We start from the raw sequence: 54273 nt of genomic DNA on the forward strand, positions 1-54273 counted from the left end.
GCGGAGGGGGGTGGGGGTCTGCGCCACAACCCACCCCGGCGCTACGCGCCGACCCTCTCCTTCAAGGGGACGGTCAGATCTGGCCCTACACGCCTTGCCCGAAACCCGCTAAACAAACCCCATGAACCAGCACGCCAGCCTTCGCATCGGCCATTCGGCCTGTCCGCATGATTGCCCGTCGACCTGCGCGCTCGAGGTCGAGTTGCTTGACGGCAACCGCATCGGCCGCGTCCATGGTGCCAAGTCCAACAACTATACGGCCGGCGTCGTCTGCGCCAAGGTTGCTCGTTACGCCGACCGCGTCCACCATCCCGACCGCTTGCTGAAGCCGCTGGTGCGCAAAGGCGCCAAGGGCGAGGGCGCCTGGCAGGAAACAAGTTGGGAGGCGGCGCTGGACCTCGTCGCCGAAAAGTTCATCGCGGCCGAGGAAAAATACGGCTCGGAGACGGTCTGGCCCTATTTCTATGCCGGCACGATGGGGCTGGTGCAGCGCGACGGCATCGAGCGGCTGCGGCATGCGAAGAGATATTCGGGCTTCTTCGGCTCGATCTGCACCAACCTGGCCTGGACCGGCTGGATGATGGGGGCGGGCGCGCTGCGCGGTCCCGACCCGCGCGAAATGGCCAAGTCCGATTGCGTGGTGATCTGGGGCACCAATGCCGTGGTGACCCAAGTCAACGTCATGACCCACGCCATCAAGGCGCGCAAGGAGCGCGGTGCCAGGATCGTGGTCATCGACGTCTATGAGAACGCCACGATGAAGCAGGCCGACATGGGCCTTGTCCTGAAGCCTGGCACCGATGGCGCGCTGGCTTGCGCGGTTATGCATGTGCTGTTCAGGGAAGGCTTGGCTGACCGCGCCTATCTCGAGAAATACACCGATGACCCGAAAGGTCTGGAAGCGCATCTGCGCACGCGCTCACCCGAATGGGCGGCCGCGATCACCGGATTGACTGTGGCCGAGATAGAGAGTTTTGCCCGTCTGGTCGGCACGACCAGGAAAACCTATTTCCGCCTCGGCTACGGCTTTGCCCGCCAGCGCAACGGCGCGGTCAACATGCATGCCGCCTCCTGCATCGCCGCCGTCACCGGCGCCTGGCAATATGAGGGCGGCGGCGCCTTCCATTCCAATTCCGGCATCTTCAAGCTCAACCAGGAGGTGCTGGAGGGCACGCGCATGCGCGATCCCTCGATCCGCTATCTCGATCATTCGCGCATCGGCCCGGTGCTGACGGGAGCGCCGGATGCGCTCTATGGCGGGCCGCCGGTGACGGCGCTGCTCATCCAGAACACCAACCCGGCCAATGTCGCGCCCGAGCAGCGACTGGTGAAGCAGGGTTTCTTGCGTGAGGATCTGTTCACCTGCGTGCACGAGCAGTTCATGACCGACACGGCCAAGCTCGCCGACGTCGTGCTGCCGGCAACGATGTTCGTCGAGCATGACGACATCTACAAGGGCGGCGGCAACCAGCACATCACGCTCGGCCCGAAGCTGATCGAGCCGCCGGAAGGGCCGCGCACCAACCATTTCGTCATCGAGCAATTGGCTGAGCGCCTCGGAGTCGCCGACAGGCCGGGCTTCGGCCTCACCGAACAGCAGCATATCGACATCATCCTGGGCAAGCGCGGGTTGGGCAGCTTTGCCAGCCTGAAGGAGCAGAAATGGGTCGACCTGCAGCCGGATTTCGAAACCGCGCATTTCACCAAGGGCTTCGGCCATGCGGACGGCAAATTCCGCTTCCGCGCCGATTGGACCGGACAAGCCGCCCCCAATAGGCCGCCGAAAAGCATGGGCCTGTTCGGCCCGGTGGAGCAGTTGCCGCAATTTCCTGATCATGTCGACCTGATCGAGGTTGCCGACGAGGCGCATCCGTTCCGGCTGGCTACGTCGCCGGCACGCAACTTCCTCAACTCGACCTTTTCCGAAACGCCGGTGTCGAAGGCCAAGGAGGGCCGGCCGGAATTGCTCTTGCATCCCGACGATGCCGCCGCACACGGTTTGGCAGAGGGCGACCGTGTCGAACTCGGCAATGCGCGCGGCGAGGTGGTGTTGCATGCAAAGCTGTTCGACGGCATCAAGCGCGGCGTGGTGATTGCCGAAGGCATCTGGCCGAACAGCGCGCATGAGCGCGGCGAGGGCATCAACGTGCTGACTGGCGCCGACGCGCCCGCACCCTATGGCGGCGCGGCATTCCACGACAACAAGGTGTGGCTGCGCAAGGCGGGGTGATCGCCAGCTCACACCGGCAGGGCTTCTACGTCCTTTTTCTGTTCTGCCGGAGACGGATGTCGTCGGCGATCGCCTGGGCTTCGATTCCGATTTCGCGCAGCAGGCCGGTGACCGAATTGTGGAAGCCGACGAGATAAAGACCGAGTTCCGAAGCGCGCGCATTGACGCCGCTGGCGCCAGGCTCGACGCCGGGCTGGAGGAATTTGGCATAGGCTGGGCGGTAGCCGGTGGCGAAGATGATCGCGTCGAAGTCGCTGTGCCGACCATCGACGAAACGGGCGCCGCCCTCTGATATCTCGGCAATGTCGGGCGCGACCTTGATCGCGCCTTCGCGGATCTTGCCGATGGTGCCGACATCGATCACCGGGATGCGCGACGCCAGGGATATCTGCTCCAGCAATCCCTGCTTGGGCCGTTTGAGCCCATATTTCTCCAGCCTGCCCAACACCAGATCGAGGATGATAGGGAAGACGGCGTCATTGACGCGTCGCGGCCCCAGGCGCGTCGCCATGCTGACGACCTGGATGGGCACCCCGAGCAGTTCGCGCGGCACGATATGGACGCCGCCGCGCACGGAGATCGTCGGATGCGCGCCGCCTTCCGCCAGGTCGAGCGCGATCTCGGCGCCGGTGTTGCCCATGCCGATGACCAGCACCGACTGGCCGGCAAACGGCGTGTTGTTGCGGTAATCCGCGCTGTGCAGACTTTTGCCCTTGAAACTGCCGGCGCCGGCGAATGCCGGCATCAGCGGCTCGGCATTGTATCCCGAGGCAATCACCACATGGGAAGCGCGCACGGTGCCTGATGTCGCTTCGACGCCCCAGCTTCTGCCCTGCCGGCGGATCGCCCGCACCGCTTCTCCAAAGCGGGGCCGCAGATCGAAGCGTTGCGCATAGGTATCGAGGTATTCGACGAACAGATCACGTGGCACATAGCGCGGATAATGCCTGGGGAAGGGCACGAAGGGCAGGGATGAATAGCGCTTGGTCGTGTGCAGGTGGACGCGCTCGTAGTGGCGCCGCCAGGCGGGAGCGGGCTGCTGCCCTTTTTCAAGCAGGATGAAGTCGACCCCGGCCTGCCGCAGGCACGCGGCAACGGCCAGGCCCGCCGGCCCGGCACCGATGATCGCAACCGGGGTGGTGTCGTGCAAGCGCGCCTCCCGCCGCTAATTCGCGATGCGGAGAATGGCGAAAGCATGCCAGACATGCAACCTGATCGCTCATCCCGGCAGCGGCACCGTCAGGCCGACCTTGACGCGGTCCATGGCCACGAAGGTGCGGAATTTGCGGACATTGTTGCTGTCGAAGAACAGGCGCCGCGTCAGCGCCTCATAGGCGCTCATGTCGGCCACCGTGATGGCCAGGATGAAGTCGGCCTCGCCTGTCACATAGTAGCATTGCTGGACTTCCGGCGCCGCCAGGAATTGCCGCTTGGCCGCGTCGATAAGTTCGGTGCGTTCGCTTTCGAGTTCGACCTCGACGAAGATGGTGATGGGCTGGCCGACCGCCGCCGGTTCGATGACCGCGACATTGGCCGCGATGACGCCGGTCTGTTGCATGCGCTTGATACGGCGCTGCACCGCCGGCGCCGACAGGTTCACGGCCTCGCCGATCAGTCGCTGCGGCGTCGTGTTGTCCTTCTGCAGCATGGCGAGAATGGCGAGGTCGAAACTGTCGAGCGAGGCTGGCAAAGCGGGCAATGGCATGTCCTGAAGAAACAAACTTGCATTTCGGCACCTTGAATACAGCGCTTTTTGCGCCTGCCTTGCAATATAGTCTCGTCGTCAGCCAAGGAGGCCTTGATGTTCCTGCTCAACCGCAATGCCTTGCACGGCAGCCCACTCGATCCGGTCGACGCCGAAACGCTCGGGGTCGCGGGGGCCGACGCGGCCGAGCGTTTCCTGTCCCATCGCGACAATCATCAGGAGACGCCGCTGCATGCGCTGCCGGCGCTGGCCTCCGAACTGGGCATTGGCGCCATCCACCTCAAGGATGAGGGTTTTCGCCTCGGCCTCGGTAGCTTCAAGGCGCTTGGGGGCGCTTATGCCGTCGCTCATCTGGTGCTGGAGGAAGCCGGCCGCCGGCTTGGCAGGCCGCTCGGCATCGCCGATCTCGATCAGCCCGATGTCAGGGCGGTCGCCGCCACCATGACGATGGCTTGCGCGACCGACGGCAATCACGGCCGCTCGGTGGCACAGGGCGCGCGGCTTGTCGGCGCGAGGGCGGCGATCTTCGTCCATGCCGGCGTCAGCGACGAGCGCATCACGGCTATCGCCCGCTACGGCGCCGAGATGATCCGCGTCGACGGCAACTACGATGATTCGGTCAGGCAAGCCGCACGCGTCGCGGCGGACAAGGGCTGGACCGTCGTGTCCGATACGTCGTGGCCGGGCTATGAGCGCATTCCAGGCCTCGTCATGCAAGGCTACACCGCGATCATGCGCGAGGCGCTGCGCCAGCTCGGCGAACCGCCCACCCACGTCTTCGTCCAGGCCGGGGTCGGCGGCATTGCCGCTGCCCTGGCTGGCCATCTCGCCATCGTGCTCGGTGATGCCAGGCCGGTCTTCACCGTGGTCGAGCCCGCACGTGCCGCTTGTATCCTGGGCGCCGCCAGGGCTGGCCATCCTGTCAAGATGGCGCATGGCGAAGCGACTGTCATGGCGATGCTCGAATGCTACGAGGCGTCGCCTGTCGCCTGGCGCGTGCTGGCGCGTGCCGCCGATGCCTTCATGACCGTCGACGAGGAGGATGCGGTCGCTGTGATGCGGAGGCTTGCGCGGCCGGCCGGCGGCGATCCGGCCATCGTCGCCGGCGAAAGCGGCGGGGTCGGCCTGGCCGGACTGATCCGGGCGCTGGCCGACAACAAGGCCGAACTCGGCCTCGACCGGCTCTCGCGGGTGCTGGTCGTCAACACCGAAGGCGCAACCGATCCCAGGCGTTATGCCGAACTCGTCGGCGTGGCCGCCGCGGACGTGCTTGCGGGCAAGGTACTTTCTGGAGCAACGCCATGATCTCGGTCGACGCGCGGCGGCTGCTTGGCCGTATTCGGGACCTCGGCGCCATCGGCCGCGACGGCGAGGGCCGGCTGGTGCGGCTTGCCGCCTCGGACGCCGACCGGCAGGGCCGCGACCGCTTCGTCGGCTGGTTGCGCGAGGCGGGGCTCGAAGTCGCCATCGACCGCATGGGCAATATCTTCGGCATCTGGCGGACGCCTGGGAATGCCGGGCAGGCGCCGATCCTGATAGGCTCGCATATCGATACGGTCATAGATGCCGGCATTTATGACGGCTGCTACGGCGTGCTGGCTGGGCTGGAGGCAATCGAGACACTGAAGGCGTCAGGCTTTGTCCTGTCGCGCCCGTTGGCCGTCGCCGCCTTCACCAATGAGGAAGGCGTGCGCTATTCCCCCGACATGATGGGCTCGCTGGTTCATGCCGGCGGTGTTGCGATCGACGAGGCGCTGGCGGCCGTGGGGACCGACGGCAGCGTGCTCGGGCAGGAACTGGCGCGCATCGGCTATGCCGGCGACGAGCAGCCGGGCTTCCTCAAGCCGCATACCTATCTCGAACTGCATATCGAGCAGGGCCCGGTGCTGGAGCGCGAAGGCGTGCCGATCGGCGCGGTGGAAAACCTGCAAGGCATCTCCTGGCAGCGCATCACCATCGACGGGGTCGCCAACCATGCCGGCACCACGCCGATGTCGATGCGCAGCGACGCCGGCCATGCGGCCGCCCGTGTCGTCGCCTTCCTGCACGATCGTGCCAAGGCTTCGAACACGCCGACCGTCGCCACCGTCGGCACGATGCTTTTCGAGCCCAACGCCATCAACGTCATTCCCTCGCGAGCGGTCTTCACCATCGACCTGCGCGATCCTTTCGAGCACCGGCTGCAGGCGGAGGAAGCAGCACTCGCCGCTCACCTCGAAGAACTCGCCGCCGCCGAAGGCGTGACGATCTCGGTCGAGCGGCTGGCGCGCTTCGAGCCGGTGATCTTCGACAGCCGCATCGTGGAGCTGATCGAGGCCGCTGCCATCAGTCGCGGGCTGGTTTCGAAGCGCATGACGTCCGGCGCCGGCCATGATGTGCAGATGATGGCGCGTATCGCACCTGCCGCGATGATCTTCGTGCCGAGCGCCGGCGGCATCAGCCATAATCCGCGCGAATACACCGAGGATACCGAGCTCGTCGCCGGCGCCAACATTCTGCTCGATGTCGTCACCCGACTTGCAACCTAGTTTGAGAGGGGCGGAGAAATGGCCAAAATCGATCTCGATGCCTTGAAGCAGGAGATGACCGGCTGGCGGCGCGATCTGCATGCCCATCCGGAATTCGGGTTCGAGGAAAAGCGCACCGCGGCCTTCGTCGCTGCCAAACTGCGCGAATTCGGCCTCGACGATGTGACCGAGGGCGTCGGCGGCACCGGCGTCGTCGGCACGCTGAAGCGCGGCAGCGGCAACAGGGCGATCGCGCTCAGGGCCGATATGGATGCCCTGCGCATCACCGAGCAATCGGCTGTGGCCTATGGCTCGCAAAATCCCGGAATCATGCACGCCTGCGGCCATGACGGCCACACCACCATGCTGCTCGGCGCGGCGAAGCTGCTGGCCGGGGAGGGCGGGTTCAACGGCACGGTGCGCTTCATCTTTCAGCCGGCCGAGGAGTGGGGCAGGGGCGCGCTGGCCATGCTCGACGATGGGTTGATGCGCCGCTTTCCCTTCGATGAGATTTTCGGCCTGCACAATCTGCCCGGATTGCCGATTGGCCATTTCGAAACCCGCCCCGGCCCGATGATGTCGGCCGAGGATATCTTCGAGATTGTTCTGAGAGGCCGCGGCGGCCACGCTGCCGGGCCGCAGGACGGCCGGGAGACACTGGTCGCCGCTTGCGCGCTGGTCACCAATCTGCAAACCATCGTCTCGCGCCGGCTGAGCCCGGCCGACATATCGGTGGTCTCGGTAACCGAGCTGATCACCGACGGCACCCGCAACGCGCTGCCCGGCCTTGCCCGTATCCTGGGAGACGCCCGCAGCTTTCGCCCCGAGGTCAGCGCCGAGATCGAGAAGCAGATGCGCACCATCGCCGCCGGCACCGCCGCCGCCTACAACGTCACCGCCGAGGTCGCCTACAGCAGGGAATTCGTGCCGCTGCACAACGACGCCGAATTGGTCGACGAGGCCTTTGCAGCCGCCGGAAACGTGTTCCTGCCCGAAGGCGTCGCCGTCGCCCGCGAGCCGATGACCGGCTCTGAGGATTTTGCCCGTTTCCTCGCTCACGTGCCCGGTTGCTTTGTCTTCCTCGGCAATGGCGACACGGCGCCGCTGCACAATCCGAGCTACGACTTCAACGATGACGGCCTGCTGTTCGGCACGAATTTCCATGCCGCGGTCGTCAGACGGCGATTGGGAGCATGAACGGCGCGGTCGTTCCGGAATTTGGCGGGAAGCCAAAGGGGTGGAATCCCCATGACGCTACGGCAAGACTCAGCTAACATCCATATTGCGGCGGACCTGATATCCGCCTGGCCGGCGCTATCAGGCACCTCCCAAGCGGCGCCGGCCGTCCTTTCCAGGCTGTGCTTTGTGCTGTCCCGCCGTGGTCCGCGGCGTTGCTGCACGCATGTCAACTCATTTGCCGGTCTTATCGGCTACAGGATTGCCGTCGGCGTGCGGGTTTTCCGCTGCCGGAGCCTTGGTTGGCGGGACGTTGTTGTCGCAGGCCGACACGGCCAGAACGATCAGCAGAAGGCCTAGGGAGAGCTTCTTCATCGCTACCTCCTCTCGTCTGACAACGAGACGACCTCCGTTTGGTTGCGACGATCAAGCCGAGGAACAAAAGCTCATGTCTCCGGTTGGATCAGGCAAAGGAGGACTGCTGGATGATCCGTCTGCTCTTGGCCTGCACCATCGCCTTCGTCACTTACCGCCTCGCGCGCAAGCTGATCGAGGACGTACCCGACACCGTCGATCCCCTGTTGCTGCCAGTCCCGAAGAATGATCGGGAGACATTGCGCAGGCAGTCGGCAGCGATGGGTGTCGATCCGGAACGCTGACCTGTCGACCTTGAGCTCGCCGCGCCGCTTCCTTGTTGCGAACAAAGCGGAAACGATGCTTGATGGGCGATGAACCTTGCCGCTCATGATTCGACATTTCGGGAACCGACCGACCAGCCTGCTTATCTCGCAAGGCTGAACGATGCCCAACGCCAGGCTGTCGAGCATGGCGACGGCAGGATCGCCGGACCGCTGCTGGTCATTGCCGGCGCCGGCTCGGGCAAGACCAACACGCTGGCGCATCGCGTAGCCCATCTCATCGTCAAGGGCGCTGATCCGCGCCGCATCCTGCTGATGACGTTTTCACGTCGCGCCGCCTCCGAAATGGCCCGGCGCGTCGAGCGCATCGCCGGCGAGGTGCTCGGCCGTGACGCCTCGATCGTCACTGACGCGCTGACCTGGGCCGGCACCTTCCATGGCATCGGTGCACGGCTACTGCGCGATTACGCGCAGGAGATCGGCCTCGATCCGGCGTTCACCATCCACGATCGCGAGGATTCGGCCGACCTGATGAACCTGGTGCGCCACGAACTCGGCTTCTCGAAGACGGAAGCGCGCTTTCCCACCAAGGGCACCTGCCTTGCCATCTATTCGCGCGCCGTCAACGCGCAGGCGCCGCTCGGCGAGGTGCTGGGCTCCGCCTTTCCGTGGTGCGCCGGCTGGGCCGAACAGCTGAAGCAGCTGTTCGCCGGCTATGTCGAGGCCAAGCAGGCGCAGAACGTGCTCGATTACGATGACCTGCTGCTCTACTGGGCACAGATGACCGCGGAACCGGAAATTGCGACGCATCTGGGCGGGCGTTTCGACCATGTGCTGGTCGACGAATACCAGGATACCAACCGGCTGCAGGCCTCGATCCTCATGGCGCTCAAACCCGATGGCGCCGGGCTGACGGTGGTCGGCGACGATGCGCAATCGATCTATTCGTTCCGCGCCGCCGAGGTGCGCAATATCCTGGACTTCCCAAACCAATTCGCGCAGGCCGCCGATGTGGTGATGCTGGAGCGCAACTACCGCTCGACCGAAACCATTTTGGCCGCCGCCAATGCGGTGATCGGCGAGGCCTCGGAACGCTTCACCAAAAACCTGTGGTCGGAACGCAAATCCGCCGCCAAGCCGAGGCTGGTGACTGTACGCGACGAGGTCGAACAGGCCAATTTCGTCTGCGAGGCCATCCTGGCCGAGCGCGAGGCCGGCACGGCGCTGAAATCGCAGGCGGTGCTGTTTCGCGCCTCGCACCACAGCGGGCCTCTGGAAATCGAGCTGACGCGGCGCAACATTCCCTTCGTCAAGTTCGGTGGGCTGAAATTCCTCGATGCCGCTCACGTCAAGGATGTGCTGGCGGTGCTGCGCTTTGCCGAAAACCCGCGAGACCGCGTCGCCGGATTTCGCGTGCTGCAGCTTTTGCCGGGCATCGGCCCCTCGGCCGCGGCGCAAGTCGTGGAGACGATGACATCGGCGCTGGACGAGGCGATGGGCCTTGCCGGCTGGCGGCCGCCGCAGCGCGCGGCGGATGACTGGCCGGGCTTCGTCTCGCTCTACTCCGGCCTGCGTGCCGGCGCCAAATGGCCGGCCGATCTCGAACAGGTCAGGCTCTGGTACGAGCCGCATCTCGAGCGCATCCACGAGGACGCAACCACGCGCCGGGCCGACCTTCTGCAGCTCGAGCAGATCGGATCCGGCTACGCTTCGCGCGAACGGTTCCTGACCGAGCTGACGCTCGATCCGCCGGACGCGACCAGCGACCAGGCCGGGCCGCCGCACCGCGACGAGGATTATTTGATCCTGTCGACCATCCACTCGGCCAAGGGCCAGGAGTGGAAGAACGTGTTTGTGCTCAACACCGTCGATGGCTGCATTCCGGCCGATCTCGGTGTTGGTACCAGGGAAGATATCGAGGAGGAGCGCCGGCTGCTTTACGTGGCGATGACAAGGGCCAAGGACAGCCTCAACCTGGTCATGCCGCAGCGCTTCTTTGCGCATGGCCAGGCGGCGCGCGGCGACCGCCATGTCTATGCCTCGCGCACGCGCTTCATCCCGGCCTCCCTCCTTGCGGCATTCGAACAGACGGTATGGCCGGCAGCGCAAGCAGCGCCGGGCAGGGCGCCCCGGCCGGAGATACGCGTCGACATTGGCGCGCGCATGCGCGGCATGTGGAAATAGTCGCGGCGATGGCGCCAGTCAGGATCGCAATTGCCGGTGCGCTCGGCCGCATGGGGCGCCAGATGGCGGACGCCGTGCAGGCCGACTCGCGGCTGGCGCTTACTGCCCGCTTTCATCGACCGGGCGTCGTCGGCGATGGCCTGGTCAGTCGCGACGAGGCGCTCGGCCTGGCCGATGTGGTCGTCGATTTCACCACGCCGGCGGCATCGGCCGATCTGGCGAGAGCCTGCGCCGGCCGTCGCGGGCCTGCCATGGTCATTGGCTCGACCGGTTTCGATGACGCTGAATTGGCAGCCATCGCCGATGCCGCGAAAACCGTTGTCATCGTACGCTCCGGGAGCTTTTCGCTTGGGCTCAACATGCTGGTCGGATTGGTCGAGCAGGCGGCGAGAGCGCTCGGTCCCGCGGACTGGGATGCAGAGAGTTTCGAGGCGCATCACCGCAACAAGATCGACGCGCCATCTGGCACCGCCCTGATGCTCGGCCAAGCCATTGCCGACGGACGCGGCGTCGAGCTTGATGCGATGGCGAGGCGTGTTCGCGACGGTGTCACCGGTGCGCGGCCTGCCGGCGAGATCGGCTTCGCGGTGCTGCGCGGCGGCAGCATCGTCGGCGAGCACAGCGTCAGCTTCTGCACCGGGGGCGAGATCGTCACCCTGTCGCATGCGGCCGAGGACCGCGTCATGTTCGCCCGTGGCGCCATCGCCGCAGCCCTCTGGGTGACCGGGCGACCGCCCGGTCAATACGATATGCGCGACGTCCTTGGCTTTGGCGCTTCCTGACGGGCCAGAACCCGCCGCTTTCCATTTCTCCAGTCGCCAAAATGATTGAAAGCTTGAGCCTGCCGCGACCGGAGGCGAAGCCTCCGCGTGGAGAATGCGGGGCGCCTCTTGGCGCGTCCTTCAGCCCGTTTGCAGCGACAATGACGACCCAGCCGCGAAGCAAACGCCCGGATGCGGTCACTCGCGCGGGCATCACGTAGATAAAACCGAACCGTTCGGTTCGATTATGTTGACGGACCGTACATCAAACGGTGAACGTACGCTCTGCGCAAACGGGTGGGCTCAATGGAATTTTCTAAACAACTCATTGATTTAACGGGACAAAATTGTGGCAGCCAGCGATGTCGTTTCAATTTCAAGGGCCGTCCCACAGCTTTTTTGGCACATTTTCGTGACTGGAAACGACAACACCGCAGACCCATCTCGGGGTGGTCCGAGCGACGCGAAATCCTCCCAAGGGCACGCCACTAGACGGACAGAACAAACATACTGGAGTAACCAAAATGACCAAGATCGCTCTTACCGCCGCTGCCATCCTCGTTGCCACGGGCACCGCTTTCGCCGGCAGCGACAATTATGGTTCGGCCAACGCCAATCAGCCCGCCGCCGCTGTCGACCATTCCGTCACCGCTTCGATCTCGAAGACGAATGGAACCGTCCAGGCCCCGGCTTCGCAGGGCGCCGACCGCAATCTTTTCGGCCGTTGATCGCGACTGCCGACATCAACCAACTTGAACTCAGGAGTAAAGAAATGACCAAGATCGCTCTTACCGCCGCCGCCATTCTCATTGCCACGGGCAGCGCCTTTGCCGGCAGCGACAATTATGGTTCCAACAATGTCAACCAGCCGGTTGCCAACCAGTCGACCTCCAACATCGACACCACGCATACCGGCTCGATCACCAAGTCCATAAAGGCGCAGGGCGACGCGAATGCCAACGTGCCGGCTCAGTCTGGCCAAGGCATCTGGGGCCGTTGATTCTGTAAGTCTTCGACCACAAAGAGCGGTGGGCCCGGCCCGCCGCTCTTGTTTTTTGCGCATGACCAATCCTCCAAGCTCGGCAGAAAACAATCCGAGCCCAGGAATAAAACAGGAGTGCCTGGGGTCTTGTCCTTAGCGGAACCGTCCTCCCAAGACGCCGCCTAACGGATGAACCAGGAGATTGAAATGAACAAGATCGCCCTCGCCACCGCCGCCATCCTCGTTGCGACCGGCAGCGCCTTTGCCGGCAGCGACCATTATGGCTCCGACAATGCCAACCAGCCCGTCGCCCCGATGGCGGGCGTGGACCACCTTGTCACCGGCGCGCTCAAGGATACGGGCATGGCCGGCCACGAGACAGGCGATGCCAAGACGAAGCCCACTACCGACTGGCCCGAACCCGGCCAAGGCATCTGGGGCAATTAACGTCCCGGACACGCAGCGGCCTTGGCTGCCAGCTTACCCCCGGATTTCTAGCGCAGATCCTTCGGACGCAGGCAATGCGTCAGCCGCGCGGACGACAGGTTGGACCAGTCGCCCTGGAAAACGAGGCGCGCAAAGGCTGCCGTTGGAAATTTTCCTTCGAGCCTCCTGCGCGCCTTGGCCTCTGACCCTGGCCCGGCAAGCTGTTTCGCCAGATATTGCAGACCGGGATTGTGGCCGACCACCAGCAAGCTGTCGTTCGACGGATCGGCTTGACGAATCTGGCTCAGAATATCCGTCGCCGAGGCTTCATAAAGCGCCTCGGAGAACGCGACTCGTGGATGCGCTGGCAACTCCGCGTCCACCAGCCGCCAGGTCTCACGGGTGCGCAGCGCCGGCGATACCAGCGCCTGGTCCGGCAGCCACCCGCGCGCCGCGAGTTCGCGCCCTATCAATTGGGCCGCCTTCAATCCGCGTTCGGCGAGCGGCCGGTCGAAATCGGGGAGGTTGGGATCGTCCCAACTCGACTTGGCGTGGCGCAGCACAAACAACTGTTTCACGATACTCCCGGTCGAATGGCGGATGCAGATGGAGGCAGGACAGCTGCTGGTTCAGGCAATTTGCTTTTCGGCGGCCTCGCGCAAGACTTCTTCTCCCCACTGGTTCAGGCTCTTGCCTGCGAGTTCCGCTGCCATTGCGACTTTTGAATGAACCGAGGGGTCAACGCGCAACATGAGATTGCCGGAATAAGGTCTTTGCGGCGACTTACCGATTTTCGCGCAAGTTTCGACATAGTCGTCCACGGCTTCATGGAAGGCGGCTTTTAGCCCCGCGACAGTTTCTGAATGGAAGGATACGCCGTCTCGAATACCGGCAATACGGCCGAAGAAAATCTCGTCATCGTCATCATAATCAACACGGGCCGAATAGCCCTTGTAGGTCATCGCATTCATGGCTTCACTCCGATCCTCGACAAGAATTGGCGAGCATCCCGTACTTGATATCGCTTTGCTTCCTTTGAAGGGTGTGGCCGGTGGAACGTCTCGACTTCGCTCTTAAAGACAAAACGCACGCGTGAGCCGCTTCCTTCGATCACCTGGCAACCAACGGCGACCAGCAAGGTTTCGACGGCAATCCATTCGATACTGCCCGAAACTGGATCGGTGAATATCGCCTTGAGCACGCGTCTATGCTTGCTGTTCATGCAAGCATGAGATAGGCGAGTGCGCCAAAGTTTGCAATCAAATTATGACTGCAAAAATGCCTACGGCGTGATCCGCGCCAATTGCTCGAAATCGATTTCCTCGCGCAGCGGGCTCGGTGCAATGATCATCGAGGTTGCATTGTCGGCATCGTCGGCGAAGCGGGCAAACACGGTGCGGCCCTTTTCCATCCGGGCCTTGCCCTCGGCGACCAGCCCCAGCGCCAGCGGATAGAGCTGGTGTTCCACCTTCAGCACTCGTGCGGCAAGTGTGTCGGCATTGTCGCCGACCATTACCGGCACCGCCGCCTGTGCGATGATCGGGCCGTCATCCATCTCGGACGTGACGAAATGCACCGTGCAGCCATGGATACGCATACCCGCCACCAGCGCGCGCGCATGCGTATCGAGCCCCTTGAAGGCCGGCAACAGAGCGGGGTGGATGTTGATCATGCGACCCTGCCATTTCTGGACGAGGCCGGTGGTCAAAATGCGCATATAGCCGGCCAGTGCCACGATCTCGGCATTGAAGGCCGTGAGGGCCGCATCGATCGCGGCGTCGTGCGCCTGCTTGCTGGCGTGGTCGGCCCGGGAAATCACCTGGGTGGCGATGCCGCGCGCCCTCGCCATGCCGAGCCCGGCGGCATCCGCCTTGTCGGAGATGACGCCGACGATTTCGGCGGGGAAAGCCGGGTCGCTGGCGGCGGCGATCAGCGCCGTCATGTTGGAACCGCGCCCCGAGATCAGAACGACAGTGCGTTTCTTCTGCGCACTCATAGACCGATCGAACCCCGATAGATGACGCCGGCGTCGCGGCGCGGCACGATCCGGCCGATCGGCGTCACCGTCTCGCCGGCTTCCTGCAAGACGGCAGCGACCTGCGCCGCCTGGCCGGACGCCACCGCCAGGATCATGCCGATGCCGCAGTTGAAGGTGCGCATCATCTCTTCGGGCGCCACACCGCCGGTTTTGGCCAGCCATGAGAACACAGGCGGCACGTCGATGGCGTCGAGATCGAGCTCGGCCGAGAACTCCTTCGGCAGAACGCGCGGAATGTTTTCGGGGAAGCCGCCGCCGGTGATATGGGCCAGCGCCTTGATGCCGTGCGTGTTGCGGATCGCCTTCAGGATCGATTTCACATAGATCCGGGTCGGCTCGAGCAGCGCCTCGGCCAATGTGGCCTCGTCATTGAAGGGAGCCGGATCGGTCCATGCCAGGCCGCTGGTCGCAACGATGCGGCGCACCAGCGAAAAGCCGTTCGAATGCAGGCCCGACGAACCCAGCCCCAGCAGCACGTCGCCCTCGACGATGTCGTCGGTGGGCAGAAGCTGGCCGCGCTCGGCCGCGCCCACGGCAAAACCGGCAAGGTCATAGTCCTTGCCGTGATACATGCCGGGCATTTCGGCCGTCTCGCCGCCGATCAGCGCGCAGCCGGCCTGCCGGCAGCCCGCGGCGATGCCGCCGACGATCGCCGCACCCTGGTCCGGATCGAGCTTGCCAGTGGCGAAATAGTCGAGGAAGAACAGCGGTTCGGCACCCTGCACGACGATGTCGTTGACGCACATGGCGACGAGGTCGATGCCGATCGTGTCGTGCTTGCCGGCGTCGATGGCGATCTTCAGCTTGGTGCCGACGCCGTCATTTGCAGCGACCAGCACCGGGTCGGTAAAGCCGGCGGCCTTGAGGTCGAACAAGCCGCCGAAACCGCCGATCTCGCCATCGGCGCCCGGCCGGCGCGTCGCCTTGACCAGCGGTTTGATCTTCTCGACCATGAGATTGCCGGCATCGATGTCGACGCCAGCCTCGGCATAGGTGAGCCCGTTCTTACGCTTGACTGTATCGCGCTTCATATCTGGCTTGTCGCTGTTTCCTTTGCGGCTCTTCGCATGAACGGTTTCGGTCCGCAAGGAAAACGGCGCTGAAACTGCCGCTCCCCACCAGGGGAAGCTCGGCAGCTTCTCTCTTGCGTCCATCCCCCATCTCCATCATCTATCGTTCAGACAGAAGCGACGGGACATGCGCTTGACCATCCCCAACCTGATCACGATCATGCGCCTTGTCCTGGTGCCTGCCGTGGTGCTGGCCATGCTCCAGGCGCGCTGGGATTGGGCCTTTGCCGGGTTCCTCGTTGCCGGCATCTCGGACGGCGTCGACGGCTTCATCGCCCGCCGGTTCAACCAGCATTCCAAGCTCGGCGCCTATCTCGATCCGGTGGCCGACAAGCTGCTCCTGGTTTCCGTGTTCGTCGTCCTGGGCTTCATCGGGCAATTGCCGCTGTGGCTGGTCGTCACCATGGTGTCGCGCGACGCGCTGATCATTTGCGCGGTGCTGTTGTCCACCGTGATGGCCCATCCCGTCGAGATGAAGCCGCTCCTCGTCTCCAAGGTCAACACCGCCATCCAGATTGTACTGGCGGCGCTGGTACTGGGTGAGCTTGCTTTTTCGATCCATCTCGATCCACTTCGTCCCGCCCTCATAATGCTGTCCGGGGTCTTGACCGTGGCTTCGGCCGCAGCCTATCTCGTGGCTTGGCTGAGGCATATGAGCGGCTATGGCGAAGGCTCCACCCCGGGCACCTGACAAAGAAGCTGCGGCGAGCGCGCCGGCGGCAGCCGGGGATGATCCATCCGCCGGATTCCGCCGGCAGATCTTCTTCTGGCTTGCCGGCGTCGCCGCGCTCGCGCTTTTCCTCTATGTTTTCAGCGCCATCCTCTTGCCCTTCGTGGCCGGCATGGTGCTCGCCTATTTCCTCGATCCCGTGGCCGACCGGCTGCAGCGACTCGGCCTCAGCCGTTTCATGGCAACGGTGGTCATCCTCATCACCTTCCTTGTCGTGCTGGTGCTGGCCTTTGTCATCCTCATCCCGGTGCTGGCGACGCAGATGGCCGATTTTGCCGGCAAATTGCCTGAGTACCTGACGCGGCTGCAGAGCCTGATCACCTCGTTCGATCCAAAATGGCTGGAACAGAAATTCGGCGTCAACGCCAATGGCCTGCGCGACGGATTGAATTCACTGCTGACATCCGGCTTCGGTCTGCTGACAACCGTGTTCACCTCGATATGGAGTTCGGGCGTGGCGCTGGTCTCGGTGATCAGCCTGTTCGTGGTGACGCCGGTGGTCGCCTTCTACATGCTGCTCGACTGGGACCGCATGGTGGCGGTGATCGACAGCTGGGTGCCGCGGGACAATGTCGCCACGGTGCGCGCCATCGCCAGGGACATCAACACGGCAACGGCCGGCTTCGTGCGCGGGCAGGGCACGCTGTGCCTGGTGCTGGGCGCCATGTATGCCACTGGCCTGACGCTGACCGGTCTCAATTTCGGCATCCTCATCGGCCTGTTCGCCGGGCTGATCTCCTTCATCCCCTATGTCGGCTCGCTGACCGGGCTGGTGCTGGCCGTCGGCGTTGCCTTCGTCCAGTTCTGGCCGGACTGGACCATGGTCGTAGCGGTCGCGGTGGTGTTCTTCATCGGCCAGTTCATCGAGGGCAATATCTTGCAGCCGCGGCTGGTCGGCAAAAGCGTCGGCTTGCATCCGGTGTGGCTGATGTTCGCGCTGTTTGCCTTCGGCGCGCTGTTTGGCTTCGTCGGTCTGCTGATTGCGGTGCCTGCATCGGCCGCGGTCGCGGTCCTGGTGCGCTTTGCCATTGCGCGTTATCTGGAATCGCCGCTCTACAAGGGTCACGGCAAGGCCGTGCCGCCATTGCCGGCCGATCGTCGCAAAGGCATCAATCCATGATCCGGCCTGGCCGGGTCGCGCGGCTGAGCCTGGCATGAGCGACCAGAGGGCCGACCCGCCGCGCCAGCTGCCGCTCGATCTCGGCCATGGCACCGGCTATTCGCGAGACGAACTCGTCGTCTCCGGCACCAACAACCAGGCAGTGGCGCTGGTCGATCGCTGGCCGGACTGGCCCTCGCCGGTGGTCGTGCTGGCCGGTCCGGCCGGTTCCGGCAAGACCCATCTGGCCTCGATCTGGCGGGCACGGGCGGATGCTGTTCAGGTCGACGCGCACCGCGTCGGTGACAGCATTGTAAATCTCGGTGCCCGGCCGGCGCTGATCGACGACGTCGATACCGGCACAGTCGACCAGCAGGGGCTGTTTCATCTGATCAATGCGGTGCGCGGCAGCGGCTCGCATTTGCTTTTGACGGCGCGCCGCTTTCCCTCGGCCTGGGGCGTCAGGCTGCCGGATCTGGCGTCGCGGCTGAAGGCGGCGGCAACCGTCGAGATCCACGAACCCGACGATCTCCTGCTGGCAGGTGTCATCACCAAGCTGTTCGCCGACCGACAGGTCGAGGTCGAGCCGCATGTCGTGCAATATCTGGTGCGCCGCATCGAGCGCTCCCTGGCGACGGCCATGCGCGTGGTAGAGCGGCTGGACCGCACCGCGCTCGAACGCAAGACGCCGATCACCCGGGCGCTGGCGGCTGAAACCGTCAGCGCCATGGACGAGGGGCAGGGCGAGTTCGAGGTTTAGGGCGCGATTGTCGGCCGGCCAGCAAATGGTGGTTCCATGTCCCTTTAACCGTCCCATTTCGGGAAACAAAGCTGGCACCGATCTTGCGATACAAGCTTGCCGGCTGACCCCGGTCCTGATTGCGTTCCAAATCAGGTTGTAGGCTCGCCGGGAGTGGGGCGGTTGGGGTTCTCGCCCGGCGAGCTTACCTTCATGTGACTTCAGTCACCCTCACTATTGCTGCGCGTTCGGCTTGCCCGCGCAATGCCAAGCTAGGTGAGAGAAGAACGGGTATTCGTCAATTGACGGATACCCAAAATGGCGACGAGGCCACAGAGTCGCTGAAATGCCGGCGCTCGGTGAACTCTGTGGCTGAGGCGAACGAGCCATATGCCCGCTGCTTGACGTTGATCTCGTCAGTTGGCCTTCTTCGCCTTGTTCACATAGTCGTTCGTGTACGTCTGCGTGATATCGATCTTGGCGTTGGCCACATCAGGCGAACCGAGAGAGAAAACGTCGAGCACGGCCTGCGCGCCTTTTGGATCCATGAGCCCGGTGGTCGAATACATGGGGATCGCATTTTTCAACGCGGCCAGATAGGCGTCCTTGTCGCTGCCGATCAGATTGTCGGGAATCTGGGCCATGATCTCTTCGGCGCTGTGGGAGTGAATGTAATCCAGCGTGGCAAGCATGGCATTGGTCAATCCCTGCGTTGCTTGGGGATGCGCGGCCATCCATTCCGGCCGGGTGTAAAGCGCTCCGCCGGGATAGTCGCCTCCGAATACCGCCTCGGTATCCTTCTGGGTGCGCGTGTCCGCCAGGATGGTCAGGTCCTTATGCCTGGCCTGAAGCACGGTGACGGCCGGATCGAGCGTCACCACGGCGTCGATCTGCCCTTGCTCCATGGCGGCGACGGCGGTAGCGCCCAGCCCAACGCCGATCACGGCGGCGGATGTCGGGTCGATGCCGTTCTTCTGCAGAAGGAACTTCAGGAAGAAGTCGGTCGAGGAACCGGGAGCGGTCACGCCGACCTTTTTGCCAGCAAGGTCCTTCACTGACTTGATCTTGCCGGTCTGGCCCGGCGCCACCGCCAGCACCAGTCCCGGGAACTGGTCGTAAACGACGAAGGATTGCAGGCGCTGGTTCTTGGCGGCCAATTTCACCGTGTGATCGAAATAGCCGGACACCACATCCGCGCTGCCGCCCAATACTGCGGTCAGCGATTGAGAACCGCCCTTGAAATCGACGAGGTCTGCATCGATACCGGCTTTTTCGTAAGCGCCGATCTGTTTGGCGAGCACGGTCGGCATGTAGCAGAGGCATGATGCTCCGCCGATCGAAATGGTGACCTTTTCGGCGGCCCCCGCGTCTGTGGCCGCCGCGAGCAACACGACGGCGGCGGCCGCCAGTTTCGAAATGATCCTCATGATCTCCTCCTTGAGCGGAATTGGGGCCTATCGGCCTGGTTTCGAGAATTCAGGCCGCCAGACAAGCAACCTTTTTTCGACCAGCGTGACGATCCAGTCGATCAAGAGCACAAAAGCGGCGAGGACGAACATTCCGGCAAAGACGCCCGCCACGTCGAACACGCCTTCGGCCTGCTGTATCAGATAGCCTAGTCCCCCGGCCGCACCGAGATATTCGCCGACCACGGCGCCGACCACGGCAAATCCGACGGAGATATGGAGCGATGAAAACACCCAGGACAATGCCGATGGCATATAGACGTGGCGCAGCAATTGCCGTTCGTTCATGCCGAGCATTCGGGCATTGGCCAGCACTGTCGTGTTCACCTCCCTCACGCCCTGGTAGACATTGAAGAAGACGATGAAGAAAACCAGCGTCACGCCCAAGGCAACCTTGGACCAGATGCCGAGGCCAAACCAAAGCGTGAAGATCGGCGCCAACACGACGCGGGGAAGCGCATTGGCCGCCTTTACATAGGGATCGAAGACGGCCGCAAGTCTTGGCTTGCGGGCAAACCAGAAGCCGATCGCGATCGCTGCCAGCGAGCCGATGGCGAAGGCCAGCATGGACTCCCACAGCGTGATCCACAGATGATGCCAGATCGTCCCGGTGGCAAACCACTTCCATATCTGGCCTGCCACCGCCAACGGGGTCGAGAAGAAGAAGGAAATATTGTTCGGATCGCCGATCAGGTGCGTCGTCGACGCTGCCTGCCAGAGCGCGATGACGATGACGGCCACGGTTAGCTGTGCGAAAAGCAGCGTCGTCCTTTTCATCGGATCGCTCCTTCTTCAATCTCGCCGTAAGCCTTGAGCACTTCCTTCTTCAGCATGTGCCAGATGTCGCGATGCAATTCCTGGAAGCGCGGTTCCAGCCTGATTTCCGAAATATCGCGTGGACGCGCCAGCGGGATTGGAAAGTCGCCGATGATGCGTGCCGAGGGACCGGCTGACATCACCACCACGCGATCAGCCAGCGCGATTGCTTCCTCGAGGTCGTGGGTGACGAACATCACCGCCTTGCGGTCGTCCGACCACAGCTTGAGCAAAAGGCCGCCCATGATCAGCCGCGTCTGTGCGTCGAGCGGTCCGAAGGGTTCGTCCATGAGGATGATCTTGGGGTCGCGGATCAGCACCTGCGCAAGAGCAACGCGCTTTTTCTGGCCGCCTGAAAGCATGTGAGGGTAGCGCTCGCAGAAAGCAGCCAGGCCGACGCGTCCGAGCCATGCTCGCGCGCGTTCCTTTGCTTCGGAAGAGGGCACGCCTGCCACTTCCAGCCCGATGGCCACATTGTCCAGAGCGGTCTTCCAGGGCATCAATGCATCCTGCTGGAAGAGGTAGCCAGCCTGTCTGTTGAGACCGCGAAGCGGGGCGCCGAACACACGGACGCTGCCTGCCGAAGGCTCGAGAAGCCCTGCGCCGGCATTCAGCAGCGTTGACTTGCCGCAGCCCGTCGGCCCAATGATCGCCACGAATTCCTGGTCGCCGACTTTCAGATCGGCGCGGGCGACCGCCTGGAAGCTACGCCCGGCCGCCAATGCGAAATCTATGGTCACTCCATCGAGATCGACCGCGATCCCGGTTCCGGCTGGCGGCTGTCTGAATTTTGTCTCCGTGCCGCCCGTGGCGGTTTCCGTCGTCATGCCGAATGCCGCCCTGCGCCGAGACGGGTGGGTGTCCAACTGTCGCTCATGGTTCCTCCGTGAGGCTTTAGCGGAGACCGTCGATGTCCGATGGGCATCTGTTGCCCCGCACCGTGTCGTGTTCCGGCTCACAATAGTCGATGCGGTGGAGCAGGCAACTTTGCCGTCCGCGGCTTTTTGTTGCGACCGTGACATGCAGCAGCAAAGACCACTGGGCGCGCGCGGAGATTGCCGACAGCCCCATTCTGCACCCGACACATTGCCATTCGCAGGCGCCAGCGGCTCTCGATTGCCTTTTCGGTGAAAGGTGGTCGGAGTGGAGAGATTCGAACTCCCGACCCTCTGGTCCCAAACCAGATGCGCTACCAGGCTGCGCTACACTCCGAACGGTCTGTTGCCTATTCATTTCAGTGTTCCATGGCAAGTGCAAAAACCTGCAGGTGCAAAAACCTTGCCGCCGTCGGCATTGCGCAGTAATGACGGGCGAAGAGGCGGCCATGCTGCCTTGCACAGCAATGAGGTGGTCATGTCCGCGCGCATTTTCAGTCCAGCCAAAACCGCGATGCAGTCCGGCACGGCCAAGACCGGCCATTGGGTGCTGGAATTCGATCCCGAGATGCGCAAGAAAATCGACCCGCTGATGGGCTACACCACTTCCGGCGACATGAGGAGCCAGATCAAGCTGACCTTCGATACGCGTGAAGAGGCCGTGGCCTATGCCGAGAAGGAAGGGCTCGCCTACCGCGTCGAGGAGCCGAAAGAGCCCAAGCGCCGCCAGATTTCCTATGCGGAAAATTTCCGCTATGACCGCAGGACGCCCTGGACGCATTGACCGGCAAAGCCCGGGCGGGCGCCAGCGCAGACATCTTACCGGCTCCGAGCCGGCCAGCGGTCCCGTAGCTCAGCTGGATAGAGCACCGGCCTTCTAAGCCGATGGTCACAGGTTCGAATCCTGTCGGGATCGCCAATAATTTCAAGGGCTTAGCTGCTCCGGACGTGAGGAATTTCAACGCGGGCAGGAATCCGGTCGGAACTTTTCATCCCTTTTTGTCTTCCCGAATGCGCTTGCCGGCGCGACGGCGGCACGCCGCCGCCGCGGCGCCCTTTCCGTATTATTTCGTGACCTTGTCGCGCGGGAACCTTCGTAACGATCACGCGTTCGGGGCCTTGTATTCGCGGTCCCTCATAAAAGTAAGCATTCGGGCTGCGAATGGCGGGCAAAACAAGCATGGGTTGGGGAAGGAGAAAACCGCGTCATGTCGAAACGTGAAATTGGAACGTCGCCCGCCTTGGGGCGACGTATCGCCGAGCTCAAAGCCAAAATGCAAACCGCCCGGATTTCCGACCATGAGCTGAAGACCTTCCATAAGGTTGCCGCCATCATGGGAGCGGGCGAAGGCTCTCTAGGCCTGGATGCCGACGATCTGATCGCGGCATCCTTTGTTGCAGAGACGCTGGGCGAATCGGCGCCCAACGGCTGACGGCAGGACCCTCCTGTCGTAGGTCCGGATCGATCATCCGGACAAATCTTCGAGACGCAGGCCGGAGGCGGCCGCCGGTCCGGCGGCCGTAACCCTGCAACCTCTGCCGTCGAATTGGAGGGAAAGTCTTATCGTTTTGTTTGCGTTGGCGCGTCATAGTAGACGCGGCTAACGGAGTTGAAGAGATGAAGCTCGACCTGTCGCCGACGAGTTGGGGCAGGGTGATCGCCGTCACCGCCGCCGGCACGGCGTTCTTCATTGGCGTGGCGTTTTTCGTCGATTCGTTCAATTTCCCGTATCTTTCGCCCGAAGCTGTGTGGCGGGCTCAGCTGACCGACATTCTGTTGCCCCTGGTGCTGGGTGGATCGTTTCTCTTCTTCCTGATGTGGAAGATACGCCAGTTGGCCATTGCCCAGCGCGATCTCACCGTCGTTGCCGCCACCGACAGCCTGACGGCGGTGCTCAACCGCGGCGCTTTCTCCATGCTGGTCGAAGCCTATCTCGAACAGGTCGGCAAACAGGCGTCGGCCAATTCCGGTGCGCTGCTGATCATCGACGCCGATCACTTCAAATCGATCAATGACCGGCTTGGGCATGACTGCGGCGACCAGGCGCTCAAACTGATCGCGCAGACGATCAAGGATCAGCTCCGCGGCACCGACATCGTCGGCCGCATCGGCGGCGAGGAATTCGGCGTGTTTCTTCCCGGCGTCGATCCCTCGCAATCCTGGCTGGTTGCCGAAAGCATCCGCCGGCGAATTCGCGAGGTGGAATTTTCGCCGGGCGGCCGGTCCTGTCCGCTTTCCGTGAGCATTGGCGGTACTGCCTTTAACGGGCCGACCACCTATGAGGAGATATTCTCGGCAGCCGACAGGCGGCTCTATGCCGCCAAGTCAAATGGACGCGACCAGGTCAGTTTCGATCCGATGGTTTCCCAGCAAACGCCGCCAGCCGCGACAATCACGGTTCATTGAGGCGGATCCGGCCAGCCACCGGCGCCGGGGGCGCGTCGCTGGGGATTTCTGCAGCCATCACGCAGAAGGTATTTTCGCTTTGCGCGCCGCCCGCTAAAGGTGGTGGCCACAGCTCCGGCCGGGGCTGAATGCATCGGGCAGGGCCTTCTTCGCATGACATTGATGGGCGCGGCGGCACTGCTGATCCTGGTCCTGACCTATGCCGGCGTCGCCGTCGGCCGGATACCAGGCCTGCGCCTCGATCGGGCGGGGATCGCACTGCTCGGCGGGGCCGCGATGATAGCCATCGGGGCGATCAGCCTGGAGGATGCCTACCGCGCCATCAATTTCGACACCATCACGCTTTTGCTCGGCATGATGATCGTAGTGGCGCATCTGAAGGTCTCGGGCGCCTTTCGCGGCCTCGGTGCCATCGCGATCGAGCATGCGCATGCGCCGTTCATGCTTTTGGTTATGGTGACCCTGCTGACCGGCCTGCTGTCGGCCTTCCTGGTCAATGACGCCATCTGTCTTGTCATGGCGCCGATCGTCGTTCACGTCACCCGCGCCATCAAGCGCAATCCGGTTCCTTATCTCATCGCGACCGCCACCGCGTCAAATTGCGGCAGTGTCGCCACGATCACCGGCAATCCGCAAAACATGGTCATCGGTGCGCTGTCGGGCATCTCCTATCCGGCCTTTTCAGCGGCTCTGGCTCCGGTTGCGCTGTTTGGTCTCGTCGCGGTCATCGCCATTGTTCGCATCGTCTACCGCACCGAATTCGCGCACAACGGCGAATTGACGCCGCAGGTCTCGCGCGGCCGCATGCATCGCCGCCAGGTGCTGAAAGCGGTGGTAGTTTGCATCGGACTGGCCGTTGCCTTCTTCGCCGGTGTGCCTGTCGCCAAGGCGGCGCTCATCGGCGGCGCCATCCTCCTGCTCACCCGCGCCATCAAACCAGAGCGCATCTATCGCGAAATCGACGGGCCATTGCTGTTCATGTTCGCCGGCCTGTTCATCGTGGTTGCCGGCGCCGAACGAACGCTGCTGACACCGGACATCGTCGCATCGGCCAAGAACGTCGGGCTGGATGACGTCTGGCGCCTGTCGGGCTTCACCGCCTTGCTCTCCAACATAATGAGCAACGTGCCGGCCGTGCTGGCGCTGCGGCCCTTCATCCCCGGCCTGGAAAACCCCGAGCGCGCCTGGCTGGTCGTCGCCATGAGCTCGACGCTGGCCGGCAATTTCACGCTCCTGGGTTCCGTCGCCAATCTGATCGTTGCCGAGCAGGCGCGCGCCGCCGGCACGTCGCTGTCGTTCGGCGCTTTCTTCAAAGTCGGCCTGCCATTGACGCTGCTGACGCTGGCGGTCGGCACGGCATGGCTGGCGCTCTGATCCCTGGCGCGACTGTTCCGTGCTCAATTGCTGCGGAGTGACGGGTGCTCCGGAGTGGCGGGGGCTCCGGAGTGGCGGGGCTTGGTATTTGCGGCCAAGTCCCGCCACCGGCCCAGATTTTCAGGGCGCCACTACCAATCGGCCTTTCATGTTGGGATGGAAGCGGCAGAAATAATCAACCGCTCCCGCCGTCTTGAGGGTCAGTTTTCCCTTCGCATTCGGCGGGATCATCACCTCCCAGCTGCCCTTCACCGTGGCCGTGTGGGCGAATGCGTCCTTGTTCACCCACTCGATCGTGTCGCCGACCCTGGCCTCGACGCTTGCCGGCGAGAAGACGAGCTTGTCGATCGTCACCTCGATGGTCGCGGCCGGCGCCGGGCCGGCGGCAAGCACCAGCGCCAGCCCGACAAGGAGCGGTCGGATCAGCGCGGCCGCTTTCATTTCAACATGCCGGCGACATGTTCGGCATGCTGCTCATGCCCCTGGAAGATCTTGAGGCCGGTTTCGAGCAGGCTCTTCAGCTCGGCATTGCTGGCTGACGGAATGAGCAGGGTTTCGAGCGCTCCATTGACCTGCTTGTGGTAGGCCACCTCGTTTTCGATATAGGCCTTGTCGAAGGCAGCCCCTTTCAGCTTGGCGAGCTTGGCATGTTCCTCTTTCGCCGCCTTGGTCAGCGCCTGGCTGGTGGCATTGTCTTCCGGCTTCACCTTGAGCTTCTTGAGTAGGTCGAGCGCCTGCTTGTTCACCGCTTCGTGGTCGCGCTCCATGTCCTTGGCGAAATCGACGACTTCCTTGTTCTTGGATTTCTTGATTGCCTGCTTGGCCGCCTCGATGTCAATCATGTCGGCTGTGTAGGCGATGTGGGCGATCTGCGGGTCGGTCGGCTTGTCGGCAGCTTGCGCGAATGGGGCAGCGCCAAGCAGCAAGAGGGCGGCAAACGCTGTGGTATGTCGGATAAGCATGGCATCTCCTTCGCCCGACAGCCTGGGCAGCGGGCTTCATCTGGGTTGACATTCATTGGATGAGGATGGCGCAGAAACGTTCCCGACAAATCGGCGAAAGATCTGGCCTTGAAGATCACCCCTCGAATCCGAGCCGCTTCATCACGGCCCGTGTCAGCCGCTCGCAGCGCCGGCCGGCGAAGGGAAAGGCGTCGAGCAGCACCGGCCCGATCTCGTCGTCCAGCGCCTTGCGCAGGAAAACGCGGGCGCGGTGCAGTCTCGTCTTGACGGTCTCGGGCCGCACGCCGAGCAGGTCGGCGGTCTCCTCGATGCTCAGCCCCTCGATGACGCGGGCCACGAAAACCGCGCGATAGGCGTCGGGCAGGCTGTCGGTCGCCCGCTCGACAAGCCCGAGGATCTGCCGCTGCGCCATCGTCCGCTCCGGATCGTCGCTTGGGTTGAGGGGAAACCGGATGATCTGCGCTTCCGGGTTTTCAGGCATGGCCACGGTTCGCCGTCCTTTGCGAAGCCGCCCGAGCGCCTCGTTGATGACGATGCGCGACAGCCAGGTGGAAAGCGAAGCATCGCCGCGATAGGTGCCGAGATTGGTAAAGGCCCTGACATAGGCCTCCTGCACGATGTCCTCGGCCTCGCTGTCGTTGCGCACCATGCCGCGCGCCAGTCGGTAGAGCCGCTGGTTGTTCAGCTTCATGATCTTGCGAAAGGCATCGCTGTCGCGGGCAAGCGCGCGGGCTACGAGCCGGAGCTCGTCCGTCGCTGTTGATGTTGCCGTCAGCGCGGGCATGTGTCCTCCATCGATCCTTGCACGAAAGATTGGATGCAGGTTTCGAAAAAAGGTTCCCGAAAAATCACGCCAGGCGATCCGCCTGGCTGCCTATGCTAGCACTTTGGCCGGCTCCGTGCCGGTGTTTTGCATCCGCGCCGTCGCGGCCAGCAGATCGGTTTGCGTGATCAGCCCGAGGATGTGGTTTTTATCGTCGACGATGATGACGGCGTGACTGCGCCCGTCGGTCAGCACTGGCAGCAGCGCCATGGCGTTCGAGCCGGCAGTTGCGGTTGCCGCCGGCGAGATCACGGTTCCGACCGTGCCGGCCGCCAGTGTCAGTTCCCGCAAGCCCACGGTTCCGGCCAGCCTTGCCTCGGCATCCACCACCGGCAAGGTTCGTATGTTGTGGTCAAGCAGCAATTGGCGCGCAGCGGCGGCTGGCGTGTGCTCGTCCACCGAGATGACGTCGCGCGACATGATGTCTTGGCACCGCAACGTCGCGTGCTCGCGCACCATGGCCTGCAATTCGACCTGCCGCAGCAACCGGTCGAGATCGCCCCGATCGATGTCGAAGGTCTCGTCGAGCGCTCCAAGCGCGGCGTCGATGTCCTCGGAGCGAAAACCGACACGCAATTGCGCCGGCGGATCGATGGTGCCGTGACTGTTTACCGGCGCCGGGGCCGGCACGTGCGGGTAGTTGCGCCGGGCCAGCTTGTGGAAGCCGTAGCCAAGCGCCACCAGCAGCATCGAATTGACCGCCACCGGCACGAAAGGAAAAAGGAAGCCGGCGCTGATCACGGCTGGGCCGCCGAACACCGCGGTCAATGCCGCCGCACCCCCGGGTGGATGCAGGCAGCGCGTGAACGACATTGCGGCAATCGCCAGCGCTACCGCAATACCGGTGGCGAGCACCGGCTGGTGCACGAATTGCACCACGATCACGCCGACAAGCGCCGAGATCGTGTTGCCGCCGATGATCGACCAGGGCTGCGCCAGCGGGCTGGCGGGCACCGCGAACAACAGCACCGCCGATGCTCCCATTGGCGCCACCAGCAGCGGCACATGTGGCCCGCTACCCAGTGTGAGTCCGCTGATCGCGCCAGTCAGCGCAATGCCGATCATCGCACCGACGCAGGCGATGATGCGTTCGCGCAGCGTCGCGCCGGCAAGAATGGGAACAAAGAGGCGGAACGCCATGGGCAGGCTCTTGGTGCGGTGGCTGGGGAATGATTTCCGCTGCCGCAATGAAGCGGAAGCCGGCAATTTGGAAGTCAAACAAATCCGCAAAACTGCGGATGGGGAGAATAATATTGCCGACATGGCCGGACCGGGGCGCCGCGTGCGGCCCCCGTTTGCTCAATCGCGTCAAGGCCTTGCGGGCGCTGCTGGTATCGGTCCGAGAGGTCGCGTCAGGCCGCTGCGGCGGCGGTGAGCCCGCGAAGAATATCGGTCATGAGGTCCTCGACATCCTCGAGGCCGATCTGGAGACGAATCAACGGCCCTTCATAGGGGCCCTTGGCAACGACGCGGTCGCCGAGCCAGACCGGCACGGCAAGGCTCTCGTAACCGCCCCAGGAGTAGCCGAGACCAAAGATCCGCAATGCGTCGAGGAACGCGTGCTGCTGTTTCTGGCCGCCGCCGGCAAGCACGATGGAGAAGATGCCGCTGGAGCCGGAAAAGTCACGCTTCCACAGCGCGTGGTCGGGATGACTGGGAAGGCCGGGGTGGAGCACGCGCGCCACGCCCTTCTGGCCCTCCAGCCATGCCGCGATGGCGAGCGCGCTGCGCTGATGGTGATCGAGGCGCACCCCCATGGTGCGCAAGCCGCGCAGCACCTGGTAGACGTCGTCGGGTCCGGCGCAGCAGCCAAGCGTGCAGAAGCTTTCATACAGCTGTTTCCAGCAGGCCTCGGTGGCCGACACCGTACCCAGCAGCACGTCCGAATGACCGGCGGGATATTTCGTCGCCGCATGGATCGAGATGTCGACGCCATGGTCGAGCGGACGGAAATAAAGCGGCGTCGCCCAGGTATTGTCCATCATGACGATGGCACCGGCGGCGTGCGCGGCCTTCGCGATGGCTGGTATGTCCTGCACCTCGAACGTGTTTGAGGCCGGCGATTCCGTGAACACCACCTTGGTGTTCGGCTTGATCAAGGCGGCGATGCCCGCGCCGATGCCGGGAGCATAATACTCGACCTCGACGCCGAGCCGCTTCAGCATCGTGTCGGCGAAGTTGCGCGTCGGATGATAGACGCTGTCGACGATCAGCAGGTGGTCGCCCGCCGAAACGAAGGCAAGCAGCGGCACCGTCACCGCCGCCAGGCCCGACGGGACCACGATCGTGCCGGCCGACCCCTCCAGCGCGTCTATGGCCTGGGCCAAGGCGTCGGTGGTCGGTGTGCCGCGCGTGCCGTAGGTGTATTTCTGGTCCCGTCCAGCCATCGAGGCGGCATTGCGGAACAGCACCGTGGAGGCGTGCACGACAGGCGGATTGACGAAGCCGAAATAGTCGTGCGGGTTGTTGCCCGAATGGGCAAGCCGCGTGTTGATGCCCATTTTGCCAGTCACCGGCTCGTTGCCGTCTTTTGCCATTCGTCGTCGCCTTTTTTGGTAAGCCGCTAGCCATAGTGCGGCGACATGGACCGCGCAACAGCCGGCTTTCGCCAGGACCCCGACTTCGAATGTGCCAATTGCCGGAGCCGCCGCAGGCCGACTGCAAGCGTAATGGCGCGGCCAGAAAGCCCGCCGCCGGCAGCGGCATGCGTCGCCTGATAGCGCAAAGCGTACCTCACCATGACCCAGATCCAGCCAGAGGGCGCAGACATCGGCACGCAACCGGCCGGCAGAGCACAGTAACGCAGAGTAATCGGGCGGATGGATTTTTTGCGGACAGAGCGCAGCCTGGCGTAGGGCGAGCTTCGCCGGCTTTATTCGCGCTTCTGACTAAATTGCGGGCGCGTTTGTCTGCTATTCAGGCAATTGCGGCAAACGATTTTCAAACCCATCTGAATTCGGTCATTTTCCTTGACCTCACAGGAATTATCGCCTTCGATGCTGTTCGTGAATGGGAGGCGGCGCGTCGACTGCGATGCGGAGTTCCGGAAATGGGCCGGAACGAAAAGCTGCGTTCACGCGGGAAAAAAAGATCAGGTTTGCCTGAAAACAGAAAAGGGTCTGTGGGTCATGAAACACATTGCAATCGGCATCCTTGGAGCCGCCGCGCTTGGAGCCGTGGCTTCAACGGCTTCAGCCACCACGCTCGACACGGTCAAGCAGAAGGGCTTCATCCAGTGCGGCGTCTCGACGGGTCTGGCCGGCTTCTCCGCGCCGGACGACAAGGGTGACTGGCAAGGCATCGATGCCGATTTCTGCCGCGCCGTGGCGGCCGCCGTCTTCGGTGACGGCTCCAAGGTCAAGTTCACGCCGCTCAGCGCCAAGGAGCGCTTCACCGCGCTGCAGTCGGGCGAGATCGACATCCTGTCGCGCAACACCACCTGGACCATTAACCGCGACACGGCACTTGGCCTGAACTTCATCGGCACCACCTACTATGACGGCCAGGGCTTCATGATCAACGCCAAGAAGCTGCCGGGCGTCAATTCGGCGCTTCAGCTGTCCGGCGCCGCCGTCTGCGTGCAGAGCGGCACCACCACCGAGCTCAACCTCGCCGACTACTTTAAGGCGAACAAGATGGAGTACAATCCGGTCGTTTTCGAGAAGCTCGAAGAGGTCAACGCAGCCTATGACGCCGGCCGCTGCGACGTCTACACCACAGACCAGTCGGGCCTTTACGGCATCCGCCTGACGCTGGGTGCGCCGGCCGATCACGTCGTGCTGCCGGAGATCATCTCCAAGGAGCCGCTCGGACCGGCGGTGCGCCAGGGCGACGACCAGTGGTACCATATCGTCAAGTGGACCTATTTCGCGCTGCTCGACGCCGAGGAACTCGGCATCACCAAGGCCAATGTCGACGAGATGAAGAACTCGGCCAGCCCTGAGATCAAGCGCGTGCTTGGCCAGGAAGCCGACACCAAGATCGGCACCGATCTCGGCGTCTCCAACGACTGGGTCGTCAACATCGTCAAGGCGGTCGGCAATTACGGCGAAATGTTCGATCGCAATGTCGGCTCGGGCAGCCCGCTGAAGATCGCCCGCGGCATCAACGCGCTGTGGACCAAGGGCGGCCTGCAATACGCTCCGCCGATCCGCTGATCGAAATGTGATCCGGAAGGCAGATGGTTCTGCCTTCCGGTTTCTCTTTCACAGGGGACGGTGATATGGCATCGCAGGAAGTCCTTCGCGAGGACACAAGTCGCGGCTCCTTTATCAACGACCCGAAAGTCCGCAGTCTCTTCTTCCAGACACTGGTCGTCGTCGTTCTGTTCGGCTCTGTCTGGTGGATCGTGCAGAACGTCATCGACAATCTGCAGCGTCTTCACATCGCCTCCGGTTTCGGCTTTCTCAGGGGCCGCGCCGGATTCGACATCTCGGACACGCCGATCGCCTACACGTCCGATTCGACCTACGGTCGCGCCATCATTGTCGGCCTGATCAACACCATCATCGTCGCCGTGGCCGGCATCGTCACCGCGACCATTATCGGCTTCGTCATCGGCATCGGCCGGCTGTCGCAGAATTGGCTGATCCGCAAGATCTGCACGGTCTATGTCGAGATCTTCCGCAACATCCCGCCGCTGCTGGTCATCTTCTTCTGGTATTCGGGCGTGCTGGCCGTGTTGCCGCCGCCGCGCGAGAGCTATAACCTGCCTTTCGGTTCCTTCCTCAACCAGCGCGGTTTCTATTTCCCGCGCGCCGTCTGGGGCGAGGGCTCATGGCTGATCTTCGTGGCGCTCATCGTGGGTATCGCCATGGCCTGGTTCGTCGCCCGCAAGGCGCGCCAGCGGCAGATGGCGACGGGTCAGCAGTTTCCCGTGTTCTGGACGTCCGTCGCGCTGATCGTCGGCCTGCCGCTGCTCGCCTATGCGCTGAGCGGCTTTCCGCTGAGCTTCGATTTTCCGAAACAATCGACCTTCAACCTGACCGGCGGCTTCCAGGTCAAGCCGGAGTTCCTGTCGCTCTATCTGGCGCTGTCCTGCTACACGGCGGCCTTCATCGCCGAGATCGTGCGGGCCGGCATCAGGGGTGTCAGCAAGGGCCAGACCGAGGCCGCCGCCGCACTTGGCCTGCGCTCGGGATCGATCCTGCGGCTGGTCGTGGTGCCGCAGGCCATGCGCATCGTCATCCCGCCGTTGACCAGCCAGTATCTCAACCTGACCAAGAACTCTTCGCTGGCCATCGCCATCGGCTATCCGGACCTGACGGCGACCGCCGGCACGGTGCTCAACCAGACCGGCCAGGCGGTCGAGGGCGTGCTGATCATGATGATCGCCTATCTCATACTCAGCCTGGTGACCTCGGCCGTGATGAACGTGGTCAATGCCAGAATGGCGTTGGTGGAAAGGTAGGGCCATGCAGGAACACGACATGTCCTGGGTGCGCACCGAAATGGCCCTGGCGGAGGCGGCGCCGATCAGCGAGCGTGGCCTGTATGCCTGGGTCCGCAAGAACCTCGTCGGTTCGGTCGGCGACACCATCCTCACCATACTCGGCATCATCATCGTCGCCTGGGTCCTGCCGCAGGTCATCAACTGGGCCTTCATCAATGCCCAGTGGACCGGGCCGGACCGGACCGTCTGCGCGACAGTGGCGCAGGGCGGCATCCAGCCCGATGGCTGGAGCGGCGCCTGCTGGGCCTTCGTCAACGCCAAGTTCGGCCAGTTCATGTTCGGCACCTATCCGGTCGAGGAGCGCTGGCGGCCGATCCTGGTCGCCATCCTGTTCGCGGCGCTGCTGGTGCCGATGCTGGTCCCCAGCGTGCCGCGCAAGGGCCTGAACGCCATCCTGCTTTTCCTCGTGCTGCCGATCGTCGCCTTCTTCCTTCTGGTCGGCGGCGTGTTCGGCCTGCCGCATGTCGAGACGTCGCGGTGGGGCGGACTGCTGATCACGCTCAGCCTCTCCTTCGTCGGCATCGCCGTGTCGCTGCCGCTGGGCACCGTGCTGGCGCTCGGCCGGCGCTCCAAGATGCCGATCGTCAAGATGCTGTGCATCATCTTCATTGAAGCTGTGCGCGGTATCCCGCTGATCACAGTGCTGTTCTTCGTCAGCGTCATGCTGCCGCTTTTCCTGCCCGCCGGCGTCACCTTCGACAAGTACCTGAGGGCTCTGATCGGCGTGTCGCTGTTTGCCGCCGCCTATATGGCGGAAGTGGTGCGCGGCGGCCTGCAGGCGATCCCCAAGGGCCAATACGAGGGCGCCGATTCGCTCGGCCTCGGCTATTGGCAGAAGATGGGACTGATCGTGCTGCCGCAGGCGCTGAAGCTGGTCATTCCCGGCATCGTCAACACGTTCATCGGCATGTTCAAGGACACCAGCCTGGTCCTCATCATTTCGATGTTCGACCTGCTCGGCGTCGTCAAGCAGAACTTCTCGGACGCCAACTGGGCGACGCCGCAGACCGCGAAATCCGGTCTCGTGTTCGCCGCCTTCGTGTTTTGGCTGTTCTGCTTCGGCATGTCGCGCTATTCAATGTATACGGAACGCCGGCTCGACACCGGTTACAAACGATAAAAAGGGGATTGGTTCATGGCCACCGAAAACGCCGTCAGCGCGGAAGAGATCAAGGTCAATGCCGCGAAGATGCACATCTCGACCACCGATGTCGCCATCGACATCATCGCCATGCACAAATGGTATGGCGAGTTCCATGTGCTGAAGGACATCAACCTCAAGGTGATGCGCGGCGAGCGCATCGTCATCTGCGGCCCGTCCGGCTCCGGCAAGTCCACCATGATCCGCTGCATCAACCGGCTCGAAGAACACCAGAAGGGCAAGATCTTCGTCGACGGCAAGGAATTGACCAACGATCTCAAGAAGATCGACGAGGTGCGCCGAGAGGTCGGCATGGTGTTCCAGCACTTCAACCTGTTCCCCCACCTGACCATCCTGGAGAACTGCACGCTGGCGCCGATCTGGGTCCGCAAGACCCCGAAGAAACAGGCCGAGGAGATGGCCATGCATTTCCTCAAGCGCGTCAAGATCCCCGAGCAGGCCAACAAATATCCGGGCCAGCTCTCCGGCGGTCAGCAGCAGCGCGTGGCGATCGCCCGTTCGCTGTGCATGAACCCGCGCATCATGCTGTTCGATGAGCCGACCTCGGCACTCGACCCGGAAATGATCAAGGAAGTGCTGGAGACCATGGTTAGCCTTGCCGAGGAAGGCATGACCATGCTGTGCGTCACCCACGAAATGGGCTTCGCGCGGAAAGTCGCCAACCGGGTGATCTTCATGGATCAGGGCCAGATCGTCGAGCAGAACACGCCGGCCGAGTTCTTCGATCACCCGCGCCACGAGCGCACGAAGCTGTTCCTGTCGCAGATATTGCACTGAGCGCTGCCTCGTCGAAATGGAAGGAGCCCGGCCGCGCCACGGTCGGGCTTTTTCACATTTGGCCGATCGGATCGTTTCGATTGAGACATGATGGAATCGCAAGAACTATGCCCGGATGAGAAAACGCCTTCGTTTCCTGGCCGTGCTGGTGGCCGCGGTGGTGCTGGTCGCGGCACTCGGCACGCTGGTGCCACGACCACTCTGGCCGGCTGCCGCGGCCGGCGAGGGCGTCAGGCACATTCTGGTGCTGAGCAATCCGATCCACACCGACATCGCCATTCCCGTCGATGATGGCGTGCGCCGGCGTTTTCGCTTCCTCGCGGCTGCCGGCCAGCCTTCCGATGCGCCCGAGGTGCGCTACATCGTCTTCGGCTGGGGCGGCCGCGCCTTCTACCTGGAGACGCCGACCTGGTCGCAGCTGAAGGCGATGCCCGTATTCAAGGCCCTGACGCTTGACGCTTCAGTGATGCATGTCGAGGTCGCCGGCGATATCTCCGGACCCGATGTCGCCGGCTTCGACATCCCGGAAGACCGCTTTGCGGCATTGCTCGACTTCATCGATGCGAGTTTTCAGCAAGGACCAGGCGGGCCGATCGTCATCGCCAGGGCCGCCTATTCCGATTTCGACCGCTTCTATGAGGCGAACGGCCATTTCAATGCGCTGGCCGGCTGCAACACCTGGACGGCCGCCGCCTTGCGAACCGCCGGCCTGCGGACCGGTTGGTGGAACCCGCTGCCGGTCTCGCTTGGGTGGTCGTTGAAGCTGTATAATGGTAGGTAGCGCAGATAACGCCAACGCCTCGTTCGAGTTCTAGGCCCGCCACCCATAAAGCCAGTCCAAATCCGCGGCGAGCTTCTCCGGCGCCCGCATTTTCAGGAAAAGGTTGCGCGCCAACGCCACCGGACCCCAGGCATGCCAGGCAAGGCGGTTGAGGGCGCCGCGACGTGCCACTCTCACGACGCGCGGCCGGCGCAGGCCTTCCCAGATTTGAAGACTTCCGGCCAGGTCGGCAGGGGAGGCGGCCATGACGTCGGCAAGCGTGGCGGCATCCTCGATGGCCATCGCGGCGCCCTGTGCCGCGAACGGCGTCATGGCATGCGCCGCGTCGCCGACCAGCGCGATGCGGCCCGACCTTACCCATGGCTGCTTCTGATCGACCGTATGGACCGGCCAGGCCGCCCAAGGGCCGGCCAACTCCGCAAGCCTTGCCAGCGCCGGCGTGGTGCGGCGCATGGCGCCGGCCAGGATTGCGGGATCGGCATGGCCGGACCAGCCTTCGGCGATACGCTCGCCCCTGGTGAAAGCGACGAGGTTGATGGCGCTGCCCTTGCTGACGGGATAGGCGACCATGTGAAAGCCGGGATGCAGGAAGGTGGTGACGCAGTCCGGCGCACCGATCTCTGCAAAAGCTTGCCCGGCAGGACTGTCTGCGCTGACGGTTGCCCGCCAGGCCAGTTCGCCGGAGAAGTGGCTTTTCGCAAGCCTGTTTTTCCTTCCTTGGTCGGCAAGTCCGCGCACCGACGACGAGACGCCATCGGCGCCGACCAGAAGGAAACCTTCCGCCGCGACGAGCCTACCACCCACATCGGCTGCCGCGGTGATGCCTGAACTGCTGATCGTGACGCTGTCAAGGCGCGCGCCGGTGGTGAGATGAACATCGGGCATGGCAGCCACGCGCGCCATCAGCGCGTTTTGCAGGTCCGCTCGATGCGCCACGAGGTAGGGCGCACCCCAGCGCGCCTCGCCTGCTCGTCCAAGAGGCACGCGCGCCAGTTCGCCCAAGGTTGCCGCATCCTTCAGCACCACGGCTTCCGGCCTGACGGCATTGGGAAGAAGTGTGTCGAGTACGCCGAGCTCACGCAGGATGCGTGTCGCGTTGGGCGAAAGCTGGATGCCGGCGCCCGCCGCTTCGAGGCGCTGCGCCTGTTCGAAGATCCGCACGGTATAGCCGCGCTCGGCGAAAGCCAGTGCCGCGGTCAGCCCGGCAATACCCGCCCCGGCGATGATGACTTGCCGGGACTGTGCGTCTGCCATTGGCCCGGCCCGCTGGAGGTCAGGCGGCCTGATCGATGTAGAGGCAGCCGGCCGGCAGCGTTTCCATCGCCGTCAGCTTCGGCGAATAGCGGTAGAGCGTCGAGCAGTAGGGGCAGACCTTCTCATTGTCGTCGCCCATGTCGAGAAACACATGCGGATGGTCGAAAGGCGGGTTGGCGCCGGTGCACATGAATTCCTTGACTCCGATATCGATCGCCGGATGGCCCGCATCGTTCTGGAAATGGGGAATGGAACCGCCTGCCATCGTCGTCTCCTTTAGCGCAGTCTACTCAGCGTTTGGATCATAACCGGTCTGTTTGCAAGTTCGATGAAATGAAACTGTCGCAAAAGCCTGTCAGAGGATAAGTTAAGCCGGTTAACCGGCTGGAGCATCGCAGCCAGGCGCAACAGCCTGGCGCCGCCCGAAAAAGCGGCGAAGCAACCAGACGTGGGAAGAGCAGGAACCATGAACGAACTGAAGCCGGTCCAGAGCGAGTTCATCAATGCGGAAGCGGCAAGCCCGGAAGGCAATCCGGATCGTTTCGTCAATCGCGAGTTCTCCTGGTTGCAGTTCAACCGCCGCGTGCTCGAGGAATCGCAGAACACAAACCATCCGCTGCTGGAGAGGGTACGTTTCCTGTCGATCTCCGCGGCCAATCTCGATGAGTTCTTCATGGTGCGCGTCGCCGGCCTGGCCGGCCAGGTTCGCGAAGGCATCGTGTTGAGAAGTCCGGACGGGCGTACCCCCGAACAGCAGCTCGAACAGCTGCTGCGCGAGGTCGAACGGTTGCAGGAAGACCAGCAGAAAAGCCTTTCGGCGCTGACCGTGCTGCTCAACAAGGAAGGCATCGAGAGCATCACCCGCGACGCGCTGACCAAGGACGAGAAGGCCTGGCTGGAGGAGCACTTCCAGGATCAGGTGTTTCCGGTTCTCACGCCATTGTCGATCGACCCGGCGCATCCGTTCCCGTTCATCCCCAATCTCGGCTTCTCGATGGCGCTGCAGCTTCGCCATCGCAAGAACGGCGAGGAGATGAGCGCGCTCTTGCGCCTGCCGGTGGCGCTGAAGCGCTTCATCCGCCTGCCGGACCGCAAGCACCATGTCCGCTTCATCCCGCTGGAAGAGGCGGTCGGCCTTTACATCGGCAAGTTGTTCCCGGGTTACGAGGTCAAGGGCTCCGGCACGTTCCGCATCATTCGCGACAGCGACATCGAGGTCGAGGAGGAATCGGAAGATCTCGTGCGCCTGTTCGAGACTGCGCTAAAGCGCCGCCGCCGCGGCTCCGTCATTCGCATCGAGTTCGACATGCTCATGCCGGCCGAACTGCGCGAATTCGTCGCCGGCGAACTCGGCGTTTCGTCGAGCCGCATCAGCGTCCTGACCGGCCCGCTGGCGCTCAGCCAGATTTCGGAGATCGTCGCCGTTGCCCGCGACGACCTCAAATTCACGCCCTACAATCCGCGTTTCCCCGAGCGCATCCGCGAGCATGGCGGCGATTGCTTCGCCGCCATCCGCGAGAAGGACATCATCGTCCACCACCCCTACGAATCCTTCGACGTCGTGGTGCAGTTCCTGCGCCAGGCGATGGCCGACCCGGAAGTGGTGGCGATCAAGCAGACGCTTTACCGAACCTCCAACGACAGCCCGATCGTGCGTGCGCTGGTCGACGCCGCCGAGGCCGGCAAGTCGGTGACGGCACTGGTCGAGCTCAAGGCTCGCTTCGACGAGGAGGCCAACATCCGCTGGGCGCGCGACCTCGAGCGCGCCGGCGTCCAGGTCGTGTTCGGCTTCCTCGAGCTCAAGACCCACGCCAAGATGTCGCTGGTGGTGCGGCGCGAGGACGGCAAGCTGCGCAATTATGTGCATCTGGGCACCGGCAATTACCATCCGGTGACCGCGCGCATCTACACCGACCTGTCCTTCTTCACCACCGATGCAACGATCGCACGCGATGTCGCCCAGCTTTTCAACTTCATCACCGGCTATGCCGAGCCGACCGCCGAAATGCGGCTGGCGATCTCGCCCTTCACGCTGAGGAACCGTATCCTGCAGCACATTTCCGATGAGGTCGCCCACGCACTCGAGGGACGGCCGGCACGCATCTGGATGAAGATGAACGCCCTTGTCGATCCGATCATCATCGACGCGCTCTACGACGCCAGCCGAGCGGGCGTCGAGATCGACCTGGTCGTGCGCGGCATATGCTGCCTGCGGCCGCAGGTGCCGGGCCTGTCGGAAAACATCAGGGTCAAGTCGATTGTCGGCCGTTTCCTCGAGCACAGCCGCATCTATTGCTTCGGCAATGGCCACGGCCTGCCGTCGGACGAGGCCGTCGTCTACATCTCCTCGGCCGACCTCATGCCGCGCAACCTCGACCGCCGCGTCGAGACCATGGTGCCGATCACCAACCCAACTGTGCATGAACAGGTGCTGGGCCAGATCATGCTCGGCAACATCATGGACAATCAGCAAAGTTTCGACGTATTGGCTGATGGAACCTCCCGGCGCGTCGTGCTCGAGGAGGGCGAGGAGCCGTTCAACGCACAGGAATATTTCATGACCAATCCGAGCCTGTCGGGACGGGGTGATGCGCTGAAATCGCATGCGCCGAAGCGGATCGCGCAATTCAAGCGCCGTAAGAAGAACGCTGCCGCCTGATGCTGTCCGATTCCCAGGGCCGGCTGCAGGATCGCCGACCGCTGTCCATCATCGACATCGGCTCGAATTCGATCCGCCTTGTCGTCTATGAGGGGCTGGCGCGCTCGCCGACCATGCTGTTCAACGAAAAGATGCTGGCGGGCCTCGGCCGCGGCATTGTGTCGACGGGGAAGCTCGACCCCGAGGGCGTGACACGGTCAATGGAGGAGTTCCGCCGCTTCCGCGCGCTCTCCGACCAGGCCGGCGCCGAGCACATGTACGTGCTGGCGACCGCGGCTGCCCGCGAGGCCGTCAACGGCCCCGATTTCATCCACCGCGCCGAAGACGTGCTCAAGACCGAGATCCGCGTGATCAGCGGCCGCGAGGAAGCCTACTATTCCGCGCTCGGCGTCATCTGCGGCTTTCATCCGGCCAACGGTATCGCGGGTGACCTCGGCGGCGGCAGCCTTGAACTGGTCGACGTCAATGGCGAAGCGATCGGCGACGGCATAACGTTGCCGCTGGGCGGCCTGCGCCTCCAGGATATGGCCAAGAACTCCCTCACGCAGGCAGCGAAAATCGTGCGCGACGAGCTGGGGCGGGCGAAGCTGCTCAAAGGCGGGCAAGGCAGGCCTTTCTATGCCGTCGGCGGCACCTGGCGAAATCTCGCCCGGCTGCACATGGAGATGACCAACTATCCGCTTGGCGTCATGCACCACTACGAGATCGGCGTCGAAAGTGCCGCCAATTTCCTGCGGCAAGTGGCGAAAGGCGAGATCGAGAAGATCAAAGGCATCGAGGGCGTTTCGAAGAACCGCCGCTCGCTCCTGCCTTACGGTGCCATCGTGCTGCAGGAGATCATGGCGGCGATGCAGCCGTCGAAGATCATCGTCTCGGCGCTCGGCGTGCGCGAAGGCTTCCTCTATTCGCTGCTCGACCAGGCCGAGCAGAAGGCCGATCCGCTGATCTCGGCATCGGAGGAACTCGCCCGGCTGCGCTCGCGCTCGGTCACCCATGCGCATGAACTCGTCGACTGGACGGCCAAGACCTTTGCCGCTTTCGGCATCGACGAGACCGAGGACGAGGCGCGCTACCGCCACGCGGCGGCATTGCTGGCCGACATCGGTTGGCGCGCGCATCCCGAATATCGCGGCAAGCAATCGCTCAACATCATCGCCCACGCCTCCTTTTTCGGCGTGGACCACCCTGGCCGCGCCTATCTGGCGATGGCCAACGCTTATCGGCACGACGGCATCTTCAACGAAGCCATCGCGCCCGAGATCAAGGCGCTGGCGACACCGCGCTATCTGGAGCGAGCGCGGGTGCTGGCGGCATCGATGCGCGTCGTCTACCTGCTGACCGCCTCGATGCCCGGCGTCATGCCAAGGCTGAAATGGGAGCAGCGCGGCAATGGCGTGCTGGCGCTGGTCTTGCCGGCATCTCTGGCAGATCTCTATGGCGAGCGGCCGGCCGGGCGCTTGGCGCAACTGGCGCGAATTACCGGCCGCCGCCTGGTGCTGGCGGTCGAGGGCGGACCGAGCGTTTCGGTGAAATAGGTACGGCCTACCAGAGCGTGAGTTATCTGATCCACACCGATATTAGACCAACTCAATGGCACCGCTTATCAGCGGCTTCGCGTTTAAAGACCGGCTTCCCCCACTCCGTCTTGGCTTCGCCAAGCCACCTCTCCCCCCTCCGGAGGGAGAGGAAGGGCGCCAAGATTGGCGAACTCGCGCCCTTCCTCTACCCCGTCGATCGGGGGAGAGGTGTCGAGCGCAGCTCGACGGAGTGGGGGTCGACTTGACGCGGGTGTTGACTTGGCCCGGGCATTGAGAGTCCAACCCGGGGCATATGTCTGGTTGGTTCCGGGCTTGCCTTTGGATTTAGGCGATATCAAACCGCAGCCCGCCCGTCGACCGACCAGGCGCCGGGGCCGGCCATGGCGAGCGCCAGAAAGCCGCCCGATATCGCGATGTCCTTCATCAGCATCTGCTGGTGCAGGAAGGCAAGCGTCGCATCATCGGCGCCCTGGCCGTAATGGCCGATGAAGCCGGCAACGATGCAGAAGGCGGCCAAAAGCAGAGCCACGATCCGGGTCTGGAAGCCGATGAGTATCAGCAGTCCGGCGATCAGCTCGAACAGGCCTGTGCCCCACGCGGCGAGCCCCGGGAGCGGCAGGCCAAGGCCGGCGAAATAGCCCGATGTGCCGGCAATGTCGGCGAGCGCATGGAAGCCTGACGGTACGAACAGCGCGGCAAGCAGCAGCCGCGAAGCCATAAGCAGTGCGTTGCGAGGCATGGTCACCTCCGTTGTCGTTTGGCCGGTTTGGGCCTTTACCCACCCGGACCGATCGATCCTACCACCGATGCCCCGGCAAATCCGGGCGCTGAATTGAGGCTTCTGCACCGACAACGAAACAGTGGCGCGGAAAATTCCGCGCCACTGCTGTCAAGACGGGGGAGGGAAGTTCAGCCGCGCTTGGCGTCGATCGAATAGGCGCCGGCGCCTGAGGAAGCCAGCACGAGGAAGCCGCCGGTGATCGCCAGGTTCTTCATGAAGTTGATCATCTGCATCTGGTCGGCCCAGCCGGTGTGGGCAACCAGGGCCGTGGCGACGGTGAAGATCGCCAGCACCCAGGCGGCAATCCGGGTCTGGAAGCCGACGAGAATAGCCAGACCGCCGAGCAGTTCGATGAGGCCGACGACAATGGCCGTCACGGTCGGCAAGGGAAGGCCGAGGCCGCCGAAATAGGCCGCGGTGCCGGAAAGGGCGCTGAGCTTGCCGAAACCGGAAAGCAGGAAAATGACCGCAAGCAGGATGCGGCCGAGCAGGATGGTGACAGAACTGTTGGACGCGGTGCCGGTGCCGGCGAAGGAAGTGTTGGTGGACATGGTGGCTCTCCGAATAGGGTTGATCACCCGTCAGATAGACCATGCTGACTGTTCACCAAAGCCGCCTGTCTGGCGACACATTGTTCACAGGACATACGTTTCCGTGAACCGGTGAAAGACGGAAATTCGTGTCGCTCGATGCGGTGGCGGGAGGATATTCTCCCGCCGAAAAATGCCTTTATCCCGGATGGGTCATATCTTCGGGCCGCACGAGCCGGTCGTAGTCGGCTTCGCTGACCAACCCGGTGGCCAGCGCTTCCTCGCGCAGCGTGGTGCCGTTCTTGTGCGCGGTCTTGGCGATCTTGGCGGCGCTGTCGTAGCCGATGGTGGGCGCAAGCGCCGTCACCAGCATCAGCGAGCGGTCGAGGGCCGCCTTGATGTTGTCTTCGCGCGCCTCGATGCCGACGACGCAATTGTCGGTGAAGGAGACCGAAGCGTCGGCGAGCAACTGCACCGATTGCAGGAAGTTGTAGGCCATCAGCGGGTTGTAGACGTTGAGCTCGAAATGGCCCTGGCTGCCGGCGAAGGTGAGGGCTGCATTGTTGCCGAACACCTGCACGCAGACCTGGGTCATCGCTTCGCACTGCGTCGGGTTGACCTTGCCCGGCATGATCGAGGAACCCGGCTCGTTTTCCGGCAACGACAATTCGCCAAGGCCGGAACGCGGGCCGGAACCGAGGAAGCGGATGTCGTTGGCGATCTTGAACAGCGCTGCGGCAGCGGCGTTGATGGCGCCATGTGAGAACACCATGGAATCATGGGCTGCCAGCGCCTCGAACTTGTTCGGGGCAGTGACGAAGGCGATGCCGGTGATGGCGGCGATGCGGTCGGCCACCCGCTCGGCGAAGCCGACCGGCGCGTTGAGGCCGGTGCCGACGGCGGTGCCGCCCTGCGCCAGTTCCTGCAGGCCGGGCAACGTCAGCTCGATGCGCTTGATCGACGAAGCGACCTGCGCGGCGTAGCCCGAGAATTCCTGGCCCAGCGTAAGCGGGGTGGCGTCCTGCGTGTGGGTGCGGCCGATCTTGATGATATGGTTGAACTCTCTGCTCTTGGCGGCGAGCGCCTTGTGCAGGTGCTTCAGCGCCGGCAACAGGTCATGCACGATGCGCTCGGCGCAGGCGATGTGCATGGCGGTCGGGTAGGTGTCGTTCGACGACTGGCTCATATTGACGTGGTCGTTCGGGTGCACCGGCTTCTTGGAGCCCATGACGCCGCCCAGCATCTCGATCGCCCGGTTGGAGATCACCTCGTTGGCGTTCATGTTGGATTGCGTACCCGAGCCGGTCTGCCAGACCACCAGCGGGAAATGGTCGTTGAGCTTGCCGTCGATGACTTCTTGAGAGGCTTCGACGATCGCCTTGCCGATCGCCGGATCGAGCCGCTTCAGCTCCATATTGGCTTCCGCCGCCGCCCGCTTGACGATGCCGAGCGCGCGCACGACGGATGCCGGCTGCTTTTCCCAACCGATCTTGAAATTGCCGAGCGAACGCTGCGCCTGCGCGCCCCAATAGCGGTCGGCGGCGACCTCGATGGCACCGAACGTATCGGTTTCGGTTCTGGTCTTGGCAGCGCTCACGGCAAGTCTCCGGTCTGTCGATTTGGGCAACGGCGTATCGCGTTGCACAAAACGCATCAAGCGGAGATTGCGGGCGGTGAAGATGCAAATCGGTTGAAGACGGAGCCAATCTCCCCGCTCGTGGGGAGATGCCCGGCAGGGCGGCGGGGGCGCGAAGGAACGCTATCTGTCGTCATTCAACTGCGTTCAGGTTAGAACAAGCGCGGAAGTGCAATCGAATGAGAGATCGGCGGGACAGCGCCCCCCTCTGGCCTGCCGGCCATCTCCCCCACGAGGGGGGAGATCGGCTGTCCACTCACTCCGCCGTATACCCGCCGTCCACCGCAAAGACGCCGCCCCGCCTCTGATCAGACGCCGTCTCCGGGCGGACTGGAGATCAGCAACAAAGCCGCGAGCGCGATGTCGCCGACAGGCGCACGGTTTCGGTTGGTCTGGCCAGGTCATGTCGGACGGCGTGCGAGAAGGCCTGCCATGCAGGCGAGGCGGCAAGCGCGGTTTCATGCTGGGCGTGCGCTTCTTCGCCATCAAAACCCATCACACTGATGAAAACATTCTCACTCGCTCGCACCGGCAGGCGTGGAAAGCTGTTTTCCGCATGCTCCGTGACGAAAGCGGCGAGCAGCCGCGCACCGGGTGACGCCGTCATCGGCGCCAGCTTGGCCTCGAAGCGGCTGGCGAACGCGGCCTCTGCGCCCGGCCGCAAATGATAAATCCGAATCACGACCATCCCTGACAGCGGCGTGCTTCTGCCTGGCTTTTCGTCGGCAGCCAAGCCCGCGCGCAATGCGCCGGAGAGATCGAAGCCAGCCCCGGTCCACGCAGGTTTGAGCAGCAGCACATCGTCGGAATCGATCATCGTGGCGTTGGCGGCATTGCGGTGCGCTGCCCATTCCGGACCGTCATAGAAGGCGCTCAGGGCACGTTTGCGCGCCTCCATGTCCTCGAAACCGCGCAGCCAGACGAACATGTCGGGGCGATCGAGATCCCGGAATTGGCCGATGATGGTCATCCCGGCCTCTTCCTGGCCTTCGATCAGCTTGCCGTCAAAGAGGTCGATAAGGGTATCGCGTTTGCCGGGTTTCAGCGTGTACTGCCGCAGTTCGACGACCGGGGAGGCGAGCGCTGCTGTCTCCGATGTGGCACTCAGGGGCAGGCTCATAAGCTCGTCTCCAAAAACAGGGTGATCATCCTGTTTTATAAAACAGACCGGTTGTCCTGTTTTGTCAATCTGCTAGCTTCTTTTTCTTCCCTCCTGGAGGGGCACGGTGGAGATTCCCGATGACAGGGCATGCCCAGAAGCGCACCAATGATCCCGAAGGCATGCGCAACAGAGTGCTCGATGCCGCGCAGGAGTCCTTTCAGGTACGCGGCTATCACGCGTCCAGTCTCGGCGATCTGATGGCGGCGGCGGGTGTCAGCGGCGGCGCGTTGCATCATCATTTCCCGACCAAGAAAGCGTTGGCGCTGGCGGTGATCGAAGAGCGTGTGGCCGCGGCGGTCGAAGAGACATGGATGGCGCCTTTGCGGGCGGCCGCTTCGGCGCGCGAAGGCGTGCGTGCAGCCTTCGAAGCCGTGGCGGCGGAACTTGAGCAACAAGGCTTCGTGCGCGGCTGTCCCCTCAACAACCTTGCACATGAACTGTCGCTCGTCGATGCCGAATTGCGCGCCGCCCTTGCCGGCATTTTTGCCGGCTGGCGCCAGGCGATCGCCGACAAGGTCCGGGCTGATCAGCAGGCGGGCAGGGAGCAGGACACCGACCCGCAGCGTTTCGCCGCCCTGGCCGTCGCGGCCTATTCCGGCGCGATGTCGATGGCCAAGACGGCGCAGGATGCCGGCATGTTGCGCGATTGCCTGGCGGGGCTGGAGCAGAATGTCGCCCAAGCTTCGCCCATGGCCGCAACGAGGCGGCGTCGCAGGATATTGCTGCCACCGGGAAACCTTTGATGCCGAGGACGGGAACGATCCCTACAACTCAGTTCCGTTCTGGGGGAGGGCAGCCGTGGACCGGGCGCTGAACTTTACTGCTGACCGGTGTCCGTGCTGAACTTCAACCCATGATGAAGCGCTTCTCACCAAAATCGGTATCACGACGCCGTTTTCTGGCGCGGGCCGCCGGTCTTGCCACGGCCCTTGCGCTTCCACGCCCGGCGCTCGGCCAGACCGGGCAGCGCATTCAGCCTGTCGACGCCACCTTCCTGTTCATCGCCGATGTCCATGCCTGCCGCATGGCCAGCGGCTTGAGTCCCAATTGCCAGCAGGAAGGCAAGACCGACGCTGCCTTGCTGCGCAATGTGGCGGCTCTGAACGGCATTGGCGACAAAACATGGCCCGTCGAGATCGGCGGCGTCCCGACGGGCCTACGCTCCGCCGGCAGCCGAATCGGCACGCCGCTCGGCCTCGTCATCGGCGGCGACATGACCGACGATGGCGGTGGTCAGATCACCCAGCCGAGTGAAGGCACGCAATTGCTGCAATTCAGCCAGCGTTACCAGCAAGGCATGGGGCCTGACCGCGTGCATGTTCCAGTCTATGTCGGGCTCGGCAATCATGACCTCGACCAAAACGGCCCGCGGCATCACGTTGACTGGTACCGGCGCGAAATGCGCGACTATGTCGAAGTCAATCACCGTGCCGGCGTGTTCTTCAAGCCACCGGTTCCGGCCACCGACTACGATGTCGAGACCGACTGCTATGCGTGGGACTGGGGCGGGCTGCATCTTGTCCAGACCCACCGTTTCGCTGGCGACACCGGCCATGGCGCGGACAGCAGCCTGCCCTGGCTGAAGCAGGATCTGGCGACCTATGCGGCGGACGGCCGCCCGGTCATCCTGTTTCAGCATTATGGCTGGGATAACTTTTCGACTGAGCGATGGGATCCCGCCAAAAAGGTGTTCGACGACGACGGCAAGGGGCCGCCGCATTGGTGGAGCGATGCGGACCGTCAGGCACTGCTTGCGGCTCTGAAGGGCTACAACGTGATTGCCATCTTCCATGGCCATCAGCACGAGGTGCCGATGATCTATCAGCGCGACGGCCTTGATCTCTTCAAGCCAAAGGCGGCCTATATGGGCGGGTTCGCACTGGCGCGGGTCACCAATGATGGCATGGATGTCGTGCTGGGCGAAGCCAGCGACGATCACGGCGGGGTCACATTCACCAACGCCTTCAGCAAACCGTTCCAGACATGAAAGCCCGCAGCGGCCTTTTCGTCCCGGACGCTGACTGACGTCGACCTGGCAGTGCGCTCGGGCCTCGGCCTCCGCTACGAGATGCCGCCGATGATGACCGCCGCGATGTAGGGGCCGAAAGAAAACGCCCCTCGCACCTTTTATCGTGCGGGGGGCGTCTTTGCCGTTCGCTTTTCCTTCGATTGCTCTCGTGAATTGCTGACGACAACCATGAAACGTGCTTCGACCGAAATGGCTCCCGGCGCGTCCAGATTTTTTTAGGGCCGCTTTGTTCAGTGCCCGATTGGCGTGAACCGTCGCGGCGGGTGAGCCAAGAATTGACATGGCCGTTTAAATAGCTTACAAGACCTTTGTCGATATTTGTTGACTGACTTTTGTTATCCGCGCTTTGCAGCGCGCCTTTGACGAACTTCCCACATCAAAAATCGAGACAAACGACGTTGTGCATCCGCATGACGGCGAACGAGTATTTGCCATGGAAAGGGTTCGTCATGAGCACCGGCACAGTTAAATGGTTCAACGCCACCAAAGGTTTTGGTTTTATTCAGCCTGACGACGGCTCTGCCGACGTTTTCGTCCACATCTCGGCCGTAGAGCGCGCCGGCATGCGTGACATCGTCGAGGGCCAGAAGCTCGGCTACGAGATGGTCCGCGACAACAAGTCCGGCAAGATGTCGGCCGACCAGTTGAAGGCGGCCTGAAAAAGGATTCAGCCTTCCCGGTGACCACGGATGTACTGGCACTGGTGAATGGCGAATTCGGGCGCATGGCGGCGGAAACCTGAGTTTTCGCACGCTGCGTGCCGGAGCGTCCTGTGCATCCACTGGATGCGCGACGCTCTCATGGAAGGTCAGGCGGTGCCTGGCCTTTTTCACTTTGTGGGTCTCGCCGCCGAAAATGCGCTGCGCGTCGGCCTGAACGTGCTAAGGGACGCTCCAGCAAGTTGAATCCGCCGCCCCAATGCTTTTGTGCGTGGGTCCTGACTGAAGACCGGTCTTGCCCTATCGGCACGAGACTCCTGACAGGAGAAAGATTTTGACCGCCAATTCGAAAACAGCTGCTGATCAGGCAGTGCCCTTGTTCAGCAAGACGCAAACCCAGTCGATGTCGCTCAACCGCATCATTTCCGAACGCGATGCCCTTACCCAGGCGCGTGAAGCCAAGACCGCGCGTTTGCGCGAACTGCGCCTGGAAAAAGAGGCAGATGAAATGGCTGCGGCGGCCGCACAGGCGGCGTTGCCGAAACGGGCCGGAAGACGCTGATGGCGACGAAGCGTGTGCCGGCGACACCAATCGCCGCTGATGCGACCATCGCCGATATGGTCGAAACATTGGACAAGCCAGTCGAATATGTCCGGCGTGTGCTGGAAAAACTCGAACGCTGCAAGCGCGTCCATGGCGATGCACAGGTGCGCGTCGGCGTGCGGGGCCGCGCCGAGTGCCCGAACTATTTGATCGAATATGTCCGCCAAGACGCCAAGACCCGCGAGCCGGTGACCCATCAGGACGCCGCCTACAGCGGCAGCACGCATCGCGAACTGGCGCCGCATCACATCGCGGAGGCGAGGAACTGGTCGCCTGAGGAAATGAACATAACGGCGGTTTCGGCCCTGATCGGCCGTTTGCGCAGTCCGCGCGCACCATCGCGCTTCGCCGACGAGGACTGAGATGGCCATAAAATTCTCCGCCAAGGACCAACCGCCGGCGCCCGCCGCCGCTGCAAAGCCGGTCAAGCCGGCTGCCGCGCCGAAGGCCGATGCAGCTGCCGAGGCCGCGACCGATCTATTCAAGTCGCCGGCCGAGGCGCCGTCGCGCAAGGCAGGCAAGAAGAAATAGCGCCTTGCCGCAAGACGCCGACCGCAATCCTGCTGCGCAGGGGCTGTTCAACCCGGTGGCCGCAGCCAGCCTTTCATCGTCGCAACGAGGCACCGTCCCGGCATTTGATTGCCAGAGCTGCGGCGCCTGTTGCTCCTACTCGGCCGAGTGGCCGCGCTTTTCCACCGAGGACGACGCGCACCTCGACCGTATCCCGGACAAGTATGTCGCGACCGATCTGTCGGGTATGCGTTGCGAGGGCCCGCGCTGTTCGGCCCTCTGTGGCGAAGTGGGCAAGGCAACCGCTTGCGGCATCTACGAGCTGCGCCCGGATGTCTGCCGCGCCTGCATGCCCGGCGACGAGGATTGCCTGATGGCGCGTCGGGCGCACGGGCTGCCTGTCCTCTGATCTGACGGCGCCGCGGCTTGTGCGCGGGGATTTCGCTGCTACGCTGCCCGCCGGGCAGCACAGCGGAGGACCAAATCGTGAGCATCGAATTCTTGTTGACGTCGCTGATCGTGGTGGCTTCGCCCGGCACCGGCGTCCTCTACACGCTGAGCGCCGGGCTTTCCCGCGGCGCCCGCGCCTCAATCGTCGCCGCTTTCGGCTGCACGCTCGGCATCATCCCGCATATGGCTGCCGCCATCACCGGCCTCGCCGCGCTCCTGCACACCAGCGCGGTCGCCTTCGAGACGCTGAAATATCTGGGCGTCGCCTACCTCCTTTACATGGCCTGGAACACGCTGAAGGAGAGGGGTGGTCTGAACGTCGAGGACAATGTCGCGCCGCGCTCCACCGGCAAGGTGATTGCGAGAGGCATCCTCGTCAATGTGCTCAACCCGAAGCTGTCGATCTTCTTCTTTGCCTTCCTGCCGCAGTTCGTCAGCACGACCGAGCCGCACGCGCTGTCGAAGATGCTGGAACTGAGCAGCGTCTTCATGCTTTTGACCTTCGTCATCTTCGTCGGCTATGGCATCTTCGCCGCCTCGATCCGCAGCCATGTCGCGTCGCGGCCGAGGGTGCTGACCTGGATGCGCCGCACGTTCGCCGGCGCTTTCGTCATGCTCGGCGCCAAGCTTGCGCTGGCGGACAGGTAGAATTCGTTCGCCTCGCCTTGGCACGAAATCGATGCCGAACAATGAGAAGGCGAGCCTTGGCCCGCCTTCTTTTGTTCTTCAACTCCGGACTAGCCGGCAATCATTTGTTCGCGCCGCCGAGCGCCTTCAATTTTTCGCAGAACGGGGCATACGGCTTGCTCATCGCCGCATCCTGACATTCCTTCATCATCATGGCTTGGTCGTCCTTGGACATTTTTGCCCAGGCGGCTTTCATCTCGGCGTCGGATTTCATCGTCTTCATGCTCGCATCGGTGAAGAACGGTTCCATCATCTTGGGCGAGTCGAGCGCTCCGGCAAGTGCCGTGCCGCTGAGAACGGTCAACGCGAGTGCTCCAAAGCAGGCGGTTCTGATGTTCATGACATTAGTCCTCCCTATGGTCTTTCTCGATCGTCGAATGGCGGTCGGACTCTATTCCTAGCACAAACCGATGTGTATTAGGAGTAACTCATATGGTGAAGCCGGCCTATCCCTTGACGTAGCCCATCGCCTCGACGATCCGCCCGCCCTCGACGCGCATCAGATTGACGCCGCGCAGCGAATTGCCGTCCGCCATCCAGTAGCGCCAGCGGATCGTCGCCCGCTCGCCGGCGACGAAGGTCTCCTCGATGTCGAAGCGCGTGCCGGGCTGGGTCGCGATCGCCGTCCATAGCCCGACGCAGGCCGCCTTGCCGGCATGGCGCGCACCGTCCGGTGCCGGCACGGTGTTTTCAATCACGCAGTCCTCGCCCACCAACTCGGCAAGCGCCGACGGATCGTGCAACTGGAACACATCGTTGAAGCGCCGCATGATCTCGGCTGTCCGCCGCGACTCTGGATGACCGTCCATGATGCTGCTCATCTCGTACTTCTCCTGATTCATTGTTGCGCGGCGGTACCCACGAGGGTCGCCTTGAGGTTGATCTGGGCCACGCCGGCCAGCGCGCGCGAAACGAGACAGCTCGCCTTGGCGGACTGGGCAAGGCGCTCGAACTGGTCTTCGGCGAGCCCCGTGACCTCCACCGCCGTTTCAAGGTCGATGCGGGTGATGGTCGGCCCGGCCTCGGTCGCTCCGAGGTGCACCCTGGCGATGGTGCGGATGTCCCGGGGAACATGACCTCCCTGGCCAAGGATGAAGGTCAGCGCCATCGAGAAACAGCCGGCATGCGCGGCCGCGATCAGTTCTTCCGGGTTGGTGCCGGGGCCGTTCTCGAAACGCGACGGAAAGGAATAGGCGCCTTCGAACACACCGCTGCCGAGCCGCAGCCGGCCTGAACCTTCCCTCAGCGTGCCTTGCCACTCGGCCGAAGCTTCACGAATTGTCATTGCTGTTCTCCCTTCTGGTTCGATCGATATGAAAGATCAGGCTCCGTCGATGACGACCTTCCCGAAGACGTCGCCCTGCTGGAAATAGCGGTAGGCGTCGCGGGCCTCGGCGAAGGGGAAGACCTTGTCGATGACCGGTCTCAACCGGTGCGCCGAGACGGCGTTGAGCATCGTTTCGAGGTTTGCGCGGCTGCCGACGAACAGACGGCTGATTGTGACGAGGCTGCGCTGATAGACGGCGCCGGGGATCTGCACCGTTGCGCCCTTCGCATCCTGAATGGTGAGCAGCACGATGCGCCCATAAAGCGCGCTGGCGATCAGCGACTGCGCGAAGGTCGGCGGGCCGCCGGTTTCGACGGTAAGGTCGATACCGCCGGTTTCGCCACGCACCATCGCCCCCATTCCGGCATGTCGGTCGAGGAGACGACGAGGTCGGCCCCCATCGCCCGCAGCTTGCCGACCTTCTCGGCGCGAGAGGTGACGGCGACGACGCGGCAGCCGAGCAGCTTGGCGAACTGCAACGCGAACAGCGAGACGCCGCCCGAGCCTTTGACTAGAACCCATTGGCCGGGCTTGGGAATCTCCGCCCCGGTCAGTGCGTTCCAGGCTGTCAGGCCGGCGCAGCTCAGCGTTGCCGCCTCGCGCCAGTCGAGATGCTCGGGAACTCGCACCGCCCATTGCTCGTCAAGCACGGCGTACTCGCCGAGCATGCCATCCAGCGTGCAGCCGAGCTGGTCGATCAGTCCGGCATTGATGCGGCCATCGATCCAGCGGGCGAAATAGCTGCCGGTGACACGGTCGCCGACGGCAAAGCGTGTGACATCATCGCCGATGGCGACGACCTCGCCGGCGCCGTCGCTGAGCGGAACGATCCCGCGGCGCGGTGTCAGGGGGTAGGTGCCATTGAGGATCATCGTATCGCGTCGGTTGAGCGAGGTGGCGCGCACCCGCACCACGATCTCCTGGGGACTTGGCTCCGGTCGCACCTCTTCCCGCATCACCAGACATTCGGTTCCGCCCAAACCCTCAAGACGATAGCTGCGCATTTCGGCTCTCGATTATATAGACTGATCTACATATTATGTAGACCAGTTGTCATATTTCTGGCAAGGCTTATAAGGATCTCTCCTGACAGAGGTTGACATGGCGAACGATACGAGAGCCCGCATACTCGAAACGACCGGATTGCTGCTCAGGCGGCGCGGCTATCACGGCACTTCGCTCAATGACATACTGAGCGCCAGCGGCGCCCCGCGCGGCTCGCTCTATTTCCACTTTCCCGGTGGCAAGGATCAGCTGGTCGTCGAAGTGACGCGCGCCAGCGTGGCCGAGGTGACTGAGAGGCTTGGCGCCGAGCTGGCGGCGGAAAGCGATCCGGCGGTTGCCGTTCACCACATTTACCAGTCGGTCGCTCGCATGCTGGAGGACAACGAATTCTCGCTCGGCTGCCCGATCGCGCCGGTCGTGCTCGATGCGCCGAACGACGTGCCGGACTTGGAGGAAATCTGCCGCTCCGCTTTCGAGCAGTGGATCGGCCTGCTGCGCCAGGCGTTTGTCAGGGCAGGGGTGGTCGAGCGCCGCGCACGGGCGCTGGCGCTGTTGGTCGAGTCCTCGCTGGAAGGCCTGATGGTGATTGCCCGCGCCACCCGCGATCGCTCATCGATCAACGTCGTGGCCGATGAGGTGGCTACCCTGATCGAGCAGGCAGTCCTCGCCGGCAAGGCGACGCGGCAAGCGGAGAGCACTGCTGTCTGACGCTGGTTCCAACCGACTACGCTGAAGCAAAGCCTGAATGTGCAAAGAAAAGGGCGGCATCGCTGCCGCCCTTTCCGCATGCATAAAGCAGATGGCTGGATTAGAAGTCCATGCCGCCCATACCGCCCATGCCGCCGCCGCCCATGCCGCCAGGCATGCCGCCGCCAGCCGACTCCTTCTTCGGAGCCTCCGCGATCATGGCTTCGGTGGTGACCAGCAGGCCGGCGACCGAGGCCGCGTCCTGGAGAGCCGTACGCACGACCTTGACCGGATCGACGATACCCATGGCGATCATGTCGCCATATTCGCCGGTCTGGGCGTTGTAGCCGAAGGTCGCGCCCTTGTTCTCGAGGATCTTGCCAGCAACGATCGATGCTTCCGCACCGGCGTTGGCAGCGATCTGACGGGCCGGGGCCTGCAGTGCGCGGCGAACGATGTTGATGCCGGCGGCCTGGTCGGAGTTGACGCCGGTGGCCTTGAGGTTGCCCGAAGCGCGCAGCAGGGCCACGCCACCGCCGGCAACGATGCCTTCTTCTACGGCCGCGCGGGTCGCGTTGAGGGCGTCATCGACGCGGTCCTTCTTTTCCTTCACTTCCACTTCGGTCGCACCGCCGACGCGGATAACGGCAACACCGCCGGCGAGCTTGGCCAGACGCTCCTGCAGCTTCTCCTTGTCGTAGTCCGAGGTGGTCTCCTCGATCTGCTGCTTGATCTGGGCAACGCGGCCCTGGATCTCGGCCTTCTTGCCGGCGCCGTCGACGATGGTGGTGTTCTCCTTCGAGATCGACACCTTCTTGGCGCGGCCGAGCATGTTGAGGCCGACATTCTCGAGCTTGATGCCGAGGTCTTCGGAGATGACCTGGCCACCGGTGAGGATGGCGATGTCTTCCAGCATGGCCTTGCGGCGATCACCGAAGCCCGGAGCCTTGACGGCAGCGATCTTCAGGCCACCGCGCAGCTTGTTGACGACCAGCGTGGCCAAGGCCTCGCCTTCGACGTCTTCCGAGATGATGAGCAGCGGCTTGGAGGTCTGCACGACCGCTTCCAGGACCGGCAGCATGGCCTGCAGATTGGAGAGCTTCTTCTCGTGGAGCAGGATGTAGGCGTCCTCGAGATCGGCAACCATCTTATCGGGGTTGGTGACGAAGTAGGGCGAGAGATAGCCGCGGTCGAACTGCATGCCTTCGACGACTTCCAGCTCGGTCTCGGCGGTCTTGGCTTCCTCGACGGTGATGACGCCTTCGTTGCCGACCTTCTGCATCGCTTCCGCGATCATCTTGCCGACCGACTCGTCGCCATTGGCCGAGATGGTGCCGACCTGGGCGACTTCCTCGGAGGTCTTGATCTTCTTGGCGGCCTTGCCGAGAGCTGCGACCACTTCGGTCACGGCCAGGTCGATGCCGCGCTTCAGGTCCATCGGGTTCATGCCGGCGGCAACCGCCTTGTGGCCTTCCTGGACGATCGATTGCGCCAGAACGGTCGCGGTCGTGGTGCCGTCGCCGGCGATGTCGTTGGTCTTCGAAGCGACTTCGCGGACCATCTGCGCGCCCATGT

General features: G+C 63.3%; 61 protein-coding genes and 2 tRNA genes (1 of these 63 only partly in view). 34 read left to right on the top strand and 29 right to left on the bottom strand.

Annotation, left to right across the window (positions count from 1 at the left end; genetic code table 11):
* Positions 1 to 121 precede the first annotated feature (121 nt).
* Positions 122 to 2230, top strand: a complete 2109-nt coding sequence (locus tag LB541_RS20695; protein WP_140633814.1) for a molybdopterin-dependent oxidoreductase — start codon at positions 122 to 124, stop codon at positions 2228 to 2230.
* Between the two features lie 25 nt (positions 2231 to 2255).
* Here the strand turns inward: LB541_RS20695 and LB541_RS20700 are convergent, their stop codons facing one another.
* The gene (locus LB541_RS20700) at positions 2256 to 3380 is read right to left on the bottom strand and encodes a flavin-containing monooxygenase (protein WP_224619470.1); all 1125 of its coding nucleotides are present in this window, start codon (positions 3378 to 3380) and stop codon (positions 2256 to 2258) included.
* A gap of 69 nt (positions 3381 to 3449) precedes the next feature.
* Complete coding sequence (locus tag LB541_RS20705) at positions 3450 to 3929, bottom strand: Lrp/AsnC family transcriptional regulator (protein ID WP_411969808.1); 480 nt, start codon at positions 3927 to 3929, stop codon at positions 3450 to 3452.
* Between the two features lie 102 nt (positions 3930 to 4031).
* On the opposite strand from LB541_RS20705, the gene LB541_RS20710 reads away from it, so the two are divergent.
* The 3 genes from LB541_RS20710 to LB541_RS20720 are packed head-to-tail and all read left to right on the top strand — an operon-like array spanning position 4032 to position 7639.
* Positions 4032 to 5240, top strand: coding sequence for a diaminopropionate ammonia-lyase (locus LB541_RS20710; protein WP_224619471.1), 1209 nt, complete (start codon positions 4032 to 4034; stop codon positions 5238 to 5240).
* A complete protein-coding gene (locus LB541_RS20715; RefSeq protein WP_224619472.1) occupies positions 5237 to 6463 on the top strand; it encodes a Zn-dependent hydrolase in 1227 nt (408 codons plus the stop codon). The genes LB541_RS20710 and LB541_RS20715 overlap by 4 nt, the downstream gene beginning before the upstream one ends.
* Before the next feature lie 18 nt (positions 6464 to 6481).
* A complete protein-coding gene (locus LB541_RS20720; RefSeq protein WP_224619473.1) occupies positions 6482 to 7639 on the top strand; it encodes a M20 aminoacylase family protein in 1158 nt (385 codons plus the stop codon).
* Positions 7640 to 7852: 213 nt separating this feature from the next.
* Here the strand turns inward: LB541_RS20720 and LB541_RS20725 are convergent, their stop codons facing one another.
* Positions 7853 to 7993, bottom strand: coding sequence for a hypothetical protein (locus LB541_RS20725; protein WP_181165131.1), 141 nt, complete (start codon positions 7991 to 7993; stop codon positions 7853 to 7855).
* 110 nt (positions 7994 to 8103) lie between these two features.
* Between LB541_RS20725 and LB541_RS20730 the strand changes: the two genes are divergently transcribed.
* The 6 genes from LB541_RS20730 (at position 8104) to LB541_RS20755 (ending at position 12630) form a co-directional block, all read left to right on the top strand.
* On the top strand, positions 8104 to 8277 hold the full coding sequence (locus LB541_RS20730; protein ID WP_181165130.1) for a hypothetical protein: 174 nt from the start codon (positions 8104 to 8106) through the stop codon (positions 8275 to 8277).
* 69 nt (positions 8278 to 8346) lie between these two features.
* The gene (locus tag LB541_RS20735; RefSeq protein ID WP_140494365.1) at positions 8347 to 10440 is read left to right on the top strand and encodes an ATP-dependent helicase; all 2094 of its coding nucleotides are present in this window, start codon (positions 8347 to 8349) and stop codon (positions 10438 to 10440) included.
* Positions 10441 to 10448: 8 nt separating this feature from the next.
* The gene (gene dapB, locus LB541_RS20740) at positions 10449 to 11222 is read left to right on the top strand and encodes a 4-hydroxy-tetrahydrodipicolinate reductase (protein ID WP_224619474.1); all 774 of its coding nucleotides are present in this window, start codon (positions 10449 to 10451) and stop codon (positions 11220 to 11222) included.
* A gap of 503 nt (positions 11223 to 11725) precedes the next feature.
* Complete coding sequence (locus tag LB541_RS20745; RefSeq protein ID WP_140494361.1) at positions 11726 to 11929, top strand: DUF680 domain-containing protein; 204 nt, start codon at positions 11726 to 11728, stop codon at positions 11927 to 11929.
* Between the two features lie 44 nt (positions 11930 to 11973).
* Positions 11974 to 12201 carry a DUF680 domain-containing protein gene (locus LB541_RS20750; RefSeq protein ID WP_140494359.1) on the top strand — a complete coding sequence of 76 codons (228 nt, stop codon included), beginning with the start codon at positions 11974 to 11976 and terminating at the stop codon, positions 12199 to 12201.
* A gap of 189 nt (positions 12202 to 12390) precedes the next feature.
* On the top strand, positions 12391 to 12630 hold the full coding sequence (locus LB541_RS20755; RefSeq protein ID WP_140494357.1) for a DUF680 domain-containing protein: 240 nt from the start codon (positions 12391 to 12393) through the stop codon (positions 12628 to 12630).
* 47 nt (positions 12631 to 12677) lie between these two features.
* On the opposite strand, the gene LB541_RS20760 is transcribed toward LB541_RS20755, so the two are convergent.
* The 5 genes from LB541_RS20760 to purM are packed head-to-tail and all read right to left on the bottom strand — an operon-like array spanning position 12678 to position 15678.
* Positions 12678 to 13187 carry a SixA phosphatase family protein gene (locus LB541_RS20760; RefSeq protein WP_140520620.1) on the bottom strand — a complete coding sequence of 170 codons (510 nt, stop codon included), beginning with the start codon at positions 13185 to 13187 and terminating at the stop codon, positions 12678 to 12680.
* Between the two features lie 51 nt (positions 13188 to 13238).
* Complete coding sequence (locus tag LB541_RS20765; protein WP_140494354.1) at positions 13239 to 13580, bottom strand: type II toxin-antitoxin system HicB family antitoxin; 342 nt, start codon at positions 13578 to 13580, stop codon at positions 13239 to 13241.
* Entirely contained in the window at positions 13577 to 13831 is a 255-nt protein-coding gene (locus LB541_RS20770; RefSeq protein ID WP_140558881.1) for a type II toxin-antitoxin system HicA family toxin, read from the bottom strand. The genes LB541_RS20765 and LB541_RS20770 overlap by 4 nt, the downstream gene beginning before the upstream one ends.
* Before the next feature lie 60 nt (positions 13832 to 13891).
* Positions 13892 to 14605, bottom strand: coding sequence for a phosphoribosylglycinamide formyltransferase (gene purN, locus LB541_RS20775; RefSeq protein ID WP_140515481.1), 714 nt, complete (start codon positions 14603 to 14605; stop codon positions 13892 to 13894).
* Positions 14602 to 15678 (bottom strand): phosphoribosylformylglycinamidine cyclo-ligase, encoded by a 1077-nt coding sequence (purM, locus tag LB541_RS20780; protein ID WP_140494348.1) that lies wholly within the window; start codon positions 15676 to 15678, stop codon positions 14602 to 14604. Before purM ends, purN begins: the two co-directional genes overlap by 4 nt.
* Positions 15679 to 15850: 172 nt before the next feature.
* Between purM and LB541_RS20785 the strand changes: the two genes are divergently transcribed.
* From LB541_RS20785 to hdaA, 3 genes are read left to right on the top strand one after another with little or no spacing between them, the layout of a single operon-like run.
* Positions 15851 to 16408: a CDP-alcohol phosphatidyltransferase family protein gene (locus LB541_RS20785; protein ID WP_140495033.1), complete on the top strand. Its 558-nt coding sequence runs from the start codon at positions 15851 to 15853 to the stop codon at positions 16406 to 16408.
* On the top strand, positions 16380 to 17567 hold the full coding sequence (locus tag LB541_RS20790; RefSeq protein ID WP_140494346.1) for an AI-2E family transporter: 1188 nt from the start codon (positions 16380 to 16382) through the stop codon (positions 17565 to 17567). The genes LB541_RS20785 and LB541_RS20790 overlap by 29 nt, the downstream gene beginning before the upstream one ends.
* 34 nt (positions 17568 to 17601) lie before the next feature.
* Complete coding sequence (gene hdaA / locus LB541_RS20795; RefSeq protein WP_224619475.1) at positions 17602 to 18306, top strand: DnaA regulatory inactivator HdaA; 705 nt, start codon at positions 17602 to 17604, stop codon at positions 18304 to 18306.
* A gap of 395 nt (positions 18307 to 18701) precedes the next feature.
* Here hdaA and LB541_RS20800 read toward each other — a convergent pair whose 3' ends face one another.
* The 4 genes from LB541_RS20800 to LB541_RS20815 all read right to left on the bottom strand — a co-directional run bounded on the left by LB541_RS20800 (position 18702) and on the right by LB541_RS20815 (position 21779).
* On the bottom strand, positions 18702 to 19712 hold the full coding sequence (locus tag LB541_RS20800; RefSeq protein WP_140515483.1) for an ABC transporter substrate-binding protein: 1011 nt from the start codon (positions 19710 to 19712) through the stop codon (positions 18702 to 18704).
* 27 nt (positions 19713 to 19739) lie between these two features.
* The gene (locus LB541_RS20805) at positions 19740 to 20528 is read right to left on the bottom strand and encodes an ABC transporter permease (RefSeq protein ID WP_140520616.1); all 789 of its coding nucleotides are present in this window, start codon (positions 20526 to 20528) and stop codon (positions 19740 to 19742) included.
* Positions 20525 to 21394, bottom strand: a complete 870-nt coding sequence (locus LB541_RS20810; protein ID WP_140494340.1) for an ABC transporter ATP-binding protein — start codon at positions 21392 to 21394, stop codon at positions 20525 to 20527. Before LB541_RS20810 ends, LB541_RS20805 begins: the two co-directional genes overlap by 4 nt.
* A gap of 308 nt (positions 21395 to 21702) precedes the next feature.
* Positions 21703 to 21779 (bottom strand) — tRNA-Pro (locus tag LB541_RS20815).
* 141 nt (positions 21780 to 21920) lie between these two features.
* On the opposite strand from LB541_RS20815, the gene LB541_RS20820 reads away from it, so the two are divergent.
* The 5 genes from LB541_RS20820 to LB541_RS20840 all read left to right on the top strand — a co-directional run bounded on the left by LB541_RS20820 (position 21921) and on the right by LB541_RS20840 (position 25223).
* Positions 21921 to 22226 carry an ETC complex I subunit gene (locus tag LB541_RS20820; RefSeq protein WP_140494338.1) on the top strand — a complete coding sequence of 102 codons (306 nt, stop codon included), beginning with the start codon at positions 21921 to 21923 and terminating at the stop codon, positions 22224 to 22226.
* Positions 22227 to 22284: 58 nt separating this feature from the next.
* Positions 22285 to 22361, top strand: a tRNA-Arg gene (locus tag LB541_RS20825).
* 289 nt (positions 22362 to 22650) lie between these two features.
* The gene (locus tag LB541_RS20830) at positions 22651 to 22875 is read left to right on the top strand and encodes a hypothetical protein (RefSeq protein ID WP_140494336.1); all 225 of its coding nucleotides are present in this window, start codon (positions 22651 to 22653) and stop codon (positions 22873 to 22875) included.
* Positions 22876 to 23060: 185 nt separating this feature from the next.
* The gene (locus LB541_RS20835; protein ID WP_224619478.1) at positions 23061 to 23849 is read left to right on the top strand and encodes a GGDEF domain-containing protein; all 789 of its coding nucleotides are present in this window, start codon (positions 23061 to 23063) and stop codon (positions 23847 to 23849) included.
* A gap of 153 nt (positions 23850 to 24002) precedes the next feature.
* Positions 24003 to 25223, top strand: coding sequence for an anion transporter (locus LB541_RS20840; protein ID WP_224619480.1), 1221 nt, complete (start codon positions 24003 to 24005; stop codon positions 25221 to 25223).
* Positions 25224 to 25343: 120 nt separating this feature from the next.
* Here LB541_RS20840 and LB541_RS20845 read toward each other — a convergent pair whose 3' ends face one another.
* The 5 genes from LB541_RS20845 to LB541_RS20865 form a co-directional block, all read right to left on the bottom strand.
* Positions 25344 to 25664, bottom strand: coding sequence for a cupredoxin family copper-binding protein (locus tag LB541_RS20845; RefSeq protein WP_224619483.1), 321 nt, complete (start codon positions 25662 to 25664; stop codon positions 25344 to 25346).
* A complete protein-coding gene (locus tag LB541_RS20850) occupies positions 25661 to 26185 on the bottom strand; it encodes a DUF4142 domain-containing protein (RefSeq protein WP_140521607.1) in 525 nt (174 codons plus the stop codon). Before LB541_RS20850 ends, LB541_RS20845 begins: the two co-directional genes overlap by 4 nt.
* Before the next feature lie 115 nt (positions 26186 to 26300).
* Complete coding sequence (locus tag LB541_RS20855) at positions 26301 to 26969, bottom strand: RNA polymerase sigma factor (protein WP_224619485.1); 669 nt, start codon at positions 26967 to 26969, stop codon at positions 26301 to 26303.
* Between the two features lie 90 nt (positions 26970 to 27059).
* Positions 27060 to 28148, bottom strand: coding sequence for an HPP family protein (locus tag LB541_RS20860; protein ID WP_140494324.1), 1089 nt, complete (start codon positions 28146 to 28148; stop codon positions 27060 to 27062).
* 212 nt (positions 28149 to 28360) lie between these two features.
* Positions 28361 to 29545, bottom strand: coding sequence for a cystathionine beta-lyase (locus LB541_RS20865; RefSeq protein WP_140515505.1), 1185 nt, complete (start codon positions 29543 to 29545; stop codon positions 28361 to 28363).
* A 591-nt stretch (positions 29546 to 30136) separates the two neighbouring features.
* On the opposite strand from LB541_RS20865, the gene LB541_RS20870 reads away from it, so the two are divergent.
* From LB541_RS20870 to LB541_RS20890, 5 genes are all read left to right on the top strand, one after another.
* A complete protein-coding gene (locus LB541_RS20870; RefSeq protein ID WP_140494320.1) occupies positions 30137 to 31165 on the top strand; it encodes an amino acid ABC transporter substrate-binding protein in 1029 nt (342 codons plus the stop codon).
* Between the two features lie 65 nt (positions 31166 to 31230).
* A complete protein-coding gene (locus tag LB541_RS20875; RefSeq protein WP_140494318.1) occupies positions 31231 to 32418 on the top strand; it encodes an amino acid ABC transporter permease in 1188 nt (395 codons plus the stop codon).
* A 4-nt stretch (positions 32419 to 32422) separates the two neighbouring features.
* On the top strand, positions 32423 to 33580 hold the full coding sequence (locus LB541_RS20880) for an amino acid ABC transporter permease (RefSeq protein ID WP_140565096.1): 1158 nt from the start codon (positions 32423 to 32425) through the stop codon (positions 33578 to 33580).
* A 69-nt stretch (positions 33581 to 33649) separates the two neighbouring features.
* A complete protein-coding gene (locus LB541_RS20885) occupies positions 33650 to 34399 on the top strand; it encodes an amino acid ABC transporter ATP-binding protein (protein ID WP_181165173.1) in 750 nt (249 codons plus the stop codon).
* Positions 34400 to 34514: 115 nt separating this feature from the next.
* On the top strand, positions 34515 to 35180 hold the full coding sequence (locus LB541_RS20890) for a TIGR02117 family protein (protein WP_140584477.1): 666 nt from the start codon (positions 34515 to 34517) through the stop codon (positions 35178 to 35180).
* 30 nt (positions 35181 to 35210) lie between these two features.
* On the opposite strand, the gene LB541_RS20895 is transcribed toward LB541_RS20890, so the two are convergent.
* Together LB541_RS20895 and LB541_RS20900 are read right to left on the bottom strand one after the other, a co-directional pair.
* Positions 35211 to 36434: an FAD-dependent monooxygenase gene (locus tag LB541_RS20895; protein ID WP_224619487.1), complete on the bottom strand. Its 1224-nt coding sequence runs from the start codon at positions 36432 to 36434 to the stop codon at positions 35211 to 35213.
* 19 nt (positions 36435 to 36453) lie between these two features.
* Positions 36454 to 36699, bottom strand: a complete 246-nt coding sequence (locus LB541_RS20900; protein ID WP_140494310.1) for a zinc-finger domain-containing protein — start codon at positions 36697 to 36699, stop codon at positions 36454 to 36456.
* A 201-nt stretch (positions 36700 to 36900) separates the two neighbouring features.
* Between LB541_RS20900 and LB541_RS20905 the strand changes: the two genes are divergently transcribed.
* Both LB541_RS20905 and ppx read left to right on the top strand, forming a co-directional pair.
* Positions 36901 to 39093: an RNA degradosome polyphosphate kinase gene (locus tag LB541_RS20905; RefSeq protein WP_140494308.1), complete on the top strand. Its 2193-nt coding sequence runs from the start codon at positions 36901 to 36903 to the stop codon at positions 39091 to 39093.
* A complete protein-coding gene (gene ppx, locus LB541_RS20910) occupies positions 39093 to 40628 on the top strand; it encodes an exopolyphosphatase (RefSeq protein ID WP_140515513.1) in 1536 nt (511 codons plus the stop codon). Before LB541_RS20905 ends, ppx begins: the two co-directional genes overlap by 1 nt.
* Before the next feature lie 337 nt (positions 40629 to 40965).
* Here the strand turns inward: ppx and LB541_RS20915 are convergent, their stop codons facing one another.
* The 4 genes from LB541_RS20915 to LB541_RS20930 form a co-directional block, all read right to left on the bottom strand.
* Entirely contained in the window at positions 40966 to 41370 is a 405-nt protein-coding gene (locus tag LB541_RS20915; protein ID WP_224619489.1) for a DoxX family protein, read from the bottom strand.
* Positions 41371 to 41540: 170 nt separating this feature from the next.
* The gene (locus tag LB541_RS20920; protein WP_140561877.1) at positions 41541 to 41963 is read right to left on the bottom strand and encodes a DoxX family protein; all 423 of its coding nucleotides are present in this window, start codon (positions 41961 to 41963) and stop codon (positions 41541 to 41543) included.
* Positions 41964 to 42141: 178 nt separating this feature from the next.
* Positions 42142 to 43539 carry a class II fumarate hydratase gene (fumC, locus tag LB541_RS20925; protein WP_140515515.1) on the bottom strand — a complete coding sequence of 466 codons (1398 nt, stop codon included), beginning with the start codon at positions 43537 to 43539 and terminating at the stop codon, positions 42142 to 42144.
* Between the two features lie 376 nt (positions 43540 to 43915).
* Positions 43916 to 44698 carry an NIPSNAP family protein gene (locus LB541_RS20930; RefSeq protein ID WP_224619491.1) on the bottom strand — a complete coding sequence of 261 codons (783 nt, stop codon included), beginning with the start codon at positions 44696 to 44698 and terminating at the stop codon, positions 43916 to 43918.
* Positions 44699 to 44817: 119 nt separating this feature from the next.
* On the opposite strand from LB541_RS20930, the gene LB541_RS20935 reads away from it, so the two are divergent.
* The 8 genes from LB541_RS20935 (at position 44818) to LB541_RS20970 (ending at position 49640) form a co-directional block, all read left to right on the top strand.
* Positions 44818 to 45483, top strand: coding sequence for a TetR/AcrR family transcriptional regulator (locus LB541_RS20935; RefSeq protein ID WP_140685786.1), 666 nt, complete (start codon positions 44818 to 44820; stop codon positions 45481 to 45483).
* A gap of 110 nt (positions 45484 to 45593) precedes the next feature.
* Positions 45594 to 46727, top strand: a complete 1134-nt coding sequence (locus tag LB541_RS20940; protein ID WP_140816983.1) for a metallophosphoesterase — start codon at positions 45594 to 45596, stop codon at positions 46725 to 46727.
* Between the two features lie 491 nt (positions 46728 to 47218).
* Positions 47219 to 47428 (top strand): cold-shock protein, encoded by a 210-nt coding sequence (locus LB541_RS20945; RefSeq protein ID WP_010915421.1) that lies wholly within the window; start codon positions 47219 to 47221, stop codon positions 47426 to 47428.
* Between the two features lie 334 nt (positions 47429 to 47762).
* Complete coding sequence (locus tag LB541_RS20950) at positions 47763 to 47990, top strand: hypothetical protein (protein ID WP_140515521.1); 228 nt, start codon at positions 47763 to 47765, stop codon at positions 47988 to 47990.
* A complete protein-coding gene (locus LB541_RS20955) occupies positions 47990 to 48394 on the top strand; it encodes a hypothetical protein (protein WP_140494290.1) in 405 nt (134 codons plus the stop codon). Before LB541_RS20950 ends, LB541_RS20955 begins: the two co-directional genes overlap by 1 nt.
* A 1-nt stretch (position 48395) precedes the next feature.
* Positions 48396 to 48563: a hypothetical protein gene (locus LB541_RS20960; protein WP_181167560.1), complete on the top strand. Its 168-nt coding sequence runs from the start codon at positions 48396 to 48398 to the stop codon at positions 48561 to 48563.
* A 4-nt stretch (positions 48564 to 48567) separates the two neighbouring features.
* A complete protein-coding gene (locus LB541_RS20965) occupies positions 48568 to 48951 on the top strand; it encodes a YkgJ family cysteine cluster protein (RefSeq protein ID WP_140521623.1) in 384 nt (127 codons plus the stop codon).
* A gap of 77 nt (positions 48952 to 49028) precedes the next feature.
* On the top strand, positions 49029 to 49640 hold the full coding sequence (locus LB541_RS20970) for a LysE family translocator (protein ID WP_140494286.1): 612 nt from the start codon (positions 49029 to 49031) through the stop codon (positions 49638 to 49640).
* Positions 49641 to 49740: 100 nt separating this feature from the next.
* Here LB541_RS20970 and LB541_RS20975 read toward each other — a convergent pair whose 3' ends face one another.
* The 5 genes from LB541_RS20975 to LB541_RS20995 form a co-directional block, all read right to left on the bottom strand.
* Positions 49741 to 50019 carry a hypothetical protein gene (locus LB541_RS20975; protein WP_140494284.1) on the bottom strand — a complete coding sequence of 93 codons (279 nt, stop codon included), beginning with the start codon at positions 50017 to 50019 and terminating at the stop codon, positions 49741 to 49743.
* A 106-nt stretch (positions 50020 to 50125) separates the two neighbouring features.
* On the bottom strand, positions 50126 to 50500 hold the full coding sequence (locus tag LB541_RS20980) for a nuclear transport factor 2 family protein (RefSeq protein ID WP_140494282.1): 375 nt from the start codon (positions 50498 to 50500) through the stop codon (positions 50126 to 50128).
* A 17-nt stretch (positions 50501 to 50517) separates the two neighbouring features.
* A complete protein-coding gene (locus LB541_RS20985; protein ID WP_140494280.1) occupies positions 50518 to 50964 on the bottom strand; it encodes an OsmC family protein in 447 nt (148 codons plus the stop codon).
* A gap of 36 nt (positions 50965 to 51000) precedes the next feature.
* Positions 51001 to 51357, bottom strand: a complete 357-nt coding sequence (locus tag LB541_RS20990; protein ID WP_224619494.1) for a zinc-binding dehydrogenase — start codon at positions 51355 to 51357, stop codon at positions 51001 to 51003.
* A complete protein-coding gene (locus LB541_RS20995) occupies positions 51282 to 52010 on the bottom strand; it encodes a zinc-dependent alcohol dehydrogenase family protein (RefSeq protein WP_224619496.1) in 729 nt (242 codons plus the stop codon). The genes LB541_RS20990 and LB541_RS20995 overlap by 76 nt, the downstream gene beginning before the upstream one ends.
* A gap of 97 nt (positions 52011 to 52107) precedes the next feature.
* Between LB541_RS20995 and LB541_RS21000 the strand changes: the two genes are divergently transcribed.
* Positions 52108 to 52719: a TetR/AcrR family transcriptional regulator gene (locus LB541_RS21000; protein WP_140494276.1), complete on the top strand. Its 612-nt coding sequence runs from the start codon at positions 52108 to 52110 to the stop codon at positions 52717 to 52719.
* Positions 52720 to 52819: 100 nt separating this feature from the next.
* On the opposite strand, the gene groL is transcribed toward LB541_RS21000, so the two are convergent.
* A protein-coding gene (gene groL / locus LB541_RS21005; protein WP_140494274.1) for a chaperonin GroEL crosses the window boundary here: on the bottom strand, positions 52820 to 54273 show its 3' portion. It continues 202 nt past the right edge of the window; the window shows 1454 of its 1656 coding nt (coding positions 203–1656); its start codon lies off the right edge, out of view; it ends in the stop codon at positions 52820 to 52822.

It is taken from the genome of Mesorhizobium sp. BR1-1-15, assembly GCF_020165475.1.
Classification (GTDB): domain Bacteria; phylum Pseudomonadota; class Alphaproteobacteria; order Rhizobiales; family Rhizobiaceae; genus Mesorhizobium.

Excerpts from the sequence above, each read along its gene's own strand:
- LB541_RS20695 (WP_140633814.1), top strand. The coding sequence starts at position 122 with ATGAACCAGCACGCCAGCCTTCGCATCGGCCATTCGGCCTGTCCGCAT.
- LB541_RS20710 (WP_224619471.1), top strand. The coding sequence starts at position 4,032 with ATGTTCCTGCTCAACCGCAATGCCTTGCACGGCAGCCCACTCGATCCG.
- LB541_RS20715 (WP_224619472.1), top strand. The coding sequence starts at position 5,237 with ATGATCTCGGTCGACGCGCGGCGGCTGCTTGGCCGTATTCGGGACCTC.
- LB541_RS20720 (WP_224619473.1), top strand. The coding sequence starts at position 6,482 with ATGGCCAAAATCGATCTCGATGCCTTGAAGCAGGAGATGACCGGCTGG.
- LB541_RS20725 (WP_181165131.1), bottom strand. The coding sequence starts at position 7,993 with ATGAAGAAGCTCTCCCTAGGCCTTCTGCTGATCGTTCTGGCCGTGTCG.
- LB541_RS20730 (WP_181165130.1), top strand. The coding sequence starts at position 8,104 with ATGATCCGTCTGCTCTTGGCCTGCACCATCGCCTTCGTCACTTACCGC.
- LB541_RS20735 (WP_140494365.1), top strand. The coding sequence starts at position 8,347 with ATGAACCTTGCCGCTCATGATTCGACATTTCGGGAACCGACCGACCAG.
- dapB (WP_224619474.1), top strand. The coding sequence starts at position 10,449 with ATGGCGCCAGTCAGGATCGCAATTGCCGGTGCGCTCGGCCGCATGGGG.
- LB541_RS20745 (WP_140494361.1), top strand. The coding sequence starts at position 11,726 with ATGACCAAGATCGCTCTTACCGCCGCTGCCATCCTCGTTGCCACGGGC.
- LB541_RS20750 (WP_140494359.1), top strand. The coding sequence starts at position 11,974 with ATGACCAAGATCGCTCTTACCGCCGCCGCCATTCTCATTGCCACGGGC.
- LB541_RS20755 (WP_140494357.1), top strand. The coding sequence starts at position 12,391 with ATGAACAAGATCGCCCTCGCCACCGCCGCCATCCTCGTTGCGACCGGC.
- LB541_RS20765 (WP_140494354.1), bottom strand. The coding sequence starts at position 13,580 with ATGAATGCGATGACCTACAAGGGCTATTCGGCCCGTGTTGATTATGAT.
- LB541_RS20770 (WP_140558881.1), bottom strand. The coding sequence starts at position 13,831 with ATGAACAGCAAGCATAGACGCGTGCTCAAGGCGATATTCACCGATCCA.
- purN (WP_140515481.1), bottom strand. The coding sequence starts at position 14,605 with ATGAGTGCGCAGAAGAAACGCACTGTCGTTCTGATCTCGGGGCGCGGT.
- purM (WP_140494348.1), bottom strand. The coding sequence starts at position 15,678 with ATGAAGCGCGATACAGTCAAGCGTAAGAACGGGCTCACCTATGCCGAG.
- LB541_RS20790 (WP_140494346.1), top strand. The coding sequence starts at position 16,380 with ATGGCGAAGGCTCCACCCCGGGCACCTGACAAAGAAGCTGCGGCGAGC.
- hdaA (WP_224619475.1), top strand. The coding sequence starts at position 17,602 with ATGAGCGACCAGAGGGCCGACCCGCCGCGCCAGCTGCCGCTCGATCTC.
- LB541_RS20800 (WP_140515483.1), bottom strand. The coding sequence starts at position 19,712 with ATGAGGATCATTTCGAAACTGGCGGCCGCCGCCGTCGTGTTGCTCGCG.
- LB541_RS20805 (WP_140520616.1), bottom strand. The coding sequence starts at position 20,528 with ATGAAAAGGACGACGCTGCTTTTCGCACAGCTAACCGTGGCCGTCATC.
- LB541_RS20810 (WP_140494340.1), bottom strand. The coding sequence starts at position 21,394 with ATGACGACGGAAACCGCCACGGGCGGCACGGAGACAAAATTCAGACAG.
- LB541_RS20820 (WP_140494338.1), top strand. The coding sequence starts at position 21,921 with ATGTCCGCGCGCATTTTCAGTCCAGCCAAAACCGCGATGCAGTCCGGC.
- LB541_RS20830 (WP_140494336.1), top strand. The coding sequence starts at position 22,651 with ATGTCGAAACGTGAAATTGGAACGTCGCCCGCCTTGGGGCGACGTATC.
- LB541_RS20835 (WP_224619478.1), top strand. The coding sequence starts at position 23,061 with ATGAAGCTCGACCTGTCGCCGACGAGTTGGGGCAGGGTGATCGCCGTC.
- LB541_RS20840 (WP_224619480.1), top strand. The coding sequence starts at position 24,003 with ATGACATTGATGGGCGCGGCGGCACTGCTGATCCTGGTCCTGACCTAT.
- LB541_RS20845 (WP_224619483.1), bottom strand. The coding sequence starts at position 25,664 with ATGAAAGCGGCCGCGCTGATCCGACCGCTCCTTGTCGGGCTGGCGCTG.
- LB541_RS20850 (WP_140521607.1), bottom strand. The coding sequence starts at position 26,185 with ATGCTTATCCGACATACCACAGCGTTTGCCGCCCTCTTGCTGCTTGGC.
- LB541_RS20855 (WP_224619485.1), bottom strand. The coding sequence starts at position 26,969 with ATGCCCGCGCTGACGGCAACATCAACAGCGACGGACGAGCTCCGGCTC.
- LB541_RS20860 (WP_140494324.1), bottom strand. The coding sequence starts at position 28,148 with ATGGCGTTCCGCCTCTTTGTTCCCATTCTTGCCGGCGCGACGCTGCGC.
- LB541_RS20865 (WP_140515505.1), bottom strand. The coding sequence starts at position 29,545 with ATGGCAAAAGACGGCAACGAGCCGGTGACTGGCAAAATGGGCATCAAC.
- LB541_RS20870 (WP_140494320.1), top strand. The coding sequence starts at position 30,137 with ATGAAACACATTGCAATCGGCATCCTTGGAGCCGCCGCGCTTGGAGCC.
- LB541_RS20875 (WP_140494318.1), top strand. The coding sequence starts at position 31,231 with ATGGCATCGCAGGAAGTCCTTCGCGAGGACACAAGTCGCGGCTCCTTT.
- LB541_RS20880 (WP_140565096.1), top strand. The coding sequence starts at position 32,423 with ATGCAGGAACACGACATGTCCTGGGTGCGCACCGAAATGGCCCTGGCG.
- LB541_RS20885 (WP_181165173.1), top strand. The coding sequence starts at position 33,650 with ATGCACATCTCGACCACCGATGTCGCCATCGACATCATCGCCATGCAC.
- LB541_RS20890 (WP_140584477.1), top strand. The coding sequence starts at position 34,515 with ATGAGAAAACGCCTTCGTTTCCTGGCCGTGCTGGTGGCCGCGGTGGTG.
- LB541_RS20895 (WP_224619487.1), bottom strand. The coding sequence starts at position 36,434 with ATGGCAGACGCACAGTCCCGGCAAGTCATCATCGCCGGGGCGGGTATT.
- LB541_RS20900 (WP_140494310.1), bottom strand. The coding sequence starts at position 36,699 with ATGGCAGGCGGTTCCATTCCCCATTTCCAGAACGATGCGGGCCATCCG.
- LB541_RS20905 (WP_140494308.1), top strand. The coding sequence starts at position 36,901 with ATGAACGAACTGAAGCCGGTCCAGAGCGAGTTCATCAATGCGGAAGCG.
- ppx (WP_140515513.1), top strand. The coding sequence starts at position 39,093 with ATGCTGTCCGATTCCCAGGGCCGGCTGCAGGATCGCCGACCGCTGTCC.
- LB541_RS20915 (WP_224619489.1), bottom strand. The coding sequence starts at position 41,370 with ATGCCTCGCAACGCACTGCTTATGGCTTCGCGGCTGCTGCTTGCCGCG.
- LB541_RS20920 (WP_140561877.1), bottom strand. The coding sequence starts at position 41,963 with ATGTCCACCAACACTTCCTTCGCCGGCACCGGCACCGCGTCCAACAGT.
- LB541_RS20930 (WP_224619491.1), bottom strand. The coding sequence starts at position 44,698 with ATGAGCCTGCCCCTGAGTGCCACATCGGAGACAGCAGCGCTCGCCTCC.
- LB541_RS20935 (WP_140685786.1), top strand. The coding sequence starts at position 44,818 with ATGACAGGGCATGCCCAGAAGCGCACCAATGATCCCGAAGGCATGCGC.
- LB541_RS20940 (WP_140816983.1), top strand. The coding sequence starts at position 45,594 with ATGATGAAGCGCTTCTCACCAAAATCGGTATCACGACGCCGTTTTCTG.
- LB541_RS20945 (WP_010915421.1), top strand. The coding sequence starts at position 47,219 with ATGAGCACCGGCACAGTTAAATGGTTCAACGCCACCAAAGGTTTTGGT.
- LB541_RS20955 (WP_140494290.1), top strand. The coding sequence starts at position 47,990 with ATGGCGACGAAGCGTGTGCCGGCGACACCAATCGCCGCTGATGCGACC.
- LB541_RS20960 (WP_181167560.1), top strand. The coding sequence starts at position 48,396 with ATGGCCATAAAATTCTCCGCCAAGGACCAACCGCCGGCGCCCGCCGCC.
- LB541_RS20975 (WP_140494284.1), bottom strand. The coding sequence starts at position 50,019 with ATGAACATCAGAACCGCCTGCTTTGGAGCACTCGCGTTGACCGTTCTC.
- LB541_RS20980 (WP_140494282.1), bottom strand. The coding sequence starts at position 50,500 with ATGAGCAGCATCATGGACGGTCATCCAGAGTCGCGGCGGACAGCCGAG.
- LB541_RS20985 (WP_140494280.1), bottom strand. The coding sequence starts at position 50,964 with ATGACAATTCGTGAAGCTTCGGCCGAGTGGCAAGGCACGCTGAGGGAA.
- LB541_RS20990 (WP_224619494.1), bottom strand. The coding sequence starts at position 51,357 with ATGGTGCGTGGCGAAACCGGCGGTATCGACCTTACCGTCGAAACCGGC.
- LB541_RS20995 (WP_224619496.1), bottom strand. The coding sequence starts at position 52,010 with ATGCGCAGCTATCGTCTTGAGGGTTTGGGCGGAACCGAATGTCTGGTG.
- LB541_RS21000 (WP_140494276.1), top strand. The coding sequence starts at position 52,108 with ATGGCGAACGATACGAGAGCCCGCATACTCGAAACGACCGGATTGCTG.